This is a genomic window from Acinetobacter sp. 22323, assembly GCF_052044895.1.
Taxonomy (GTDB): domain Bacteria; phylum Pseudomonadota; class Gammaproteobacteria; order Pseudomonadales; family Moraxellaceae; genus Acinetobacter; species Acinetobacter schindleri.
The window spans coordinates 1-57,636 of sequence record NZ_JBQEOL010000020.1 but is presented as its reverse complement, the minus strand read 5'-3'; the positions used below and the strand labels follow the sequence as shown (position 1 = coordinate 57,636).

Below are 57,636 nucleotides of genomic sequence, written 5' to 3'. Positions count from 1 at the left end.
CAATTTCTCAAATAAACTTCGAGTAATTTCTACCATCAATCAATGAAAATAATTTCGATCAATCAACCAGTAAAAATCCACACAAGTTGTTCTTCATAATCTCTTAATGATCTTTCTAACACCTCGTCAGTGCCAGAAGCTGGACTCAAAACACCGGATAACTCAGCGTCTCGCTTCGTTCATCACCGTGTATCTCGTCGGTATGGGTGCATTATAGGGCAATTTCCTACACGTGCAAGTGCTTTTCACTGACACAAATCACGAGTGTACTATTTTTATGCACCAATATGGATCATTTTTATTCTATTATTCACATAACCACATGATTATAAAATAAAAATAACCGTAAAAGATTTCTACATCATTTTTTACTTATTTTTTGCGGGCTTGCTGTTTTAATGCTCACACTATTAATAATAATTGGTTTTAGCGGCACATTTTGATGCATTCCATAGTTGGCAGTTGGAACACCAGCAATTTTATCAATCACATCCATGCCTTTAGTTACTTTACCAAATACTGCATAACCCGCATTCATAGGAGAACGGTTCAAAAAGTTATTATCGACCAGGTTCACAAAGAACTGGGAACGGGCTGAATCTGGCTGGTTCATACGGGCCATGGCTAAAGTGCCACGTGTATTGCTTAAACCATTATAAGATTCATTCTTAATAGTTGACTTATTATTTGGCTTTTCCACCATATTCGCATCAAAGCCGCCCCCCTGTACCATAAAACCTGGAATCACCCGGTGAAAAATGGTGCCTTTATAGAAGTTGTCTTTTATATAGTCTTCAAAGTTTTTGGCAGAGATCGGTGCTTTATCATTATAAAGCTCAATTTCGATATTCCCCATAGAAGTTTTCATTTCAACTATGGAATTGGCCGCCAGTGCTGGTAAAGCTAAAGCTGTTAAAGCTATTGCATATAATGGTTTTTTTAACATTTTTTAACTCATCTACTCAGAAGTAAGGGTTGAGAATCAAGCTATATTAATCTTTGATACCCATTAATGCATTACCCTAACCGACCAATTACAAGAGAATAAGAATGAACGTGCATCGTTTGCAGGAGAAAAATATTCATCAGTTTCCTCCCTGGCATTTACAGGGAGAGGGTTTTATTTTGAATTATTGGATTACACCGCACTTTATCCGTGAATATCGGAATTTTGGAATTGCTCCTTCTCCGCTGGGCCGTGTTGTACAAGTTATGCTGGTACATTATCACCATTCTCCTGTAGGTCCTTATGACGAGCTACTGATTATGGACCATCCTTTAATAAGTCGAAGACGTCTGTCTACTATTCCAAAGATTTATGTTTCTACGCATGAATCTATTGTTCACGGTCAGCACTTATGGGGGATACCGAAGGAATACGCAGAATTTGAATGGCAGGAACAAGGACAGGAAGTCATTTGTCGAATCACTCATCAAGGGCAAAACATGACTGTTCTTCTGAAGAAATCTAAATCATCACGTTCCTTCTATTTAAATAGCTATCATCTTCCAACATCCATGTTAAAGATTCGACAAACTTGGAAATCGTCACATTATCAGTTTAGCCCGCAATTCAGAGGCTATCTATCCAAACTCGCTCAGGTAGAGTGGCAAAATACTCAATCGATTTTCCCGGATTTTTCCCGCGCTAAATATATACAAAGCTTTTATGTACCTAAATTCAATCTGATCTTTCCCGAAGCCAAGGTACATAAAAAGTAAAAACAGGTGTTTCACGTGAAACACCTTAATTGAGATTTGATTTATTACTCTATATAGATAGAGAGCTATTTTTAACTATGCTTATCCCAGAACTTACGGAAGTGTTTACTCATTTCAATTACATTCTTTTTGGCGCGTCTTGAAATACTGGTCAAATTAATAAAACCATGCGTCTGATCGGTATAATCATGATAATGCACTTTCGCTCCATGCTGACGCAACTTATGTGCATAAATAGCCCCTTCATCATGCAACACATCATGACCAGCAGTAATCAGATAAGTCGGCGGTAAATTTTTCAGGTTGCCATAGGTCGGTGAAATGAGTGGATCATCCAATGCAATTTCATGTCGTTCCACATAATGATAAGTCACCAGTTCGATATCACCATCAGTGAGTACCAGACCATCTTTATAAGCAAAATAGGAAGGATGACGGCTTTTAAAGTCCATGGCTGGATAAAGCAGTAACTGGGCCTGAGGTACATAAACCTTGTCTGCACTGCGCTGAGCTACAACTGCTGCTAAATTGCCACCCGCACTGTCTCCTGCGACTGCAATGCGTTTTTTTAGAATTCTGAGCTGCTTGCTGTGTTGATGCGCCCAAGCCAGTGCATCTTCGCAAACTTGAACAATTTGTGAAGGATGATGTTCCGGCGCCAGAGGATAAGCGACACTTAATACTTGGGCATGCGCGTGTTTGGCCAGCAACCGACAATATTCATCATGTGTGTCCAGACTGCCAATCAGGAAGCCTCCTCCATGATAAAATATAATTAAAGGCAACTTTTTAGCTGGAGCCGGGTGATAGTGACGTGCTTGTACGATGCCACTGTGCAAGGATAACCGGATATCTTCAACCTGGCGAATAGCAGTCGGTTTGGATTTTAGCAATTGCATGCTCTGTTCAAAGAAAATACGTGACTGCGCGATATCTTCTCTGACTATTCCAGTTTTGCCCTGTTTTAACTGCACGGCCATCAGACATTTTACAAAGGGATCCAGTTCAGGATAGTGGTAAGGATAATCCAGACTTCTGACTATTCTTTCCTGAGCAATTTTAGGTAATCGGTCCAGCAGACGTGCTGCTACCCCTTGCCCCTTATCCATCATGGCCTGTAATTGCTGACTCGATATCACCATAGCTTCCCATCCTTATTCGCTTAATTCTTCATATTTTCTACATGATCAGGGTGTATTTTGACCATATTCTTATATAAGTGCCTACATCGACATACAAATTTAGGCAGATCAATAAGCTAATCTCATTTTATCCCCCTGTCATTGACAATTTAAGCTGCTGTTTAGGCGCAAATTGTAGGATTGACCTTAACAAGGAGTGCTCACCTATGGCTGGAAAACTGATATTCGTATCAATTGCGACGAGCTTATTGGCTGTAGGTTGTGTCGCATTCCCTGAAGATGACTATTATGACGGACGTTATAATAGAGCTTATGACTATCGCTATGACCGCGATTACCGTTATGACAACCGTTATGATCGGCAGCGTTGGGAATATGAACAGCAACGACGTTTACAGCAGGAACGTCGCCGAACTGAACTGGAACGTCAGCGACTAGAGCAACAGCGACGCCAGTTAAATGATCAACGTAGAAAACAGATTGAGTTGGATCACAGACGTCAGCAGGAACGCCAGCGTATTGAACAGCAACGCAAAAAAATCAGTAGCAGCCAAGCGGCTAGAAACCGAGCCGAGGCAGAGCGTAAAAAGCGTGGACAGCAGGCAGATACACGTCGCCGAGCAGCTGAACAGCAGCAACGACGTAAAGCTGAACAGAACCGTAATGAACGTGTCAAACGCTGGCAGGAATCACGTCGCTAGAATAGTCAGATTAATCTAAAAATTTGAAAGCGACCTAAACGGCCACTGATCCAGATAAGTTTCATCTATAAAAAAACCCGATCTCGGGCTTTTTTTAATGTCTTTATGAACAGAAATAGATGTTAGATAGCTATTATAGAATAAAACCCCTGAAGCGTATTTCTTCAAGGGTTTTATAGGGTTGTGTTTAAACGAACATCCTCTCGTTTATATGCTTCTCAGCAAATTTTTAAGAACTTCCTGTTCTCGATAAATCAATATTAGGCTGATTCGAGCATCTAACAAAGTAGATATTGTCCTGAATCCTTGTAGGCTTTAACTTACAGCTTTTCTATAAGTGATTGATCACTAGAATTTGAGAAGAAAATTAATAAATTTTACGCAAAAAAAAAGCTTATCTAGAGAGGATAAGCTTGAAAAACACATTTCAAAATAAGAAGAAACTACAGCGATAGAATCTGAAACGAATAATACGAAGTTGATCATTTTTTGTGAAATACTTTATTGCTTAGTTATTAATCGCTTTTATGTCTAAAAAACAATCAATATAAACATTCAGGCAAAAAAATAGCTGAGTCTTGGGGTATTCAGCTATAAAAGAGTAAAACGAATCAGGAACAGTAACCTAGTTCGGCTCTCTCCTTCTGAACCAGGTCACTGTTGATAAAGCTATGATGGTGCTTTTGATTTAACTTTTAAAACAGATAAATATTATTATTTATATCTAAAAATACGATTAAAAATTTTTCTGATTAAAAACATTCTTTTAATGAATGATTTATTTTCTAAAAACTAATTTAAGTACTTATACATTCATCTCTCATCTAATTACTAAGATCAAAACTAACTAAAAATTCTGAGGTTTTTATCTTCAAAACAGAGAAATTGTCTGCTTTTTCTCATTTCAATCCAGTTTGGAATAACAGAAACACAGCCTTTTGCAATAAATCTTAAAATTAATCACTCATTTCGCTTGAATTTTGAAGCCCAGCCCCGACTTCTTTATGTAATTAAGAACTTCCCAAATCATGGCAGTTCAGCATTCACGCAGTTAGCACTGATACCGAAGGACTGTACATGTTTAAGAACCCATTTAAACGGAGTAAATCAATGGCGACTGAGCAAAACGATCAAGCTCAAGAACTTGAGCAAGAGCAAACGGAACAACAAACAGCTCAAGCTGAACCTGAACAAGCTGAAGTTACCGTTGAGTCTTTACAGGAACAAATCGCACAGCTTGAAGGCGATTTAAAACTGGAAAAAGCACGTACTGCAAATGCCGTATATGAGGCACAAAAAAGTGTAGAACGCATTCAGCGCGAATCAGAAAAGCATAAAGATACTGTTTTGGAAAAGTTCTCTAAAGAGCTGTTAGAAACTGTAGATAACCTGGAACGTGCAATTCTCGCTGCGGGTGAAGAACAAGGCCCGTTACGGGAAGGCGTAGAACTAACCTTAAAAGGTTTACTGACAACATTAGAAAAATTTGGTGTGGTCGTAGTTGATACCGAGAATGGTTTTAATGCCGAGTTACATCAGGCAGTTGGTATTGCACCAGATACCAAAGCCAATGAGATCGGTACAGTCTTGCAAAAAGGCTATGCCCTGAACGGCCGTTTATTACGTCCTGCCATGGTCATGGTTGGCGCTTAAGCCAAATAAATTCGGGAGTTTGTGAAATTTTTCAAAAAATTTACTTGAAAAAAATCGAACGGCTCTCATATCGGATAACAAGTGTAAATCACAAAAAAATTTTAGAGGAAACATCCAAATGGCTAAAATCATTGGTATTGACTTAGGTACTACAAACTCATGTGTTGCAGTACTTGAAGGCGACAAAGTTAAAGTTATCGAAAACGCTGAAGGCGCACGTACAACTCCATCTATTATTGCGTACAAAGATGGTGAAATTCTGGTTGGTCAATCAGCTAAACGCCAAGCGGTAACGAACCCTAAAAACACATTATTCGCGATTAAACGTCTGATCGGTCGTCGTTATGAAGACCAGGCAGTACAAAAAGATATCGGTCTGGTGCCTTATAAAATCCTGAAAGCTGACAATGGCGATGCTTGGGTTGAAGTAAACGATAAGAAACTTGCACCACAACAGATCTCTGCAGAAGTTCTGAAAAAAATGAAGAAAACTGCAGAAGACTATCTGGGTGAAACAGTGACTGAAGCGGTGATTACTGTTCCTGCTTACTTCAATGATGCGCAACGTCAAGCTACCAAAGATGCAGGCCGAATTGCAGGCTTAGAAGTTAAACGTATCATCAACGAACCAACTGCTGCTGCACTTGCGTTCGGTATGGACAAGAAAGAAGGCGACCGTAAAGTTGCTGTATACGACTTGGGTGGTGGTACTTTCGACGTATCAATCATTGAAATTGCTGACCTTGATGGCGACCAGCAAATTGAAGTGTTATCTACCAACGGTGATACATTCCTGGGTGGTGAAGACTTCGATAACGCATTAATCGACTATCTAGTTGAAGAGTTCAAGAAAGAACAAAACGTGAATCTGAAAAACGATCCACTTGCATTACAACGTCTGAAAGAAGCTGCTGAAAAAGCAAAAATCGAGCTTTCTTCTTCTAACGCAACTGAAATCAACCTTCCATACATCACTGCAGATGCGACTGGTCCTAAACACTTAGTGATCAACGTTACTCGTGCAAAACTTGAAGGTTTGGTTGCTGACCTGGTTGCGCGTACGATTGAGCCTTGCCGTATTGCACTTAAAGACGCTGGTCTTTCGACTTCTGACATCTCTGACGTAATCCTGGTGGGTGGTCAGTCTCGTATGCCAATGGTTCAACAGAAAGTTCAAGAATTCTTTGGTCGTGAGCCACGTAAAGATGTGAACCCTGACGAAGCGGTAGCAATGGGTGCTGCGATTCAAGGTGCGGTATTGTCTGGTGACAAAACTGACGTACTTCTGCTTGATGTAACGCCTTTAACACTTGGTATTGAAACCATGGGCGGTGTATTGACTCCAATCATCGAGAAAAATACCACGATTCCTGCGAAAAAATCGCAAGTGTTCTCAACTGCTGCGGACAACCAGCCTGCTGTAGACATTTCGGTTTACCAAGGTGAACGTAAAATGGCGCAGCAAAACAAATTGTTGGGTAATTTCCAGTTAGGTGACATCCCACCAGCTCCACGTGGTGTGCCACAAATTGAAGTATCGTTCGACATCAACGCCGATGGTATCTTGAAAGTATCTGCGAAAGACAAGAGCACTGGTAAAGAGCAATCTATCCAGATCAAAGCAAACTCAGGTTTGTCTGATGCTGAAATCGAAGCAATGATCAAAGATGCTGAAGCGAATGCTGAAGAAGACCGTAAGTTTGAAGAGCTGGCTAAAGCACGTAACGAAGCGGATGCCTTGGTTTCTTCTGCTCAAAAAGCAGTGAAAGATCTTGGTGAACAAGTGACTGCTGACGAAAAAACTGCAATCGAAACTGCAGTGTCTGAGTTAGAAGCGTCAACTAAAGAAAATGATGTAGAAGCGATCAAAGCGAAAACTGAAGCGCTGCAAAACATCATCATGCCGATTACTCAACGTGCTTATGAAGCAGCTCAAGGCCAAGGCGGTGCGCAAGGTTTTGATCCAAATGCTTTCCAAGGCGGTGAAGGTCAACAACAAAAAGCGGATGATGGCGTTGTAGATGCTGAGTTCACTGAAGTGAAAGATGATAAAAAATAATTTATCAGCTTAAGCTTAAAAAAGACCGCGCGAAAGCGCGGTTTTTTTATGCCTAGACTTGAAAGAATTAATGGAAAATTACCAAAATTGGATCGTATTTTCAGGCAAAGCTGTTTAAGTTAAATCAAATATTAAAATATCCTGAACTTATGAAAATTCTTATTTTGTGGCCTTTACTCAGTTACTTGAGCCTGACAGCCTGTAGCTTCCCTGTTTCAAATTCGCCCTCTCAAATCACTTCAACTCAATCTATTCAAGCTATTGCAAAGTTATTTGATCAGGCACAAAGCTCTGGCGTTTTAGTAATTCAACGGGGTCCACATCTACAGGTCTATGGCAATGATTTGAGTCGTGCACATACCGAATATGTTCCTGCTTCAACCTTTAAAATATTTAATGCTCTGATTGGCCTGCAACATGGTAAAGCCACGACCAATGAAATTTTTAAATGGGATGGCAAGAAGCGCAGTTTTGCAGCCTGGGAAAAAGACATGACTCTCGGCCAAGCCATGCAAGCTTCTGCTGTACCCGTCTATCAGGAACTGGCACGTCGCATTGGTCTGGAACTAATGCAACAGGAAGTACAACGTATTCAATTTGGTAATCAGCAGATTGGTCATCAGGTCGACAACTTCTGGTTAGTCGGACCTTTGAAAGTCACCCCGAAACAAGAAGTCGAATTTGCCTCTGCGCTTGCTCAAGAGCAGCTTGCCTTTGATCCTCGGGTTCAGCAGCAAGTTAAAACCATGTTACTGTTACAGGAGCGACAAGCTTATCGGCTTTATGCTAAATCCGGTTGGGGTATGGATGTGGAGCCGCAAGTCGGCTGGCTCACCGGTTGGATCGAAACACCTCAGGACGAAATCGTGGCATTTTCACTGAATATGCAGATGCAAAGTAATATGGATCCGGCGATCCGTCTTAAAATTTTGCAGCAGGCCTTGGCCGAATTAGGACTTTATCCAAAAGCTGAAGGGTGACATAAATAAGCATGGGAAAAATGCCAAATTTAAGCTATATTTTTAAAAATAAACATTTAAATAAAAAATATGCGTCTTTTGCTCTGTCTAGTCGTAGTGGTATTACTAGTTGCAGGTTTTCTGCATCTACAGACCCAGTCTCATCCGCAGCTAAAATTCAATTCTCTGACTGACCGACTCACCCATCCTTTTGATACGCGCTTACGCTTTAAAGTGGACCAGGTCGATCCGGGCTTTGGACTGACTCGTGAAGAAGTGATTCAACTGGCACAAGAAGCTATTGAGATCTGGCATCGTGGCACTGGCCGTGATGACCTAATGGTCTATGATGAAAATGCACAGCTCAGCATCAAGCTGATTTATGATCACCGCCAGCAGGAATATGATGCACTGAAAAAAACCACACAGAAATTACTTCGCGATGAAGCCCAATATCAACGTCAAGCAGAAAACCTGACCTCCTCTCGAAATCATCTGGATCAGCAACAGCGTCATCTGCTAGCACAGCGCAATCTGCTGCAACTCCAGTTCGAGCAACTCATGCTACGGCGCAATCAGCCAGGACTTTCTGCTCATCAACGTCAGCAGTTGCAACAGGAATTTAACGAGCTTCAATTCAGGTCAGAACGTTTCCAGCGTGAAGCGGAATATCTGCAACAACAGCAATTATCTTTTAATACTCAGGTTGCCGCCTACCAAAGCAGTGTTCAGTCTCACCACAATAATATTAATCAGGCACAGCAGCGCTTTCCACCACGCCAGTTCCATAAAGGAATTTTTAAAGGCGATGAAATCCATATCTATCAGTTTGATGCGCAAGATGACTTGCGTCTAACACTGGCACATGAACTGGGCCATGCCTTGGGTTTATTGCATCATGGTGATCCTGAAGCACTGATGTATCCAGTACTAGGTGAACAAAAGCTGGAAAATTTTGAACTGCGCCCGGCAGACAAGACTTTGCTATATACACGCAAATCCTAAGCGATTTAATTCCTTATAAGTTTTATGTCTTTATTATCTTTTTGAACGACCATAGTTGATGATTTCATGTTATTGTGAGCATCTATCATTCACTAAAGCCCTCTGTGGAGATCGGCATGAGTTATTACCATATCCTGATTGAAGCTAATGATCATATCAGCACAATTGATGAAACTCGTGATATCGAAATCTTTGATATTGTAGAACTTCAGCCTTATTTACATGCGATTTTGCTCCCTTATTTCAATGAGCAGCTGATTGAACTTGAGGATGAAAATATTGCCTATCAAGACATTCTACATTTGCAAGTAAAACAGACTCTATTGCCGATCAATGACCTGATTGAAGAAGAACAAAAGCTGTTACCGAGCGATACCGATATTACTATTAGCGCTTATGAGATTTTTAATAATCGTGAGCTGAGTCAGGATGTGACAACCGTGATCTTCGACTTGCTTGAAGCGGTGAAACTCGAAGCTTAACTATAAAAATAGCGCATAAAAAAAGTCCTCATTTTGAGGACTCTTGATTTCTATGGTCTAAATCTCAAATCATGTTTAGATCGAGAAAGATGAACCACAGCCACATGTAGTCGTAGCATTCGGGTTTTGTACCACAAAGCGTGAACCTTCCAGCCCTTCAATATAGTCAACGACTGAACCTACTAAATACTGGTAGCTAAGTGAGTCGACCAGCATCTTCACATCGCCGTTAATAAATTCTGCATCATCTTCATTCTGGCTTTCAGCAAAGTTGAAGCCATAAGAGAAACCTGAACAGCCGCCACCAGTCACATAGACACGTAGCATAAGATCTTGGTTACCTTCACTGTCACGCAATTGGCGTACTTTATTGGCAGCATTGTCAGTCAGCACAAGTGCTTGAGCATTCATGATGGATTCCTCTGTTCGGTTCGGGCATCTTTAAAAAGAAAAGACCATGTTTCAAGTATAGCATACTCAATATATGGTCAGTCTTTGTAAATTAAAGCTTAATCAGAGTAAATTTATCAGGATTGTTTATAATTTTCATCCTGTAGTGCACACTCAAAGTTTTTCGGGTCCTGCTTACAGCGGAACTGCCATAACAGCTTCATCATACGTTTGTCATAAATACCGCGCTTCGTCAGATCAATCCGCGCTTCACGCATCATTTTCTGATAACCGGGTTTGTCTGCTGCTGGAATATCCATCCAGTATTTAGAGGGAATATCAGCTTTCATTTTACCTAAAATTCCGAAAGCGCGTGGCAACTCCCCTTTCACCCATTCACGTGATTTTTGCCCAAAACCTGCCGGGAATTTATCTGGACGGATGATGATATTGCCTGTCACCTGTAAAATCGGATAATTCACAATCGCACCTTTGCTACCTAGACCTTTATGCAGCTCTAAGGGTTTGAATACGGCAGCAGGTGCGCCAATGATATCAACCTGACCATTGTTAAACTTGGCACCGAAGTTGGTGACATCAGCGCTGACCGCCTGTGCACCTACCTGTTGCACCATGATTTTTTGCGCTTCGTCATAATCCAGTACAGCAATTTTTTTGCCTGCTGCTTTAGCTACGGTATTAATACTGCGGTCATTGACCAGCAGGAAAGCATCACCCACTGGAATGACTCCGGCGACTTCATATTTGCCTTGTAACATATATTTGGCAAAAGTCTTGCTTGCCAGTCCTTGCATCACTTTAACTGCCAGATTCAGATCTGGGATCGCACCAATAGCATCCAGTGAACCGGTAAAATTATTGAACTGGCGTCCGCGCATCCCTGTGACGCTAATACCATCACATTTCCCGGCTTTAAAATCTTCTGCAACCACAGCTTCATTGGTATTTACCCGCAGCTCGATATTTGCACCCCAGTTTTTTGCAGCCAGCTGATAATCTTTCATCACAGCGTACACATCGCCATTCTTACCGACCAGATCAAATACACAGATGATTTGCTTCGCCTGTACTGTACCGGACGCTGCGACCATGCCTGTACCAAGTGCGAACACCTTCAACCAAGTTTTCATATTTTATTCCTTAAAAAATTGTTTTTGTTTTCTCAGGACTGCTGCATATCATTGTTTTTATGAGAAAGATGACAGCATGACTGATATTCATTCTAATCATTTTCAAGTCGCAGGCAATGGCAAAGTTGCCTGCCTTAACATAAAGAAAGCCTGGAATTTTCCAGGCTTTTTTCTTTTTAAAATCAGTTTATTCACCCGGTAGTGAACATTCGAAGTTTGCCTTGTCGAAAGAACAACGAGCACGTTTCAGTACACTCATCATAGAAGCATCATAGATTCCCCGCTTGGTCATATCCATACGACCATCACGAAGCATTTTTTGATATTTGGTCTTGTCTTCTGCACTCAGGTTCATTTTATATTTGGCTGGAATACCGGCTTCTAAACGGTTGATCATCGCCATGCTCTTTGGCAAGTTCTTAACAAACCAATCACGTGATTTCTGTCCAAAACCTGCCGGGAAGCTTTCAGGACGGATCACAAAGTCTGAAGTGACATGCAGCACCGGGAAGTTAAACATCGCGCCACTATTGCCCAAGCCTTTATAGATTTCTAGCGGCTTATAAGCATAAGCAGGTGCACCTACCATATCTACCTGACCATTATTAAACTTGGCCACAAAGTTGGATACATCAGACACGACTGCCTGGGCACCTACACGCTGCACCATGATTTTTTGTGCATCGTCATAGCCCAGTACAGCAAACTTTTTACCGGCGGCTTTTTCAATCGAGTTGATGTTTTTGTCACGCACAAAGATAAAAGCCGAGCCCAGTGGTGCAATACCGGCAATTTCATATTTTTTGCCGCCTAAATTACTGACCATCTTGGCAGCATTACGTTTATCCAAAGCAAAGGTAATGGCACGCTGTGCAATCGCATTGCTTGGCACGCCGCCTAGCGCATCAATAGAGCCAGCAAATTTATTGTATTGACGTGCACGCATCGCCGTCATAAATACGCCGTCACATTTACCCGCTTTAAAGTCATTATCTGCAACTGCTTCATCCTGACGGGCAATCAGATTAATTTCTGCCCCCCATGATTTTGCTGCCAGTGCCCATTCCTGAGCCATCTGAAAAGACTCACCAGATTTGCCCAGTAAGTCGAAAACACAGATATCGACTTTTTTCGCTTGTGCTGTACCTGCGAAACTAACGGCAGAAAACGCCGCCAATGCTAGAAGTGTTTTTTTCATTCTAATAATCCTTGTAAAATCTTGTTCTTCGATGGAGTTTCCATACTTGTGACAAATATTAGCAAGTTTCTTTAAAAAAAATAGAGTATTTACTCCATTATATTTAGGGAGTTTGTCCCCTATTATCAAAATGTGTCCCGTATTCACATTTTAGATATAAAGAAATCCATAGATATCAATTTTTTAGCGACTTATTTAAAATCCTAAAAACTTACATTTTTTTAATTCAATTTACAAACAAATACATTAGATCACTATTCTCCGCCTAATGAGCATTCAAAATTGGTACGTTCTACCGTACAACGCGCACGTTTCAATACCCGCATCATATTCGCGTCATAGATGCCCTGATTAGTCAAATCAATCCGGCCATCTCGGAGAATTTTCTGGTAACTGGTATAGTCCTCACGACTTAAATTTAGCGTATATTTACCTGGAATTTCTGCTTCCATACGTTTAACAGTAGCAATGGTTTTCGGTAACTGTTTGATGAACCAGGCACGTGAGTGTGCTGCAAATTTGTCCGGAAATTTATTTGGCCGAATAATTAAATCTGCCGTCACATTTACTACAGGGAACTTGATCATTGCACCTTTATTCCCCAAGCCCTTAGACAGTTCTAGCGGCTTAAAAGCATAAGCAGGTGCAGCCACAATATCGACTTCGCCCTGATTAAAACGGCGAATAAAATTAGAAATTTCCGACATAACTGGCACAGCTTCAATCCTATTTACCATGACTTTTTGTGCATAGTCATAATGCAAAACTGCAAATTTCTTATCTTTAACCTGTTCAATCTTGTTTATGGCACGATCCCGTACAAAAATATATGCCGTACCAATTTGCACAATTCCGGCAACTTCAAACTTGTCTTTACCAATGGTAGACACCAGACGTTTGGCATTACGCTGATCCAGTACATAGCTAATGGCTTTCATGGCAATATCATTGCTAGGCACACCACCAATAGCATCAATTGAACCGGCAAATTTGTTATAGGCCCGGGCACGCATGGAGGTCATAAACAGTCCATCACATTTGCCTGCTTTAAAGTCCTGATCGACTTTGGCTTCATCCTGATAAGCAAGAAGTTGTACTTCAGTCCCCCATTGCTTGCTCACTAACTGCCATTCTTCTAGTAACTTGTAAGATTCACCAGATTTGCCCAATAAATCAAAGACGCAGATATCTACCTTGGCAAAACTCATATTTGAGGCAAGTACAGTCAAGGCTGCTAAAATCAAAGATCCTTTTTTCATTTTGCTCTACTCTATTTATTCTTGGTTATTTTTTACTGAAATTTATATTTCAATATCATCTTGTTTTGTCATTAAAAACACCTGTTCTATTTAAACATAGATTCAAAAATATGAATCTATGTTATGGATGAAGTGCAGGATCCTGTGAATTCTCCAGCAAGATTTTTTTATTTTGATGGGCTTTCCTTTAGAATAGCGCCATTCTTCTTGTCGAATGTCAGTACAGTTCCATGATTCAGTTAGATCAGTTAACCATACGCCGCGGTGGACGCATCCTTTTCCAGAAAGCCTCCATGCAATTGCATCCTGGATGGAAAATTGGCCTGACCGGTGTCAATGGAGCCGGTAAGTCGACCCTATTTTCAGCACTCTTGGGTGGGATTGAATCTGACAGTGGTTCCCTGACCCGTCCTGCAGTCTGGACTGTGGCGCATATGGCCCAGGAAATCAAAGCCTTGAATATGAAGGCGATTGATTTTGTCCTGTCTGGCGATAAGGAATACTGGGATATCCAACAAAAACTGAATCATCCTGAACAGCTGGATGATGCTGAACTGGCACGCCTATATGGCCGCTTTGACGAAATTTCCGGTTATGTGGCACCCTCTAAGGCTTCACAGCTGATGGCAGGTTTGGGCTTTATGGATTATCAATCCGAGCTGGATGTTGCCAGTTTTTCGGGGGGATGGCGTATGCGTCTCAATCTGGCGCGTACTTTGATGAGCCGTTCTGATCTGTTATTACTGGATGAACCGACCAACCATTTAGATTTAGATGCGATTCTTTGGCTAGAAGATTGGCTCAAATCCTATGAAGGCACCTTGGTGCTGATTTCACATGACCGGGATTTCCTGGATGCCATTACCGATCATATTTTACATATCGAAAATCAGGAACTGATACTTTATACCGGTAATTACTCGACTTTTGAGCGTACCCGTAGCGAACGTCTGGCACAGCAGCAACAAGCCTATGAAAAGCAGCTTGAAGTGCGTGCCCATTTGCAAAAATTTATTGACCGTTTTAAGGCCAAAGCCACCAAGGCAAAACAGGCCCAGAGCCGAATCAAGCAGCTGGAGCGTATGCAGGAACTCTCTGTTGCGCATGTAGATACGCCGTTTACTTTCAGCTTCCGTGAACCAACCAAAATGAGTTCACCATTACTACAACTGGAAAATGCCGATATCGGTTATGGCGACAAGCTGATTGTACGTAATGTCAGCCTGCAAATTACTCCAAATAGCCGTATTGGTCTGCTGGGGATGAATGGTGCTGGTAAATCGACTCTGATTAAATCTCTCGTCGGTGATTTAGCTTTAATTAAAGGTCTTCGTAAAGACTCGGAATTGTTAAATATTGGCTACTTTGCCCAGCACCAGATGGATGCACTGGATGGCAGTGCCAGCCCAATGCTACAGCTGGCACGTATTGCTGATCCTAAAATCAGTGAGGCCAGCTTGCGTTCTTTCCTCGGCAGCTTCGGCTTTAGCGGCGAACGCATGGATACACCAAGTGAAAGTTTCTCGGGTGGTGAACGTGCCCGTTTAGCACTTGCATTAATCGTATGGCAGCGTCCAAACGTGCTGATTCTGGATGAACCAACCAACCATCTGGATCTGGATATGCGTCATGCTTTAACGATGGCACTACAAGATTTCGAGGGTGCTGTCGTGCTGGTTTCGCATGAACGTCAGCTGATCGCCAGTGTCTGTGATGAGCTGCTGTTAGTTCATAACGGCAAATGTACTGAATTTGATGGTGATCTGGTGGCTTATGCCGAGTGGTTACGTCAGGCACGTGCAGAATTATTAAAAAATGCGCCTAAAACTGCTGAAGTGATGAAAACACAGCAAGCTGAAGCGAAACCTGTACCAAGTAAAATGGATAAAGAAGCCCAACGCAAGGAGGCTGCTCGCCAACGTGAGCAGACTCGATCGATTCGCAAAAATATTGAAAAATGTGAAAGCCAGATCGGAAAGTTGCAGCCAAAACTCGCTGCAATTGAAGAAAAGCTGGCAGATACTGGTCTGTATGATGCAGCGCGTAAGGATGAATTGCTTAAGCTCATGAATGAGCAGACTGAACTGAAAGCACAACTGGAAACTGCTGAAGAACAGATGCTGGAACTGATGATGGAATTAGAAGAACTGGAACAGTCTTTCCAGGAAAGTTAATTTTAATATTCATTTAAAGCTTCAAGGATCAGTAACTACAGTTACTGATCCTTTTTTTATGGATTCATATTTTCTTTGCTGTTAATAAATCTTTTCTCTTATCTATTTTCCTACACTTCTCAGCTTGGTTAATCATTTACTCGATTTTTGACATATTTTGTAGTGAATTACGCAAGTACTATATAAGTTTATTTTTTAAACACTCGGCTTCCTTATTTCATACATTAATTTACAGCTCTAGGTCAGGTTATAAGGCTCTAATAAAAAGGCTTTTTAATAATCAGCAGCCTTATTTGAGACTATTTATGTTGAACTAGAGAGGAAATCCGCATGCGTGCTCTTACCTATCATGGTGCTCGGGATGTACGAGTTGAATCTGTTCCAGATCCAGTGATTCAGGAACCAGATGACGTTATTTTAAGGGTGACAGCCACCGCCATCTGTGGCTCAGATCTACATCTATACCGGGGCAAAATCCCGGCCACTGAAGATGGTGATATTTTCGGCCATGAATTTATGGGAGTTGTAGAAGAAGTCGGCCCTGCAGTGACAGAAGTCAAAAAAGGTGACCGGGTGATCATTCCCTTTGTCATTGCATGCGGTCACTGTTTTTTCTGTGAACATGAACTGATGGCTGCCTGTGAAAATACCAATACGGGTCGTGGTGCAATTCTCAATAAAAAACAGATTCCACCAGGAGCAGCCTTGTTTGGCTTTAGCCACCTGTATGGTGGTGTTCCGGGTGGTCAGGCTGAATATGTGCGGATTCCCAAAGGTAATGTCGGACCGTTTAAGGTTCCCGGCTCCTTGCCTGATGAAAAAGTATTATTCCTGACCGATATTCTGCCAACAGCCTGGCAGGCAGTAACCAATGCTCAAGTCACCCGTGGTTCTACAGTGGCAATTTATGGTGCTGGTCCAGTCGGTCTGTTATCTGCAGCTTGCGCACGAATGCTCGGTGCCGAACAGATCTTCATGGTCGACCATCACCCTTATCGCTTGCGATTTGCTCATCAAACCTATGGGGTCATTCCGGTCAACTTTGATGAAGTCGATGCAGCTGAATTTATTATTCAAAATACAGCAGGTTATCGCGGTGTTGATGCAGTTATTGATGCCGTTGGTTTCGAGGCCAAAGGAAGTGTTCTAGAAACCGTAATGACCAACCTGAAATTAGAAGGTTCGAGTGGTTCAGCGCTCAGACAATGTATTGCAGCAGTCCGACGCGGCGGTGTGGTGAGTGTACCGGGGGTTTATGCCGGTCCAATTCATGGCTTCCTGTTTGGTGATGCCTTTGATAAAGGTTTGACTTTTAAAATGGGGCAAACCCATGTGCATAAATACTTGCCGCAGTTGCTCGAACATATTGAAAATGGAGATCTGTCTCCAGATGTGATTATTACCCATCGCATGAAACTGGAAGATGCTGCGGAAGGTTACCGTATTTTTGATAAAAAGGAAGAAGACTGTCGTAAAGTCATTCTAACGCCGTAAATGTACTAAAAAAATAAAAAGCGCCTTCCAGGCGCTTTTTATTTTTTAATCAAGACAGATCAAATCACCTGTTTCTATTTTTCAAGTTTCTTCATCAAAAACTCTGTTTAACAGAAGTTATTTAATTTTTACTCCTCTTTCTAACTTGTAGAAAGTAGTTCAGCAAAGTTCGAATATAAATACTGATCTAGAAAAGCAACCTAAAGAATAAACCAGTAATAACCATATTTAACCCAATGATTTTAAAAATAAAATTAAATTTCACTTGATTATTAAAATAATTATGTAGTTTAACTACACTTAAATTTTCCAAGCAAAAACATGTTCCACGCCCACTATTAAACAAAACTAAATTAACTATATAAGCGGTTATTTTATATAATATTTATTTTAATTTTCCATAAAAAGAGCAAGCAAACTAATCTGTTTTGGACAGTTCTGGCTCAAACGTAGAAATCCCGCATAAGCTGCTCATTTAAATTTAAAACATTATTTTAAATTTAAAAATATTTACCCACAAGTCACCAGAGAATAATTTTGAATTTAAAATAAGAGCTGATTTAAAAGTAAATCTATTGTGGATAAATACTATCTTATTCACATAAATAAATATGGATAACTTTGGAGTTATCCACACTATTGATCAAGCTTTGAACTTATTTAGGAACGGTACTATTCACACATATTTTGATTTATTAATTACTTTATTTTTATAACTTTGTTAAGCAGTTGAAAATCTAGGATTTTAGAAATCGAAGTTCAATAATTTTCCATTCATTTGCATAGCGCCACAATTCCTGAATACGATGTTTATCTTTAGCTAAACCAGTCACCACACAGCATTCCGTCTGATCCGCATTATATTCGTAATCTTCATATTCTACTTCCGGCTTATGCGGCTTCCAGACCCCATTCTTGACCGCATGCGCAATCCTGTCATAACGGACATAACTGGTTTCTACACGGTTTTTCTGCTCAAACACCACCTTAAAGTCTTCATGCTCATACTGACGCAGAACCTCATAATGACCGGTATAGAATGCATTGGCCCAAATTTCACGAACTTCTTCAAGCTGGCTATCCATGGATAAACCTCTTTATTGCTATAGGCTGGCCCAGATCAGACAAATACTGCGAATAAAAAAATCACCAGATAGGGTGCCAGAATCACTGATCAGCTGCTGAATATGCTAACCAGTTAAAATGACATTAGCATAAATTGATCATAAAAAAAGCACCCCGAAAGGTGCTTTTTTAAGTGTATTGTGTATCAGTTATGCATCGATATCTGCGTTCAGAGCATTCTCTTCAATGAAGGCACGGCGTGGTTCTACATCGTCACCCATCAAGCAAGAGAACATACGATCTGCTTCAATCGCATCCTGTACCGTTACCTGTAGCATGTTACGGTTTTCTGGATCCATGGTGGTTTCCCACAGCTGATCCGCATTCATCTCACCCAGACCTTTATAACGCTGGATCATCATGCCGCGACGTGAGTCTTGCAGGATGTGCTGCCATACTTCATGGAAGCTATTCACCAGAATCTTGCGCTCACCTTTTTGCAGGTAAGCACCCTCTTCAAGTAACGTGAACCAGCTCTTCGAGTTCTTCAATAAACGTGCATATTCACTTGAACCCAACAGACCTGAATCCAGCAGATAAACATGTGGCAGGTTATGGATATAAATCGTGATACGTGGCAGATAAGTCACAGACTTGTTGCCTTCTGCATCTTCCTTCTCGAAGGTTTCAATACCCAGCTCAGGACGCAGGCTTGGTTGCTTGTCTTCGATGTGTTGACGCAACTGCATTGCCCAGTTTTCCACATAATCCAGATCAGTTGCCTGATCCAGTTTAAATGCTTCAAGTGCCAATAAACCATCCAGCAATGTTGCAGGATAACGTAGCGTCAAACGATTCAAGCTTTTTTGCGAGGTCTGGTAATCCGCAATCACATTTGCCAGTGCATCACCACGAATAGCAGGTGCATCCGCACTGATATGCAGTTCAAGTTCATCAATCGCATTCGAAATCAGGTAAGTTTCCAGTGCATCATTATCCTTGATGTACTGTTCCTGCTTGCCTTTTTTCAGCTTGTATAGCGGTGGCTGTGCAATATAAATATGACCACGTTCTACCAGTTCCGGCATTTGACGGAAGAAGAAGGTCAACAGCAAGGTACGGATGTGCGAACCATCTACGTCAGCATCGGTCATGATAATGATTTTGTGATAACGCAACTTGTCCGGGTTGTATTCTTCACGGCCAATACCACAGCCCAGTGCAGTAATCAGCGTCCCCACTTCAGCCGATGAAATCATACGGTCGAAACGCGCACGTTCTACATTCAGGATTTTACCTTTCAGTGGCAAGATTGCCTGCATCTTACGGTTACGACCCTGTTTCGCAGAACCACCCGCCGAGTCACCCTCGACCAGGTACAGCTCAGACAATGCTGGATCTTTTTCCTGACAGTCTGCCAGTTTGCCTGGAAGACCGGCAATGTCTAAAGCACTCTTACGACGCGTCATTTCACGTGCTTTACGCGCTGCATCACGGGCACGTGCGGCATCTATGATTTTACCCGCGATTGATTTCGCTGCTTGCGGATTCTCTAACAAGTACTCTGAGAATGACTTATTCATGGCCTGTTCGACCGCAGTTTTTACTTCGCTCGACACCAGCTTTTCTTTGGTCTGTGATGAGAATTTCGGATCCGGTACTTTCACCGATACAATCGCAGTCAAGCCTTCACGTGCATCATCACCAGATACTGCAACTTTTTCTTTTTTCAGAATATTTTCACTGTCCATATAGTTATTTAAACCACGGGTCAGTGCAGCACGGAAACCGGCTAAATGCGTACCACCATCCTTTTGCGGGATGTTGTTGGTAAAGCAGCGTACATTTTCCTGATAAGAATCATTCCATTGCAATGCCACTTCTACCCCGATCCCGTTCTCCGCCATCGTAGTAAAATGGAAGATATCATTCAGGTGAGTTTTGCCCTCATTGATATATTTCACAAATTCAGACAGACCACCTTCATAATCAAATACATATTCCGCATTAATGCGTTCATCACGCAGTACGATACGCACACCGGCATTCAGGAACGACAGTTCACGTAAACGGCGCGCCAGAATATCGACATTGAAAATGGTTTGGCTGAAGGTTTCAGCACTTGGCCAGAAACGTACACGGGTACCGGTTCGGTCTGTATCACCGATGACTTTTAACGGGTACTGTGAATCGCCATGACGGTATTCCTGTTGGTGAATATGACCAGCACGATGAATGGTCAGTTCCAGTTTTTCTGACAGGGCATTTACAACCGAAACACCTACCCCGTGCAGACCACCAGAGACCTTATAGCTGTTATCATCAAACTTACCGCCGGCATGTAGAATAGTCAGAATTACTTCTGCTGCAGACACACCTTCTTCAGGGTGAATATCAGTTGGAATACCACGGCCGTTATCTGAGACTGACACCGATTCATCTTCATGAATAGTCACTAAAATTTCATCACAGTGACCTGCCAGCGCCTCGTCAATCGAGTTGTCAACCACCTCGAAAACCATGTGGTGTAAGCCTGTACCGTCGTCTGTATCACCAATGTACATACCCGGACGCTTACGCACAGCGTCTAAACCACGTAATACCTTGATGCTAGAGGAATCATAAGCCTTTTCAATGGTTTGTTCTGGTTGAGAAGCAGCTTGATCTTCTGAACTCATGGTTTCTCCCTAGTGAAAAATAGGTCTATCCAAAGATGGGTAAAACTTTAAAATACTATTGCACAACAACCTGAACGATACCGTTTTCAACATTGAATAACTGATATGAGATAGACAAATCATGTAAATGCTTTTGTACTGATTCGCGGTCTAAAGTGGTAATAAAAACTTGACTACCAAGTTGGCTCAATCGCTCAATTAAACGTTGTTGTGCGGTTAAATCTAATTCTGCTGTCAGATCATCTAATAATACCACAGTTTCCTTATTACAAGAATGTAGCATTGCAATTTGAGACAGTTTTAACGCCATCAGCAGCAGCTTTTTCTGTCCACGAGACAGGATCACATCTGCATCTCCCAGAGGGGTCTTCAGACGCAAATCTGCGCGATGTGGGCCGTATTCTGTATAGCGTCTTTCAATGTCCCGCTCATGATGATTGGTCAGGTCATTGAGCAGGCCAGTTTCAGTATGAAAACCGGGACTATAATCCAGGCTAATCGTAAGATCTGGCAGCAAATGTTTCAGGTCTTCTTCAAAGAAAACTTTCCATTGCTCGACAATACCGACCCGTTGTGAATGCAGAATCTCACCATATTGACTGAGCATCTGGTTCCACGGTTCCAGCTCTGACAGACTGAGGTAGCGCCTAGACTTTAGCAAGCTGTTGCGCTGCTTCAAGGCACGCGAATAATATTGCCAGGCATGATAGAACTCTGGTTCCACGTGGAACATTAACCAGTCCAATAACTGTCGGCGTGGCTTGGCACCATGATCGATAATATCGGTGCTTTGTGGATCAATCAGCTGCAAAGGTAGCAGCTTGGCCAGCTGCCCCTGGGTCGCCACTAGATCACCATTTACCTTGATCAACTGCTCACCACTGGCCATTTTCTGCATACCGACTTTTTCGGTATCAGACTGGGCAAACACGATCGCATCCGAAGCGCTGTGTTGAATGTAATTTTTAGGAATATGGGTACGAAAAGAACGCCCTGTGGCCAGCAGGTGAATGGCTTCCAGAACAGAGGTCTTGCCTGAACCATTCTGGCCATAAAAAACGTTAAACGGCTGCAATCCCTGGAGAGCAACCGTTTTTAAATTTCGTACACGCTCTATATGCAGACGCGTAATATGCATGATTAGCTTGTGCCTGGATGCTGCCGCTTAAACGCGCATCGGCATGACCACATAAGTTTGATCAGTATGTGCAGGATCCTGAACCAACACGGACTGGTTTGCTTCGGTCATGCTCATGGAGACATCATCACCGTCCAGCACACCCAAGACTTCTAGCAAATATTGCGCATTGAAAGACATTTCCATGGGTGCATCCGCATACTGAATGGCCAGATCTTCAATCGCTTCATCCTGCTCCGGGTTATTGGCACGCAGTTGCAGTGAATCCGCATTAAAGTTCAGGAATACACCACGAAGTTTTTCATTACTCAAAATCGCAACACGTTGCAGAGATTGCTTGAATACGTCATGTGCGATGATCACGTGCTTGTCACCACCACGTGGAATCACACGGCGATAGTCAGGGAATTTACCATCAATCAATTTGGTGGTGAAACGTACTGTAGTATCCCCCTGCTCCTTATCACGGTTTGCAACAGTGATAGTTACATTTAGCAATTCACGACCAATCAGCAATGATAACTGATCATCTTCAACACTAAGTAAACGCTGTAATTCACCTACTGCCTTACGTGGCACAATCGCCTGGATTGGCTGAGCTGCAGTCGATTGCGCAGCTGTTTCACACAGCGCCAGACGGTGACCATCCGTAGTCACTGCACGCAATTGGTTAGCATCAATTTCCAGTAATGTACCGGTCAGGTAGAAACGGACATCCTGTACCGCCATCGCAAAAGCAGTTTTTTCAAACAGGCGTTTTAGTTCACGCTGGGTCACAGTTACCTGTGTGCCCTGACTGTTTTCAGTCGACAGCAATGGATAGTCTTCAGCAGGCAAGGTACCGAGCACAAAACGGCTGTTTCCAGACTTCAAAATACAGCGCTGATCTTCAGTAATTTGCAGATCTACCAACGCAGCTGATGGCAAAGATTTACAGATATCAATCAGCTTACGTGCAGGAACCGTGGTTTCACCGGCTTGCAAACATGCACCTTCATTCAGAGGCATACTTGCTACCAGTTCTACCTCAAGATCTGAACCAGTCACCGTTAATGCTTGAGCTGTCACTTGAATTTTCAGGTTAGACAGAATGTTTAAGGTATGGCGACGTTCAACCGCTCCTACGACATGTGATAGAACATTCAGTAAGCTCTCTTTCGCGATTTTTAAACGCACGGTACATTCCTCTGAAAACTGAAGATTAATATGGAAAAGTTAATTATTTAGCACTGTACTATGCGGCAAAAAAAGCCGCATAGCAAGCGCAGAATTTGAGCGTTTTGGCTTAGCTTTGCAGCAGGCGCTGCAGGTTTTTATAGTCCTCGTTGAAGATCGGATCTTCCTCACGCAGACTCAATACTTTTTCACAGGCGTGCATCACGGTACTGTGGTCACGACCACCAAATGCCATGCCAATTTCCGGGAAACTGTCTCCGGTCAATTCACGTGCCAGACCCATTGCAAGCTGACGCGGACGTGCATAAATACGGGTACGTTTCGGACCGACCAGTTCCTTCAGTGGAATACGGAAATATTCACTGACCACACGCTGAATATTTTCAGTACTGATGGTGCGGGCGCGAATCGCCAAAACATCTTTTAAGGATTCACGCACTACATCCAGATCAATCGGTGTGCCTTTAAAGCGGGAAATCGCCACCACTTTATTTAATGCACCTTCAAGCTCACGCACATTGGCGACCACTTGTTGTGCAATAAACAGTGCGCAGTTACGTGGCAGATCCACTTCATTGCTTTCAGCTTTTTTAAGTAAAATTTCAATACGGGTTTCAATATCGGGCGGTTCAACCCCTACCGACAAACCCCATGAGAAACGTGAAACCAGACGTGGATCCAGCTCCGTCAATTCTTTCGGATAACGATCCGAGGTCAAGATGATCTGTTTCGATTCATCCAACAGTGCGTTAAAAGTATAGAAAAACTCAACCAGACTGGCCTCTTTACCCGCCAATAAATGAATATCATCGACTAGTAATAAATCCAGAGAACGACAGTTTTTCTTGAATTCTTCAACCTTGCCCTGCTGCAGCGAGCTGACAAAGTCCTGCACAAAGCTTTCTGCGGTCATATACATCACGCGGGCATTCGGTTTGGCTTGCAATAATGCATTCCCTACTGCCTGCATCAAGTGGGTTTTACCCAGACCGGTCGGGCCATACAAAAATAATGGGTTATGTTGAGATGCACCGAGCTGGGTCAAAACCTTACGGCAGGTTTCTGCGGCCATCTGATTCGAGCGGCCTTCCACAAATAGAGAAAAAGTGAATAAGGGATTTAGCTGACGCTTGCGGCTATTTTTAACCGATTCTTCTTTTTCTTTACGTAGGCGAGGCGCAGGCGTACTCATTGGCTGTGTTTCTAAAGCAGCCGTGGTGGTCGCTGGCTGTTCACTGGCAGATAAAATCGCACCAGGTCGGGAATCCACCAGAATTTCAACTTTACGGATCCGGCCTTCAGATAACTGTTCTGCCAGAATCGAGATCAGCTCCAGATGATGTTCTTGAATGTAACGCGTCCAGTAAGGGTTCGGTGCATAAAGACGAAGGGTATCGTCCAGTTCCTCTGCAACCAGTGGGCGTATCCACATTGTAAAGACATTTCCAGAGAGCTCTTGTCGCAAGCGATTTAAGCAGTCTGTCCAAAGCATGTGAATCCCCTATTCATTCCATTGTTTATTCAAAAGCCATTGCCGCACCTGAAAGCGGGTCGCCATTCTAACCAAGTTATCCACATCTGTCATGAAATATTCAGCATAAATCGTTCAAAAAAGCGCTTTTCATGCATAAATTTAAATTTAAAACCTAGTGTGGATAAGTTTATCCGCAAGCTGTGGATAAAATATAGCATAAAGTTATCCACAAAGTATAAAAATTATAGAAACAGTTTTATCCACAATATAAGATTATGTTTATTAAAATTAAAAATGCATTTTCCACAGAAAAACAGCTTCCTAATAGTAATAAATTTAAATTTATAAATTTGAATTTATTTATAAGATCCAGACTTTCTGTGGATAACCGACACATGGTTTAAATTTAAATTCAAAACGAGAATCTAAATTTGAATTGTGTATAGTATTGTGGATAAATCTGTTGATATAGATGTTAATAACTAAAATATAACATTAAAACAATTATTTATATTGTGGTTAACTATTTTATTCACTCTTTGACTACACAATTTGAAAAGTATCAGGCAAGCCAATCCCTAGACTAATTTGAAAAGAAATATGCTTTTGCATTGACAGCTCAAGCAATGAGCACTAAAATCGCGGACCTTCATAGAAAGATCATTTTTGGAGTTTCGACATGAAACGTACATTCCAACCATCTGAATTAAAGCGTAAACGCGTTCATGGTTTCCGTGCTCGTATGGCTACTAAAGCTGGTCGTCAAGTTCTAGCTCGCCGTCGTGCAAAAGGTCGTCACAGCTTAACTGTTTAATCAGTTAGGCTTCGCCGACTTTGGGTGATATGACAACACTTTATGGTTTTGGCACAGAGTTACGATTACGCTGTGCTGCCGATTATAAAGGTGTCTTTGATGGTGCGCTTTTAAAAGTGCATCAACCCCATTTCTTATTTCTTGCAAAACCGTCCGAACTGCCAAATAGCCGTTTGGGTTTAGTTGTTGCCAAGAAAAAAGTGCGCCGTGCGCATGAACGAAATCGAGTAAAACGTCTTGCTCGCGAAAGTTTTCGCCTGCATCAACAGCAGCTCAGCGATCTGGATATTGTGGTGATGCCAAAAGCTGGTATTGATACAGTCCCGAATGCAGAATTGCACCAGCAACTACAATTTGCTTGGCAGAAACTCAACCGTCTTGCCAAAAAGCATACAAAAATAGCTCCCTCCCCACAAAAGTAGAGATGGCCAATGGTACGTTTACTGCATTGGTTAATACGTTTCTATCAGATTGCGATTAGTCCTTTATTGGGACCACGCTGTCGTTATCTTCCAACATGTTCTCAATATTCCTTGGAAGCAGTCCATACACATGGAGCTGTGCGTGGTGTGTGGCTGGCTACTAAACGTATTTGCCGTTGTCATCCGTGGGGTGGCTCAGGATACGATCCTGTTCCTCCGAAAGCGATTCGTTTTATTTCATTTCAGCAAATAGATTCTCAAACGCTTCACGTTGCTGTACCCTTTCGTGATCGTTTATTGAACCAAAATCACTCTCACCACTTGGGGTAATACATATGCAACAATGGGCCAGGATTGCAATTCTCGGGGCTATGTTTGTTGTCGCATATTTGCTCATTTTGGCGTGGCAAAAAGATTATGGAAATGCGGAAACTCAACCTCAGCAGGAAACTGCAGTTGTGTCGCAAGAAGTGTCAGCAGATTTGCCAAATGCTCAGACGGCTACCGCCGCTTCTGATGTGCCACAAGCAAATGTTCCAGCGCAGCAAGCCACGGATGCTACAGCACCTGTAAGTCAGCAGCTTATTTCAGTACAAACTGACCTTTATCATCTTTGGATTAATCCTAAAGGTGGTGATATTGTTCGTGTTGAATTACTCAATCATGACAAAAACAAAGACAGCGATGAACCTTTCGTCATGCTGGAAAGCGATGCGAAACGTACTTATGTCGCGCAGTCAGGTTTAATTGGTCTAAATGGACCGGACAGCAGCCGTAATGGCCGTCCAAGCTATGAGCTGGAAAAAACTGCTTATACCCTGGCAGATGCGAAGGCAGTCAAAAATAAAGATGGCGAGAATGTAAAAGTTCTGTCTGTGCCAATGGTATTCAAGACGGCAGATGGTGTAGAAATCATCAAGACCTTCAATTTTACTGAAGGTGAATATCCAGTTGTCGTGAACCACAAGGTTATCAACCGCAGTGGACAGGCTTGGCAAGGTCAAATGTTTGGCCAGATCAAGCGTGACAATTCTGAGGATCCAGGCAAATCTGATCAAGGTATCTTTACTCTAGGTACTTTCTTAGGTGGCGCTTGGGGTACCCCGGATGAGCATTACAATAAGTTGAAATTTGACAACTTTGTTGAAGAAAAACTCAGCACTGAAGCTAAAGGCGGCTGGGTTGCGATGGTGCAGCACTACTTTGTCAGTGCATGGGTACCAGGTAACCTGAAGCTGACGCAGGGCAATGGCGAGGCCTATACGGCGAAGCTGGAATCGCGTAAGTCAACTGATAACATGAATATCATTGGCTTTACCTCTCCGACCTTCAATGTACCTGCCGGTACTGTGGCTGAAATTGATGCGACCTTCTATTCTGGTCCAAAAATCCAGTCAGAGCTCAAAGATCTGGCAACAGGTCTGAACCAGACTGTAGATTATGGCTGGTTATGGCCGATTGCCAAACTACTATTTGTTGGTCTGGAATTTTTCCATGGCCTGGTAGGTAACTGGGGCTGGGCGATCATTCTGTTGACTATTCTGGTAAAACTGATCCTGTGGCCATTGTCGTCGAAGAGTTACCGCTCTATGGCGAAAATGCGTGTGATTGCGCCAGAAATGCAGCGTATGAAAGAAGAGTTCGGTGAAGACCGTATGCGCTTCTCTCAAGAGATGATGGCACTGTACAAACGCGAGCAGGTAAATCCACTTGCCGGCTGTTTACCGCTCTTGCTGCAAATGCCAATCTTCCTGGCATTGTACTGGGTACTGATGGAATCTGTGGAACTGCGTCATGCACCATGGATGCTGTGGATTCAGGATTTATCTTCAATGGATCCTTGGTTCATCCTGCCATTGCTGATGGGTGCAACAATGTATATCCAGCAGTCGTTGAACCCACAACCGACTGATCCAATGCAGGCGAAAGTGTTCAAGATCATGCCAGTGATCTTTACAGTATTTTTACTGTTCTTCCCGGCTGGTCTGGTGCTGTACTGGATTGTCAACAACCTGATTACCATCCTGCAGCAAAGCTTGATCAACAAGTCTGTTGCCAAAGATCGTGCACAACGTGATGAGGCAAAGCCAGTCAACTAAGTTGAACTGACGGGCTGAATAAATCCGCTTAAGATGGTAATCTTAGGCGGATTTTTTTTGGCTGTACTTTTTGTTCTTCTGCAGGTGAATTTTATGCTCAACCCAACCACTACGATTGCTGCGATTGCGACACCACCGGGACGTGGCGGCGTTGGGGTGATTCGTCTGTCTGGTCCAAAATCTTATGCAATTGCGCAGGCGCTAACTCGAAAAGAATTGCCAAAAGCCCGATTTGCCGGTTTTCGCCAGTTTTATGATGCGGCAGGTGAAGTCATGGATGAAGGTTTAGCGATCTGCTTCCCGAATCCAAATTCTTTCACGGGCGAAGATGTGGTGGAACTGCAAGGCCATGGCGGTCCGGTCATCCAGAATGCCCTGCTGGCACGTTTGCTGGAACTTGGGGCAACAGCAGCCAAAGCGGGTGAATTCTCCATGCGTGCCTTTGAAAATGGTAAGCTTGATCTGGTACAGGCCGAAGCGATTGCCGACCTGATTGACGCGACCTCGCAGGCTGCAGCACGTTCTGCGGTACGTTCTTTACAAGGTGCATTTTCAACCAAGGTCAATACGGTTTTAGAAAAACTGATTCATCTGCGTTTGCATGTGGAAGCAGCGATTGATTTTCCGGAAGAAGAAATTGATTTTCTGGCCGATGGTAAAATTCTGGCCCTGCTGGATGATGTTGCCAGCTCAGTCACCGCGGTACAGCAATCGGCACGTCAGGGACAATTATTACGTGAAGGCTTGCAGGTGGTCATTGCCGGTAAACCTAATGCCGGTAAATCGTCCTTGCTGAATGCTTTGGCCGGGATTGAACGCGCCATTGTGACCGATATTGCGGGTACGACACGTGACGTTTTGCATGAGAAAATTACCTTAAATGGTTTGCCAATTACCCTGACGGATACTGCCGGTCTGCGTGAAACGGGTGATATCGTGGAAAAAGAAGGGATTCGTCGTGCAATCAAGGAAATTGAGCAGGCGGATCTGCTGTTATTGGTCTATGACCTGAGTCAGGGTGATAATCCATTACAACTGGCACAGGAATATTTTGCTGAACATATTGAACCGAAACGCCTGATGCTGATTGGTAATAAAGCAGATTTGACCGGTGCCGAAGCTATCATTGGCGATTTTCAGGGTTTCCGTCATATCACTGTCTCAGCCAAGCAGGAAACCGGTGTGCAAGGGCTCATAGAGGCGATTACAGCGCATGCAGGCTTCCAGCCTGAAGAAGACACCTTTATTGCCCGTACTCGTCATTTAGACGCAATGAAGCGTACCCAGGTGTATCTGGCTGAAGCCCGTGAACAACTGGTGGTATATAACGCAGGTGAGTTAGTGGCAGAATCCTTGCGTCTGGCACAGAATGCTTTAGGTGAGATCACCGGTGACTTTAGTGCGGATGACCTGCTGGGCAAGATCTTTGGATCGTTCTGTATTGGAAAGTAATTTCAAATCCATCTGTTATTCTAATAAATTCTAATAGATTCTTTTTTTAATTAAATAGCATTAAGTTTTAGTAACTTAGTGCTTTTTTATCGCGTTTTTATTGTTCCAATATGTTCTATATATTCAACTGATGCTATGATTTTTTTAGTCACTATTAAGTCACAAGGCTGGATAGTGTTTAATATTTATCTATGGTGACTAAGATATGGCACAGGGTAGTAAGATTTTATTTTCTACTGATCGAGAGATTAAGAATTTAAAAGCTAGTGAAAAAAGATATACGGCGAAAGATGCTGTAGCGAATGGCTTGTTCCTAGATATTACGACCACAGGTGTTAAATCTTGGTGGTATCGTTATTCATTGAATGGAAAGCAAGAAAGATTGGTTTTAGGTCGCTATCCTGATTTATCTCTAAAGGATGCTAGACAGATCAGAGATGAATCCGCTTCATTAGTGGCTAGAGGTATTTCACCAAAGCAAGATAAGATTAAACCTAAAAGTATTTTGTTTAAGGACTACGGCGAACGCTACTTAAAAGAAGTTATCCAAAAAGACCGTAAAAACCCTTACAACATGCTTTTGTGCCTGAGTAATGATATTTATCCAATAATGGGAAACATTCCATTAGATCAAGTCAGCATTGAGGATATACGCCGTACTATATGGCGCAAAAAAGAACAGGGATATGATGCAGCTGCTAATCAGGTCAGGGGCTTGTTGAAGCGTATGTTTGATTACGCAATGACTTTAGGTTTTGTACCTTATAACCCAGTTTTAGCTATTCCATCTCGACACGTACACAAGGCAAAGCCTAGAGATAGGTATTTAAGTACAAATGAAATCCGTACTTATTACACTACCCTACTAAACTCAAGAATATACAGACCTAGAAAACTAGGGCTTTTGCTTTCATTGCTTACATTGGTGCGAAAATCAGAGCTATTAAAAGCCAAGTGGGAGCATATCGACTTTGATAGCCGTATATGGCTAATTCCTGAAACAAAAGCAGATAGTGCGACAGGTCATAGCCGTGAAATGATTGTCTTTATGTCAGATCAAGTGATAGAGATATTTAAGGAATTAAAAGCCATTGCAGGCAATGAGCCTTTTGTTTTTGTCGGTCGAAAATCAGGTACTCATATCAGCCATAACGCTTTTAACACGGCGCAAAAATCAGCATTAGCATTGACAGACTTGCCACCCTTTACAGTCCATGACTTGAGAAGAACAGCTAGCACTCATTTAAATGAGCAAGGTTTTAATAGTGATGCAATCGAAGCTTGTTTAAACCATGCAACCAAAGGTGTGCGAGGTGTGTATAACAAAGCTAAGTACGAAAAAGAACGTAAAGTGATGATGCAAAAATGGAGTGATTTTGTATTTAGTTTGATTTACGAGCCGAACTTAATTTTCTTTAATACTGAGGCTAAGAAGAACGCTTAAAAATATGTGCATATCATATTGTGCTCATATATTCAATGCTTTTATTGACTGATTGGTTAAAAAATAAACAAAAAGTGGGTTTTATGAGTTGCAGAAAATGATTTTTCTTTATAGTCTGAATTTGTAGTAATTCTTTGGATTACTTAATTGGAATGGGGGGTAGGTCGAAGTACCCCCCAAATGGCAAAAGCAATTAATAGTTGCTTTAGAGCCGAATTTTAAACCGCCGTCACAAGCACACATTAGGAATCTAATATGTAAAACGATTTAAATGCACATTACATAATCCCCTTACTATTTGTCAAATATTGACTGTAAATATTCATATATTACGGTTTTGGATTAGTGCATCTCATTGTTTATAAAATATTAATTTCTAGTGTGGCATGGCGATCCGAAAAAGGTATGTCTTATGACCACATTTAATAATCACAAAGCAGAAAGCACACGTTTAATTCGCCGTAAAGAGGTACAAGCTAAAACAGGGCTTGGTGCATCTTCCATCTATGCCCTGATGAGCGAGGGCAAATTTCCTAAACCTATAACGCTATCAATTCGCCGTGTAGCGTGGATTGAATCTGATATTGATCTATGGATAGCGGAGCGCATTGCAAGCCATAAAACAGAAATGGAGGCTTGAAAAATGAAAGACTATATTTTAATCAGAAGCGGTCAAGCCATTACAACCGATCTACTAATAGCCAAAGCTTTTGGGAAGCGTGCAAGTGACTTGAAAAGACTAATCAGAAGCTTACCTTGTCCTGATGATTTTAGAGAGCGCAATTTTACACAGACCACTTATGTTGATCAGCAGGGGAAAAAACAACCTATGTATGAGATCACAAAGGATGGCTTTGTTCTTTTAGTTATGGGCTTTACTGGGAAAAAAGCCATTGATTTTAAGATCCAATATATTGAGGCATTCAATAGCATGGAAAATTACTTAAATATACGCTTTGATCAGTTTAATGAGATTTGTCAGCGATACGAAACAAGTAAAGATTCAGTAAGCCATTCTGCTAGATGCATGGCATTTTGGAAAAATGATAAACCAATTCTTTTAAGTAAGATCAACCACTTAAAAAGGGTTTTGCAACTAGACTTATTTAATAAAAATAATGGGGATGACTAAGTGAATAGCATAGCTAAATTATTGACTCCCGACTTGGTAGCGGCTCAAAAGATGCTTGAGATGCTGGATTGTAAGAATGAACAATTTACCTTTCAAACTTTCGCTGACCATAAGGATGGTGCGCAAAACCTAGTTCGTACAATTAGTGGTGCGTTGGACGATCATAAAAATGCTTTAGAGCATTTAAATAGACTAGGTGCAGGGATATTTGTCACTATCAATGAAACAGACCTTCAAGGGCGAAAAGCTAACAATATAAAGCGCATTCGTGCCTTATGGGTAGACTTTGACACAGTTGATAATAGCAGGGTTAAGCGTTTAAAAGATTTAAGCCCAGCACCTAATCTAATTATAGAAACGTCACAGGGTAAACACCATGCCTATTGGATTGTTAATGAGGGGGAAATTCCTTTAAATCAATTCACAGCGCTACAAAAACGGTTGATTCATTATTTTGCTTATGATGGAGCAGATAAAGCGATTCATGACGTGTCTAGAGTTATGCGTTTAGCCGGGTTTATTCACCAAAAGGGAACGCCTTTTATATCTCAAATTGTTCATAGTGATACTTGGCATAATGCTGATGAATTAATTAGATGGGTTGAATCATTACCAATAGCGGAAAAAGAAATAAAAAAACCGCTTTCGACTATAAATAAGACCAAAGCGGTTGAATGTACAAGTTTAACTATATCATTGCCTTATGAACAATCAAAGTTATTGGCCAGGAATCGATGGCCCGAGATCATTGCAAAACTCGGTTATCAGTTACCAGCCAATAATACAGATCATAGCTCGTGCCCGATTTGTGGCGGTGATGATCGGTTTAGATTCGATAATCAAAACGGTGATGGCTCATTTATATGCTCACAGGGTACAGGTGAAACAATCGCAGGAGATGGCTATAAATTACTTGAACACGCTGGCATGTCTTCAAGTGAGGCTTTAAGCACGGTCAATCATATTTTGAATAACATGGGCTTAATATCTGAGTTTGATTCCAAACCACAGAAAAAAACTGAATGGCAGCAACCTATGCCATTAAGCCAAGTAAATAATGCAAAGCCTACGCCATTTCCTATTGGTTCATTGCCACTATTAGCTAGACAAGCAAGTGAAGCTATTGCAGAGCGTGTGCAAGCTCCTATTGCGATGGCTGCGATGTGTGTACTCGGAACAATGTCACATATTGCTCAAGCTCAAGTTAATGCACCTAAAGTGAATGATATTTATGGCAACGGTGAACCATGTAGTTTATTTCTGATTACTGAGGGAGGTAGCGGTAGTCGTAAAAGCTCATGTAAGGAAATATCAGACAAGGCTATCCATGAGTATGAGAAACAACAATATGAGGTATTTAAATTAACTCACGAGCAATGGAAAGCGAGATTGCTAGAGATACCCAAAAAAGACAGGGATGCTTTTATGGCTGAGAATCCCGAACCGCAAAACCCAAAGACTTTGTTTAATGACATTACTTTTGAATCATTAGCAGGTTTATACATTGATGGCACTGTTTTAAACGTATCTATTAATACTGATGAAGCTGCTCAATTCTTTGGTGGTCATAGTATGAAAAGTGAAACTGCGAATAATGTATTGGGAGGCTTTACCAAATTATTTGATGATGGTTTTGTTCAAAGACAGAGAGCCAAGTCAAATGAGAATGGTAGTGGTCAAGCTTATGATGTGCGATTAACTTTTAATTTACAGGGGCAACATGAAATTTTATCGAAGGAATTAAAAGACCCGATCAAACGAGAGCAAGGTTTTTTACCACGTTTCTTATTTGCTGCACCTGAGAGCCTAGCAGGTCGTAGAATGCAAGATGAAGCTTTCAGGCTACATTCCAAAGGATTAATGGATGATGTGCGTCTAACAGCTTATTGGGGGCGTTGTGCCGAATTAATAGCAAAGGCTGATATACCAAAGGTCATACAGGATGGAGAAAAATCAGCACCTAGTCGAAACCTATTAAAATTGAGTAGAGAAGCAGATCAATATGATCTTGTATTTTATAACGAGTGTGAACAGCTACAGCTTGACGGAAAGGAATATGAAACCATCAAGCCATTTGCTAGTCGTGCTGCTCAATTGGCAAGACGTATTGCTACGGTATTAGCTTTTTTTGAACAACGACATGAAGTATCAAAAGAGATCATGAGTGCTGCATGTGACATTGTTCGTTATTCACTTAAAGAATGGCTACGGTATGCGGATATAGAGCCAAAGAAGGAAAGTCATGCAGAGAAGCTTTTGAAGTGGTTGGTAAAGCAAAAGGATAAAAGTATTCTTTATTCAAAAGCTCAAGGGTATGCTCCTAATCCTATACGCAATAATAAGCAGTTATTGGATCAGGTTTTACAGGAACTAGAGGATTTTAACTATATACGGATGACTGAGTTAGGTAGAAGAAAATATATAGAAATGAATCCAAATCTCTAAGAATACTGCTAAGTTGCTAAATAATTGCTTAAAGCCTTAAAACATGGGGCTTTGAGTTTAGCAAGCAAGGTTTTTAGCAGTTGCTAAGTTGCTAAATGAAATGGTTATTTAGCAACTTAATTAGCAGTTTAGCAAAACAGAAAAATGCTTAATGCTAAGTGTAAGCCCTTACAGCATAAGACTTTCACCTTAAGCTTAGCAATTTAGCAAATAAAATAGGATTATGATTATTTTTTTAATGAGATATGAGGGTTGATTGATTATTGAACGATAACTGAATAATATTCATATATTAATAAAAAATTAAAAGTTGAAGTTTTATGGCTATTATTTATTGCAACAAATGCAAACAATGTGGTGAATCCAAATTAAAAGGTAGTGGTTGGATTACGCTTATTTTAATTCTTTTTTACATCATTCCTGGTTTGATATACATGGTTTGGCGTAGGTCAGGTTTAGGTGAGTGTAAGTTTTGTGGAAGCTCCGATGTCATACCTGCGAGCCAAAAACCAATAAACCAAATTCAAACACCAAATATAAGCCAACCTTTATTTGAAAATGTTCCCCACAAAAATTGTCCTGATTGTAGAGAACTTATTAGATTTGATGCACGTAAATGTAAACATTGTGGATCTTATATAACTGATGCTCAATAATAGAATTTTGAGTTACCGTAAAGTTACCGCATAGATTCCAATAAAACCATTAAGTGATGTCAGAAAAACCATAACATTTCCCTAACTATGCAAAAAAATTGCCGTAATACTGCCGTTTAACGTGTCCGAAAATATACACCCTAGAGATAGCCGAATACTCATTAATCACTAACGTGTGTATAAATTCCATCCCCTTATAGCAGGAGTGGAAGTGTGTACATATAATGGATTAACTATTCAAATACTGCACTTGGATCATCTATCAATTGGATCGTAAAAAATCAGATTGAGTATTTAATAACAATGACTTAGTGATGATATAAAAAGTCACTGATTAGTCACTGTATTCTATTTTAATTATTAAGTATTTGATTTTATTTATTTTAATTTATTAAATTATCTTCTGTATTGGAAAATAATCTTCAAGATATATAAAAAGCCCTCAATTGAGGGCTTTTTAACAGGCTTTTACATGCAGTTTCTGATGTGATACCCAGAGAACTACACATAAAATACTAATCACCGCACAGAAGCTGATAACAGCCAAACCCAAACCAAAATGATCGGCCAGATAACCCACTGCAATAATCGGCACAATCGTGCCTAAATAACCCATAAACAGATAGGTCGACATGACTGCGGCCCGATTCTGTAAGGTCGTGATTGCAGGAATCACGCCAAATGCGCCCATCAGGGCAAAGCCATGCCCAATTCCAAACAGAATATCACTGACAAAAAATAAGATACTCGTTTTGAAGAGCATACACAGTGCAAGACTTATCAGACTCGCAAACATAATGATCAAGCCAATATTCAGACATTTCTTTGCAGCAACCGCTTTAGCAAAGAACTGCACCATGGCAGAAATCAGCAAAATGCAGGTGATGGCGGTACCACTGACTAGAGGCCCATGCCAAGGCAGAATATCCTGCACAAAAGAGGGTGACAGTGAGGCAAATAAACTAAAGGCAGCAAAGGCACAAAATGCGGTCAAACCCACGATCATAAACAAAGCATGATATTGAGGCTCAGGACGCAGTAATTTCGGTGCAATACTAAAGGGCTGACGTTCAAATGCTGGCACTTTTAACCAGAACAAGCCAATAAAACACAGTACTGCTCCCCAAATAATAGGTAGATATGGAGTGATCAGTGGCGTCTGAGAAAACTGCGCAATGATTCCGCCGACCAAAGGACCCAGACCAAAGCCAATTGCAGTCAGAATCGATACCAGTTGCGGTGCAAACTGCTTATGACTCTCTGGAATGGTTTGCATCATGCCAATCATGGCAGAAGTGGTCATGAGACCTGAGGCAATGCCGATAATGAAACGCCCCACTGATAAAATCAGTGCATTGTCTGCAAAGACGGAAATGATTAAGCCTAGACTGATAAATACCAAGCCGATTTGTAAGGTTCTTAAAAAACCAATACTGTTACTGGTTCGTCCCAGAAACAACAGAGTGCCTAGACAGCCAAACATATAGGCGACAAAAATATAAGTAATCTGGCTTGGAGATAGATCCCAAACCTGTTGATAAATAGGGTAAAGCGGACTGGCTAGTGCCGTGCCGATAGTCCCCATAATCAATGTAAGGCTGACCATGGCGAATGGTCGCCATGTGGTATTTATTGTCATGCTGCTGCCATAGAAGTTCAACATCACGCTTCCAGAAAAATGATGTTGAATAAAAATTTGAATGGAAAGCAGTGTATCGGTTAGATGAAAAAGCGGTCAATTATCTTGCTGTAAACAAAACGAAAATATTCAGCAGAAAAAATCAGCCATAACGCTTGAGCAATTTTAAAAATTCCTGAAGATCCTGTTCATTGACAGCTTCTGGATCTTTGATTACATGCTCTCTAAGGTGCTCCTCAATCAGTTCATTCATCAGACCATTCACCGCCCCCTTAATGGCAGCGACCTGTTGTAGCACATCAATACAGCTGGGTTCTTGTTGTGTCAGTGAGGCTTCTACCGCATGAATCTGACCTTTTAAACGCCGTACACGATTTAATATTTTTTTATCTTCATGTACATGACTCACCACAAGTCTCCAAAAATAAATATACTAAGGGGGAGTATATAAATAAGACCACTCAAATGCAAAACAATACCGCTCCACAGCACAACCATCAGTTTGATCAAGGCAATCCACTGGCACAGAAGAAGATACTGCTCGCCACAATCCTGACTGCCGTGATGATGGTATTTGAGATTATGGGTGGCTGGGTCTTTCAATCCATGGCCTTGCTGGCAGATGGCTGGCATATGAGTTCCCATGTCCTGGCCTTGGGACTTGCCTTTGCCGCCTACAAAGCAGCACGTCATTATGCCGATGATCCTCGCTTTAATATGGGGACTTGGCGTATTGAAATTCTGGCAGGTTATAGTAGTGCCATCATGCTATTGGTGATTGCGGGCTTTATGGCTTTCCATTCGATTGAACGCCTGTTTGCTCCGGTAGAGATTCACTATAATGAAGCCATTCCTATTGCGATTTTAGGTTTATTTATTAATCTGGTCTGTGCCTGGTTGCTGCATGATGGTGGACATGAACATGCTCATGGGCATCACCACGATCATGAGTATCATACTAGCCATTCTGACCATCAGCATGACCTGAATCATCAGGCAGCATTTATGCATGTAGTAGCAGATGCCCTGACTTCAGTCTTTGCCATCATAGCCCTGCTTGCCGGTAAGTATTTTGGCTGGGATATTCTGGATGCTGTGCTCGGAATTGTTGGCTCAGTTCTGGTCGCACGCTGGTCTATTGGTTTATTGAAACAGACTGCCAAAACCCTGCTAGATGCCGATATGGATGCACCGGTGGTAGATGAAATCCGGGAAGTTGTCGCGGAATTTGGTCCTTTAGTAAAACTGTCTGACCTGCATGTTTCCCGCGTTGGGAAAGGCAAGTTTGCCTGTTTTGTGGCGCTGGAGACTGCGCTAGATTTAAGTCCTGATCAGGTCCGTGAAGCGATTTCTATTCATGAAGAAATCGTGCATATTTCTGTAGAGATTAATCCGGTTACTTCTATTTCATAAGTAGTTTATGTTCCACGTGAAACATTAAGAATAGTGAAACATGACAGTACATAAATCATCTGATTTTTCTGCATGAAACGCATAGAATTAGCACTACTTTACTCTGACATGAGCAGGAGATTCATGCTGAAACCTATCCTACTGCTGGCCATGACGGTATTGGCTACGAGCCTTAGCTTTGCCGATATTAATACAGTCAAAGCTAACCTGGCCAAACATAGCCCAGACCTGAAGATTGAAAATCTTCAGACTACGGAAATGAAAGGGATCTATAGTGGTTCTATGGATGGACAAGTGATTTACCTGAACGAGGATGCCAAGCATCTCATCGGTGGGTCTATGATTCGCCTTGCCGATAAGCAAAATCTTACCCGGGATCTGGTGCTGAAACAGAACAGTATCGACTGGAAAAAGCTGCCTTTACAGGATGCATTGAAAACAGTACGAGGCACTGGCAAGCGTCAGCTGGCGATTTTTTCTGACCCCAATTGCCCCTATTGCAAACAGCTTGAACTAGAACTTAAAAAGCTCAATGACGTAACCATTTACACTTTTGTTCTGCCACTGAAAGCGCAATCTATAGCCCCTTCACGACAGATTTATTGTGAAAAAAATCCGGCTCAAGCCTGGGATGATCTGATTACTAAGGGTATTCAGTCTAAATCTGGCAAAGGCTGCGCTAATCCGGTAGAACGCAACTTGGCCTTGGCTAAATCCCTAAATATTCAAGGTACCCCAGCAATTATTTTCTCGAATGGTTTTAAAGTCATGGGTGCCTATCCGGCTGAACAGATTGAAAAGATTCTGACAGAACTCGGTCTTTAATCTTAACTTTTGCTTGGTCATCTGAAGTATATCGACAGCAGAAGCTTTGAATTGAATCTTGAAAAACCCAGCAATAAAAAAGCACCCGACAGGGTGCTTTTTTATTGCAAAACAGAAATTATTCAATTAAATATTTAGACAGTTCTGCGTTTGGTGACCATGTTGTAGATAAACAGAATAATAATGGCACCAATCACCGAAGCAATAAAGCCTGCTGCTGAACCTTCCTCATAAAGACCTAGCATACGACCGCCATAGGTCGCAAGTAATGAACCGGCAATCCCCAGTAGGGTTGTCATAATAAAGCCTGCCTTGTCATCTCCAGGATGGATTGCACGCGCAATTAAACCTGCGATAAAACCAATAACAATTGCAACTATAAGTGACCACATATGTATGCTCCTTTCTTATCATGTCTTTGTTTTTAAGTCATGTTCAGAAATCATCATCGGATAAGTCAAGTCTTCAATCCAGCGAAGTCCTGAAACGGAATGTTAGCTTTTTGTTCATGTGAAGCAGACATAAAAAAAGTGACTGTCGCCACTTTTTAAAGTTGGATCTCTTAAAGACCAATTTCACCAATAAAAGGCAAATGGCGGTACTTCTGGTCATAATCGAGGCCGTAACCGACAATAAACTTGTCTTCGACTTCAAAGCCAAGGAACTGCACATCCAGATTAATTTCACGGCGTGAAGGTTTGCTGACCAAGGTACAGAGCTGAATCGAGTTTGGGGTACGGGTTTGCAGAATTTCCAGAACTTTGCTCAGGGTGTTGCCGGAATCGATAATGTCTTCTACCACCAGTACATCTTTACCACGGATTTCGCCATCTAGATCTTTCAGGATTTTTACATCACGCGAAGATACGGTGCCACCGCCATAACTGGATACCGTCATGAAATCCAGTTCATGTGGTTTTGAAATCACACGACACAAATCGGCCATAAAAATCACTGAACCACGTAACAAACCGATGAGCACAAGTTCTTTGTCACTATGGGCATAGTGTGCATCGATTTGAGCACCAAGCTCTTTGACTTTAGCTTGAATTTCTTCAGCGGAAATCATTACGCTCATTTGAACGGTCATGGGTAGATACCTAAAAAGTAAAAATAGCAAAATAAAAAAGGTGTTGACCTGCAACACCTGATATATCAGTAATTTTAATACATCCAGCAAGCAGATGCACCTGTTTTGCCCTGTGTTAATGTAATCATTTTTTCGGCAATTGTGAATCGCGCTTGAGTAAAAAAGCGCAGCCAATGGCTATTGCTGATAGCATGAACCATGTGCGACGGCGCGATTTTTCAGGCTTTTTGCTGAGCTGTTGTTTTAGCATAAACCGCTTCTCCAGAAACATAAGTCACTGCAATATTACGGTCATCACCCAGCATGATCAGTGCAAAAAATGCATCTTCAATATTTTTGGCTTTGCTTTGACGCAGCTGTTGTAACGCCGTCGCATTCAGATCTAATACAACAAAGTCGGCTTCTTTACCGATATTAAAGTTACCGAGTTGATCCTCCAGACTCAAGGCTTTGGCTCCACCCAGTGTCGCATGATATAGCGATTCAAAGGCAGACAGTTTATCGCCTTGCAATTGCTGCACCTTATAGGCTTCATTCAGGGTTTGCAGCTGATTAAATGAGGTCCCTGCCCCGATATCGGTGCCCAGTCCCACTTTAACACCTTTGTCCCAAGCCTTTTTCAAAGGGAATAAGCCACTGCCCAGGAACAGATTTGAGGTCGGACAGAAGGCAATAGCCGAGTCGGTCTGATGCATGCAATCCCACTCCCCTTCTTCCAGATGCACACAATGAGCAAATACCGATTTAGAACCGGTCAGACCATAGTGATGGTAAACATCTAAATAACTTTGACGTTCCGGGAACAGTTCCTTAACCCAGGCAATCTCATTCTTGTTTTCACTTAAATGGGTATGCACATACACATCTGGATATTCTGCTTTAAGTTGTCCTGCTTTTTCCAGCTGTTCAGCTGTCGAAGTTGGAGCAAAGCGTGGCGTGATCGCATACAGGTTACGGCCCTTGCCATGCCACTTTTCAATCAACTTTTTAGAATCGGTATACGCTGTTTCTGCGGTGTCCGTCAGTGCTTCCGGTGCATGACGGTCCATTAGCACTTTACCCGCAATCAGACGCATATTACGCGTCGTCGCTGCATTAAATAAAGCATTGACTGATTCAGGATGGACGGTACAAAAGACCAATGCGGTCGTGGTGCCGTTTTTAAGTAATTCTTCTACAAAAAATTCGGCAATTTTTTCTGAATAAGCTGGATCCTGGAACTGGATCTCAGTCGGAAAAGTATAGGTATTTAACCATTCTAGAAGTTGTTCACCATAAGCACCGACCATTTCGGTTTGCGGAAAATGGATATGGGTATCAATAAAACCTGGTACGATCAGCTGCTCAGGATAATGAGCCACCTGCACTCCTTCAGGCAGATGCTGCTGCCCCTCTTCCCAGCTGCCAAACCATTGAATCTCACCATTCTGGCTGATGAGCAAGCCATCTTCTACATATCGCACTTGGTCGTGAATTTCACGCGCTTGGGCAACCGTATTCTTGATATCCAGGAAGCGACCGCGTACTGCCGTCGTTGCAATGATAGAAGACATTTAAAACCTGCGCTTTTTGATTTTTTCGATTGATTGTAGCTGAAAAAATTAGCATGTTTATATGAACATTCATATTTAACCATGCGTATTTTTTATGAGATCAAATAATCACGCGTAATTTCAACAGAGCATGTGTGTGCAGCCAAACTTGTAGACAAATAAAAAAGCCTGCTGATGCAGGCTTTTTTGATGCTTAATCTTACAGCGTAGTTTCGTTATGTTTCTTGCTATGACGAATCGACAAGATCGCGGTCACAGTCAAGACAATCACAATAAAGCTCAGTGAAATCCAGATCGGCATATGGAATACATCCAGCATCAGCATCTTAAAGCCGATAAAGACCAGAATCAAACCTAGGCCATAAGGCAGATAATGCATTTTTGAGGCTGCACCCGAGAGCAGGAAGAACATTGCACGCAGGCCTAAAATTGCCATCAGGTTCGCAGTAAGCACAATGAAGGGGTCGGTGGTGACAGCAAAAATAGCAGGAATAGAATCGACTGCAAAGATCACATCAGAGGCTTCGACCAGAATCAGAACCAAGAATAACGGCGTTGCCCAAAGCAAACCATTTTGACGGACAAAGAATTTATCGCCCTGAAGTTGCGGGGTGATACGCATATGTTTACGTAGCCATTTCAGAATGGCCATATCTTCAATATTGCTGTCTTCTTCATGCTGACCACGCAGGAATTTGAAGCCGGTATACACCAGGAACGCACCGAAAAGATACAGAATCCAGGAGAATTCCTGTACAAACCAGGCACCAATAAAAATAAAGATTGTTCTGAGCACAATCGCACCCAGTACACCATATAACAGCAATTTACGTTGTAGCGCTGGTGGAATGGCAAAGGCGGCAAAGATCATCAGCCAGACAAAGACATTATCAATTGCCAGGGATTTTTCCAGCAGATAACCGGCAAAATATTCCATGACCTTGGTATTGGCAATTGCCGCACCTGCAGTCTGCTCCAGATACAGCCATAATCCACCACCAAATAAAGTCGCGACACTGACCCAGGCAATACTCCAGTAGGCAGCGGTACGGACTTTGACTTCCTGACCATGCTGATGTTTAAAGCCAACAAAATCGATCACCAGCATGACTGCGACAATCGCGAAAAAGATAAGATACAGCCAGAGCGTACCAATGGTTTCCATGTGAATTCTCCACATCGGACGACTGGCCATAAAAAAACCTTGACCAGCTGCCAGATGAAAAACATCTATAACAACATGATCAAGGTCTTGCCTACATCTTAGTGTTTCACTTTTTTATATCAAGTGTGACCTAAAGATGCTCAGATACCGACTTTTTGCAAAGTGTAATGACGATATTCTGACACGTTCAAAAACTGAAATTTCATTCTTAAACGTTTGGAGGAGGCTACTCCCCTTGTTCAAACTAAATTTTGTTTGAGCGATAGCTCAATGTAAATTAAGCATGACAGATCTGACTGGAAATCACAATTTATTTTACAAAAAAGCAGCGTTTAATCAGCAGCTTTGGACAGAAAATCTGGACGTTTGACCAGATAGATACTGAGTATAAATCCAAGCATTGCCAGCCCTGCCCCTACCCAGCCTATGCTGTCTAAACCGATCTGTGTCGTAATGATACCGCCAAGTAAGGCACCCCCACCAATCCCGACATTGTATAAACCTGAAAAAATCGCCATGGCGACATCGGTGGCATCTGAGGCGAGGTTTAAAGTCTTTGCCTGTAAAGCCAGACTAAAACCAATAATACTGACTCCCCACATAAGACTCAGGCTATTTAAGCTAAAAAGGCTCACTGACATTGGCAATAGCAAGAGCATCGATATACCCAGCCCTAAAGTGAAAAATGGAATCGTCAGTCGTGGAAACTGTGGTGCAAATTTACCAAACAAGTAGGAACCTAGGAAGCCTGCTCCGCCGTAGATCAGCAGCAATGTTGTGGTCTGGGCAGAACTGAAATGTGCCACATTCAATGCAAAAGGTTCGATATAACTATAGGCTGTGAACTGGGCGCTGATCACCAATACAGTCAGTGCAAAAAGTAGTATCAGGCTGGGCCGTCTGATCAGGCCTTTTAAACTGCTAAAGGAGCCTGAATTAATACTCGGTAAATGTGGCAAAGTTTTAACCAGAATAAAGCAGACTAATGTGGCAATCACCGCAATTAATCCAAAACTGTTACGCCAGCCATACGCTTCGCCAATCATCCGGCCAAAAGGAATTCCGAGTACCATTGCCATCGCAGTACCGGTAGATAGTAGGCCTAAGGCCTGAAATTCTTTTCCTTTCGGTGCTACACGCACTGCCAGTGATGCCGTGATTGACCAGAACAGTGCATGAGCAACTGCAATTCCGATCCGACTGATAACCAGGACGATGAAACTCCAGGCAAAATAAGACAGCACATGACTGGCAATAAAGACTATAAACAGTAGTGTAAGCAGGAAACGGCGTTCAATATTTCTAGTGAGCAGCATGATTGGTAAAGACAGTAATGCGACTACCCAGGCATAAATGGTCAGCATCAGCCCGACTTCTCTTGGAGCCATGGCAAAGCTCTTTCCTATATCGCTCAGTAGTGCTACTGGAATAAACTCGGTCGTATTAAAAATAAAAGCGGCACAGGCCAAGGCAATCACACAGATCCATTGGCGTGTAACAGAAAGAGGTTGAGCAGAAGCAGACATGAGGGAGGATCAATACAGGATCGGCACATTCTATGCTTTTGCCAGAAAATTTCACATGAGGCAGGCTGTAATTTTACTCAGCGGAATTAAAAAAATTGCAACATTGTAAAGCTGAGGACTATGGCAGTCTGAGATAAAATCTTGAGGTAAACCTATGCAGATTGAACACCAGGAACAAGGAACTAAAGGTGAATGGTATGTGGCGCAGAAAGACCAGCGCCTGGCAGAGATGACATATTCCCGGGCAGGTGATGATAAGTTCATTATTGATCATACCTGGGTGGATGATAGCCTACGCGGACAACGTGTTGGACAGCAGCTGGTTGAAGCTGCGGTTGGTTTTGCTAGAACGCATGCTCTGAAAATTATTCCACTCTGCCCTTTTGCCAAGTCGGTGTTTGACAAAAATGAAAGCATACGGGATGTACTTCAGTAGGACTTCATCTAACTCAAAGATGGGACTAAACATCTATAAGATGTTTAATGGATGAGGATATGACGATATAACAGGTTGATCCTGGATTAGTACAACAGGTAAGAAAATGAGCAACATCAAACATCAGGACTCAAAGCGCGGCGGTGTGTTTTACATGGAAGACAATGGTCAGCGCGTAGCAGAAATTACTTATCAATGGCGTGAACCGGACACCATTGTTGCTGACCATACCTGGGTCTCACATGCACTGCGTGGTAAAGGCGTGGCCCGTAAAATGCTGGATATTCTGGTCGAATTTGCACGTCAGAAACAGCTGAAAATTATTCCACAATGCTCTTATGTGCATGTCATGTTTAAGCGTGATCGGAATTTACATGACGTAGCGACTTTAGCCTTTTAAACCATCCCGTTGGAATAAACAGATTCAAATGGATAAGAGACGATAAGCCCTGTTTATGGGCTTGTGGCAGTCTATAAAGCAGAGTGCCGCTGAAGAGTCCTAATCCCATCCAGACAATCTGTTCATACTGTTGCAGCATGATCAAAATAACGATGATCAGGGAGATGCTGGTCTGAAAAAAGGCGCGATGATCCACACAAATCAATAGTGCCCAAGTTAATAGCATGCTGCTGATCAGCATGTTAATCTCACGTTGCAAGCCCCAGCTATGCAACACGATGACTAGCGCGAAACACAGACATAACAAGCTTAACGTGATGAAAAGATCTTTTAGCATGTTTCACCCTCATTAAAAGCATTATCATTCGAGTAATTATTTTTCAATGATGTCTCTTTAATTTTTAATAATTTAGCTACAAAATGCAAACTGAAAACAGTGTAAGAAATAGCTGATATTTGATTAAAAAATAACCTAAACCCAATATATTGACTATAAAATCAATACTTGAAATTTAAAGGAATCATTCATGCTACAACTCTGTTATGCCAGTACGCGCATCGAAACAGAACAAGATCTATTACAAGACCTGAGTGATATTTTAGCAATTGCACGAAAGTTCAATTATGAGCATCAGATCTATGGAGCACTGTATTATGCACATGGAAAGTTTTTCCAGTGTTTGCAGGGTGAACCTGAGATTGTAGAGCAGCTTTTTCAAAGTATTTCGAAAGACCGTCGGCATCAGCAGGTGTATCGTTTCGCTGATACAACTGTGGAAGCGCCAAGCTTTGCTGAGTGGTCGATGAAATATGTACATAAGCATAGCGAGATTGCTTCGTTCTTTTCCAAGCTGGGTCATAGCACTTTTCAGCCGCATTATCTGAACCAGCAAGATCTGGATGGCTTGCTCGAGATCCTGTATCGGGTTGACGAAAATCATCAACAGCTGGTTTCACCTCAAGGTTATAAACAACGTGGTTATGTCCCCTATTTCTGATCTGGTGAATCCAGACTAAAAATAAAAAAAGTCCGCATGGCGGACTTTTTTTGTCTGATTTGCATTAGTTCATGTCAATCATCACTTTTAGGGCTTTTTCATCAGCCGCGTGTTTAAACACATCATAGGCCTTTTCAAACTCGTTAAATTTAAAGTGATGCGTGGCCAGTTTTTCTAGTGGTATTTTGCCGGAACAGCAGGTCTTGAGCAGCATGCCAGTGGTATTGGCATTGACTAGACCGGTAGTAATGGTCAGGTTCTTAATCCACAGTTTGTTCAGTTCAAAATTCACTGCTTTACCATGTACGCCGACGTTGGCGATATGTCCACCCTCTTTCACGACATGCTGGCAAATATTCCAGGTAGGCTCCACCCCCACTGCTTCAATGGCACAGTCGACCCCGCGTCCATCGGTAATCTCTAAAATCTTTTGAATGGCATCTTCTTTACCAGAGTTAACGGTATAAGTTGCGCCTACCGTTTTGGCAAATTCCAGCCGGTTATCATCCATATCCACCATAATAATATTGGCTGGAGAATAAAATTGAGCAGTGAGCAAGGCACTCATCCCGATTGGTCCTGCACCTACGATCGCGACATTGTCACCCGGTTTGACATCACCATATTGCACACCAATTTCATGTGAGGTTGGCAGGATATCGGACAGGAAGACGGCGACGTCTTCATTTAAGCCTTCAGGTAAATGGTAAAGAGAGGTGTCAGCAAAAGGTGTACGGACATATTCGGCATGGGTACCATCAATCATATAACCCATAATCCAGCCACCCTCATTACGACAGTGTGCATACAGCTGTTTCTGGCAATTTTCACAGGTACCGCAGCGGCTGACACAGGAAATAATGACCCGATCACCCTTTTTAAAGTTTTTGACTGCTGAACCGACTTCTTCAATGATGCCAATGCCTTCATGACCAAGAATCCGGCCATTAAAGTTGCCGGTTTTTTCTTTTGCCACCTGTTCAATTTCCGGGTTTTTACCTTTCCAGATGCCGAGATCGGTCCCGCAGATCGTGACCTTAGTCAGTTTGATAACGGCATCATCGGGCTGCAAGATTTTCGGGATGGGACGTTCTTCAAAGCGGATGTCATTGGCGCCATAGTAAACCATTGCTTTCATTGTATTTGACATGGCAACTATCCTTTTTAGTGATTATTGTGGAGGATTGGCAGTCGTATTTAGCTATGACGACTGTCAGCTGAGAAACACGTAATGACTTTAAGCTAGCAGGACTTTAGGATTAGATCATTGGTAAAATAGTTAATTCCTTAAAAAAATTAAGTATTTTTTTATATTAAAAAAGGACCATAGATATGTATCTACGATCCTTGAGAAATCTTATGGAATAAAGGCTACAAGTATTGATTTAGATAATTTACTGTAAGGCGCTAATCAGTTTCCGATGCAAGCCACCAAAACCGCCATTGGACATGATCACCACAGCATCGCCTTCCCCTGCTTCAGTAACAACAGTTTGAATGATCTCATCCAAAGTACGTGCTACCACAGCTTTATTTGGTGCAGCCTCAATCACAGGTTGCAGATCCCAATCCAGACCTTCAGGCTGATACCAGATCACTTCATCCGCCAGACGTGCTGAATAAGCCAAACCCTCTTTGTGACTGCCCATACGCATGGTATTCGAACGCGGTTCAATAATCGCCCAAAGCTTACGTTCACCCAGACGCTTGCGTGCGCCGTCGAGGGTAGTATCAATTGCAGTCGGATGATGGGCGAAGTCATCATAAACTTCGATACCACGGACTGTGCCTAATAGTTCCATACGGCGTTTCACACCACCAAAATTGGACAGCGCTTCACAGGCGGTTTCAATCGATACGCCGACATGTTCAGCAGCGGCAATGGTGGCCAAGGCATTCGCCACCGAATGCTGCCCGGTCATATTCCACTGTACTTCGCCTTTGACTACGCCCTGTTGCAGGACTTTGAAATGTGAACCATCTGCTGACAATTGTTCTGCATAAAGTTCAGATTTTTCGTTGGCATCTAGACTGGTGCGCACTACAGGCGTCCAGCAGCCCTGCTCCAGCACTTCATCAATATTGCTTTCCGTAATCGGCGCGATAATCCGGCCTTCACTTGGAATAGTACGAACTAAATGATGAAACTGTTTTTGAATTGCGGCCAGATCATCAAAGATATCGGCATGGTCAAATTCCAGGTTATTTAAAATTGCGGTTTTTGGATGGTAATGCACGAACTTGGAACGCTTGTCGAAGAAAGCAGAATCGTATTCATCGGCTTCGACACAGAAATATTTCCCACCACCGAGACGCGCACTTTCCGAAAAGCCCAATGGCACACCGCCAATCAGAAAACCTGGCTCCAGACCGGCTTGATCCAGTACCCAAGCCAGCATCGTGGTGGTCGTGGTTTTACCATGTGTTCCGGCGACACCCAGCACGTGTTTACCTTGCAGAACATGATCAGCCAGGAACTGCGGACCTGAAATATAAGACAGGCCTTCATTCAGCATGTATTCCACAGCATCAATACCACGCTTCATGGCATTGCCAACAATGACCAGATCAGGATGTGGTTGTAGGTGGCTAGGGTCATAGCCCTGCATTAAAGTAATGCCTGCATTTTCCAGTTGGGTCGACATCGGTGGATACACGTTCTGGTCTGAACCTGTTACCTTATGTCCGAGGTCTCGCGCGAGTAAGGCCAGCGAGCCCATAAAGGTGCCACAAATGCCCAAGATATGCAGATGCATCTACTTCACTCCATTTTGTACTGACACATCACTTTGTTTTCTGTGCTGTTGTCATGATTTATTCGATTTACCGGCAACGATAGCAAGGCTTTGCGGGAAAAGATAGGCATTCTGGCGTGATTTTTTATGTGAAGAAACGATGCTAGATGTGATAAAAAACCAAGCTTCACGATTATCTTTTGCTGCAATAATCCGTAAAATATCCTGTAAATTTTCTACCGGCATCCGCTATGTTCTGGCCCCTGCTCCTGCTTATTTGTGCAAACTGCTTTATGACATTGGCCTGGTATGGTCATCTGAAATTTTTGCCGCATGATGCCCCAATGTGGAAGATCATTTTATTTAGCTGGGTCATTGCTTTATTTGAATATAGCCTGATGATTCCTGCAACACGGCTGATGGCGCAACACGGACTCGCAGTCGGTCAGATGAAGATCACCCAGGAAATGGTGACGCTACTGGTCTTTGTGCCCTTTATGCTATTTATGTTTAAACAGCCATTTAAACTGGATTATCTCTGGGCAGGATTATGCCTGTGTGGCTGTGTCTATTTCGTGTTCCGTAGCCCCTAATATCATTCAAGTGGTGTACTTCCCTATTTTTATTACAGATTTTGAGATTTCATTAAAAAATAAGAAAAATCGGGCCTTGCTTTGACCGTTAAATTTTATGAAGCTGAATTTTCAGTCTATAATACGCACTCCCATTAAAGCTTGGCTCTCTCGTCGAGATTTATCTTCTCTTACTTTAATCTCTGGAAACATTGCAATGAATGCGGCTGCTGCACAAGATGCTCCTCTAGTAGGTATTATCATGGGTTCTCAATCAGACTGGGCAACTCTCGAACACACTGCCAATATGCTTAAGCAGCTTGGTGTCCCATTTGAAGCCGAAGTCGTTTCTGCACACCGTACCCCTGACCGTCTGTTTGAATATGCAGAACAAGCACGTGATCGTGGTATCCAGGTGATTATTGCCGGTGCTGGTGGTGCAGCGCATTTACCCGGTATGTGTGCCGCAAAAACCGATCTGCCGGTATTGGGTGTGCCGGTAAAATCTTCGATTTTAAATGGTGTCGATTCATTGCTTTCAATTGTACAAATGCCAGCAGGTATTGCCGTGGGTACCTTGGCGATTGGGCCAGCAGGTGCGACCAATGCAGCCATTATGGCAGCGCAAATTTTAGGTCTGACCCGTCCAGACATCGCGAAAAATGTTGCAGATTTCCGTGCTGCACAAACGGATAAAGTCGCTAGCAACAATATTCCAGGCCAAGCTTAATACGGGATAAAACACAATGGATAAAACCATCGGTATTTTTGGTGGCGGTCAGCTCGGTCGAATGATGGCACAAGCGGCATTGCCTTTAAACATTCAATGTACTTTCTTTGAAGCCACTACAGATTGCCCTTCGGCTGCATTAGGTCCGGTATTTTCCAGCAAAGCTGAAAATGGTCTGCAAGACTTTATCAACAGTGCAGATGTGTTCAGCCTTGAATTTGAAAATACACCACTGGCTGATGTAGATGTTTTAACGAAAAACAAAGACCTGCATCCGCCACGTCAGGCTCTGGCAATTGCACAGCATCGTCTGTCTGAAAAAGCCCTGTTTGATGAACTTGAGATTCCGGTTGCGCCGTATAAAGCAGTCACTTCAGTAGAGAGCTTAAAAGCTGCTGTTGCAGAACTCGGTCTGCCGATTGTACTTAAAACTTCTCGTGGTGGTTACGATGGTAAAGGTCAATTCGTTCTACGTTCAGCAGATCAAACTGATCAGGCTTGGGCAGAACTAGGTCCTGCCGGTGAACTGATTGCAGAAAGTTTTGTCACTTTCTCACGTGAAGTCTCAATTATTGCGGTACGTGGTGAAGATGGTGATGTGAAGACCTGGCCATTGGCTGAAAATCATCATCATAATGGCATTCTGTCTCATTCGATTGTACCTGCACCCAACAGTGCGGACTTGCAGCCAGTCGCGCAAGATTACATCACTCGCCTGCTGAATCATCTGAACTATGTGGGTGTATTAACTCTTGAGCTGTTTGTAACAGACAAAGGCCTGTATGCCAATGAAATGGCACCCCGTGTGCATAACTCAGGTCACTGGTCGATTGAAGGTGCAGTGTGTTCGCAGTTTGAAAACCATGTGCGTGCGGTGGCTGGATTGCCTTTAGGTTCAACTGAGGTGATCCGTCCAACCGTGCTGGTGAATATCATCGGTCAACATCCAAAATCTGAAGATGTTCTAGCCTTGGAAGGCGCGCATTTGCACTTATATAATAAGTCAGAACGTGAAGGCCGTAAGATTGGTCACATCACCCTAATGCCAACCGACAGTGCACAATTGACTACGCTATGTCGTCAATTGGCGAAGATTTTACCGAATCCATTGGCATTGAGCGAAGATATGAGCATCTAAGCTTTAACTTGCTGATAAAAAAAGCGATCACACCTGTGGTCGCTTTTTTATTTGTCGGCTTTCAGGCATGATTGCGCCTCTTTGAAAATACCCTACCATTTATCGGATTATTTTCAAAATCAATTGCTTATAAAACAAACAATAATTTATAAATAATTGATGAAAATTTAACCTGTTGCTGCATCAGTTCGGTCATGCAGATTTAAATTTAAAATGAATTTAAAACTTGCAGAGTGTACTTTGAATTTAAATTCATAAATTTAAATTTAAAAGAGGTCATTTGAATTTAGATTTTCTATTTTGAATTTAAATTCAAAACAATAAATTTAAAAGCCAGGGAATGAATTCAAAGTTTTGAATTTAAAAATCCTTCTTGTATTTTATAAATGAATTTAAATCCTAAGTGTCTGCAATTACTTGTTATTAAGCTTATGTGATGTTGGTTATCCACACAGTCAATTTTGAATTTAAAAGGCTGATAACATGGCTTTGAATTTAAATTTAAAAATTAGTTCAAATTTGAATTTAAAGCATCTTGTGGATAAGTTTTTAAATTCAAAACTTACAAATAAATTTAAAAGTGAAGAAAATATGAATTTAAATTTTACGTATTTGCGCTTTAATTTTATCCACAAGCTGATAAGGTGAATAGGAACATAATTCGAAATATAAGTATTCAAGGGTACTATGCAACGGCTTGCACTTTTTCTTGGCTCAATCGTTCTGGCTGCCTCTCAGGCACAGGCTGAACTGATCATTAATGGACAGCGTGTAAGTACATCAGAGCTGTCCTCGAGTCCTGGCATCTATACGCCAAGTTCCAGTTCATTTCAAAGCTGTCTGGCTGGATTAAAACCCCAGGCACTCGCTAAAGGTGTCCATGCAGCGACCTATGACCGATATACCCAAAATTTAACCCCTGATTATTCTGTAATTGAAAGACTCAACTATCAGCCAGAATTTTCAACGCCAATTTGGGACTATCTGTCTGGTCTGGTCGATGAAGAGCGCGTACAGCAAGGCCGTCAGAAATTACAGCAGCATCGCGACGTATTAAATCGAGTCAGTGCTGCTTATGGCATTCCGGCTGAAACTGTGGTGGCAGTCTGGGGTGTGGAAAGTAATTATGGTGATATTTCTGGTAAATATCCTTTATTACAGGCGCTCGGTACTTTGAGTTGTGAAGGTCGTCGTCAAAGCTATTTCCGTGGTGAGTTCTTTACTACCATGAAGCTGTTGCAACGTGGTGATGTCTATGAAAACCAGCTTAAAGGTTCATGGGCAGGAGCTTTTGGTCACACCCAGTTTATGCCATCCACTTATGATGAACTGGCGGTCGATTTTGATGGTGATGGGCGTCGTGATCTCGTCAGCAGCATCCCGGATGCCTTGGCTTCAACAGCCAACTTCTTGAAAAAACGCGGCTGGCAAACCGGGCAGTCATGGGGTTTTGAAGTCAAAATTCCTCAAGGTATGTCAGTTTCGGGTGAAGGGCGTCGCAATAAAAAATCCTTGAGTAGCTGGATCAATCAAGGGGTGGTTCGTGCCGATGGTTCGGCATTAGTTCAAGGGGATTTATCGGAATCTTCTCAGGCTGGTTTATTGGCACCTGCCGGTGCCAATGGCCCGGTGTTCCTGGTCTTTAAAAACTTTGATGCCATTTATAGTTATAATGCAGCCGAAAGCTATGCTTTAGCTATTGCACATCTGTCAGATCGTTTGCAAGGTAAAGGTGGCTTGGTGCAAGCATGGCCAACCGATGATGCTGGCACATCACGTGCAGAACGTCGAGAGATTCAGCAATTCTTGCTCAATAAAGGTTATGACATTGGTGCAGTGGATGGTTTGATTGGGGATAAAACCCGTCAGGCGATCCGCCAAGAGCAGATCCGTTTAGGCTTAACTCCAACCGGACGGGCAGGTCAGCAGATTTTACGTGCGTTTCGGAATGAAAATGCCAAACTGATGATGCAATAATGCAGACCTTTTTTATACCTATATATAGTTATAAGAATTCAGGAGATTAAACTGCTGTAATCGTCCCGAGCACACGATAGCCTGAAGCCCCGGTCACAGCTGGCAGATTGCCACTCAGCTGATTCATAAAGCGCATCGCCAGCCAGGCAAAGGCAGTGCCTTCGACCCATGTTGGATTTAAGCCTAAATCAGCTGTGGTTTGCACACTCCAGTGATGTTTACGCAAACGCCAGCGCAGCTGTTCCAGTAGATGTGAATTATAAGCACCACCTCCACAAACATAGACTTCACCCGTATCCAGACCAGAGCGATAAATCGCTTTTTTAATGGCACGTGTGGTGAGCTTCATGAGCGTCGCCTGAACATTTTCTGGAGTATCTTCCAGCTCATCATATTCTAGACTGCTGCGCCAGTCGGCAATCTGTTCATCCAGCCATTCCAGATTAAAGTCTTCACGGCCAGTACTTTTAGGGGGTTCTTTGGAGAAAAATGCATGTTCCTGCAAACGATCTAACAGGCTACGGATGGGTGTACCATAGGCTGCCCAGTTGCCATTTTCATCAAAAGGCTGGCCAGTATAACGCTCACACCAGGCATCCATCAGAATATTGGCTGGACCGGTATCAAAGCCGTAGACTTGATTTGGCTGACCGGCAGGCAGAATACTAACATTGGCAATACCGCCCAGGTTTAGAATCACCCGGTGAATGCTGTCATGCTGAAAAATATCCTGATGAAAAGCCGGCACTAGCGGTGCACCCTGGCCACCAGCCGCCAGGTCACGGCGACGGAAATCGGAAATCACCGGAATCTGGGTAATTTCAGTAATAATGTTTGGATCACCGATCTGCAAAGTAAAGCCATGTTCAGGACGGTGGCGAATAGTTTGTCCATGCGAGCCAATAGCTTTGATTTGTGTGCGATCCAGCTTATTTTTTTCAATCAGTGCATTAATACCATGACCAATCATCTGTGCCAACGCAACATCTGCTTTACCCATGCGGTCAATTTCATTATCGCCTGGCAGTGTAAGCGCCATCAATTCATCACGAAGATCATGATCAAAAGGTAGGGTGAGGGTGGCATGAAGCTGGAGTGGATCAAAAGAAGCAGCAACAATATCGACACCATCCATGCTTGTGCCGGTCATTACCCCAATATAGATCGCTGTCATGGTTATTCTTAAGCCTGCAATATGCTGAAAAAGTGTTAGTATATCGCACAAATTGAATAACTGATGTATTTGGGTTTTGTGATGTCAAATTTCCTGCCGGCTGAAGAACAACTTGCCCTCATCCAACGAGGCACACACGAAATTATTTCTGAAGAAGATCTTCTAAAGAAATTAAAGCAGAATCGTCCACTAAAAATTAAAGCGGGTTTTGACCCCACTGCACCTGACTTGCACTTAGGTCATACTGTACTGATCAATAAGCTAAAAGTGTTCCAAGACCTGGGCCACGAAGTTTTCTTCCTGATTGGTGACTATACTGCGATGATCGGTGATCCAACCGGCAAAAGTGCAACACGTCCACCATTATCGCGAGAGCAAGTTTTAGAAAACGCTAAAACTTATCAAGAACAAGTATTTAAAATTCTTGATCCAAACAAAACCAAAGTGGTGTTTAACTCGGAATGGTTTGCACAAAAAACTGCTGCTGATCTGATTCAACTGGCATCACAGCAAACTGTTGCCCGTATGCTTGAGCGTGATGACTTCACAAAACGTTATAACAATCAGCAACCGATTGCGATTCATGAATTCCTGTATCCATTGGTACAAGGTTATGATTCAGTAGCACTAGAAGCGGACGTAGAGCTGGGTGGCACAGACCAGACCTTTAACCTGTTAATGGGTCGTACCCTTCAAGGTCGTTATGACCAGGAAGCACAAGTCTGTATTACAGTACCAATTCTTGAAGGTTTAGATGGCGTTAATAAAATGTCTAAATCTTTAGGTAACTATATTGGCGTATTTGATGCGCCAGGTGCGATGTACCAGAAAGTACTGTCAATGCCGGATTCACTGATCGAACGTTATTTCGATCTGCTTAGCTTCAAATCTGTAGAGGAAATTCAGGTATTGCTGAAAGAGATTGAAGAAGGTCGTAATCCACAGGAAGTGAAACGCATTCTTGCACTGGAACTGGTTGAGCGTTTCCATGGAAGCGAGGCTGCTGAGCATGCACATAAAGGCGCGGGTAATATCATTACTGAGGGTGAGCTTCCTGAAGGCACACCGGAAGTAACCATTTCATTAAGCGAGTTCGGTGGTGAAATCTTTATTACTTCAATCCTGCGTGAAGCGGGTCTGACTAAAAACTCGGCACAAGCCAAAGATGCGCTGGGTCGTGGTGCAGTAAAAGTAGACTGGCAACCAGTTGATACGTCTTTTTCTGTGAAAGAAAACGTGACTTTGATTGTTCAGGCGAGCAAAAAAGCGATTGCAAAAGTGACTTTTGTTGATTAAGACACTTTCTAAGTTATTGAATTAAAAGCAGGCTTCGGCCTGCTTTTTTTTATATGACTCTATATTCAAAAATCAAATAAGCAAATTCAAAAAAAACCTTATAAAAACAAGAGTTAAATTTTGCCGAATCCCTTGCGTTTCCCTATTATTATGTATAAGATTTATTCATCTAGAGAATTCGCTTTAAGCACATCTAGAGGGTAGTGGTAATAATAAATAACTCCACAACTTATAGTCTCTTCCCCAAGAGACTTTTTTTAAGATACTGAAGCAAATAACTATAATAATGACATACTGGATCGGGTAAAGATTCAATTGCGAGGGAGAGATTTTGGGAGAGATCTCTTCCTTTTTTATTTGAAAAACTCCACTTTTCCTTTTTATATTGTCTTTTAAAAATCAATTTTTTTATTTGCTTTAAATCCACTACAGATCGCCGGATAGATACTGACATCCAGAAAGTTATCAGTATGCTGATCACATCAGGTCTCAAAGAAGATCTAGAAATTTAAAATAAGAGGGTAAGCAGTGTTTATGTATCACTATCGGACTCAGGATATTTTTGATCAGGAAATTGATTTTATTTTACGTTTTCTATTTGAATACGATACGCCTGAGCAGAAACAGAAATCTTTTAAACAGGCATATACTTTATTACAGCAACTCGATCTCGCATCACACTATCTTCTCTTTTCCTTAGTCAAAGAGCGGTTACCTCGTCGGGCTAAATTGTTATTTGCTGCTGAGGACTATAAAGGTAAGAAAGAAGTGATTGAAGAAGTCATGCATCACTGGGTGGGACATAAGTATCGCCAATACGTAGCTTAGCTATCTTAATATTCTCTTTGGCTTTATATAGATATTAAAAAGTCAGGTTTCGTAATTTATATAAAGCTGAATACGGCTGATTCGACTATTTTTACTTTTTAAAACCTGTGATTAGAAAAAGAAGTCGCTATGAAAGCAGCAAACTGACTTTCCTGATAGGACCTATATCTATTAGTCGGATAGAAAATAGCAAAATATGTAAGCTGATATAAGCAAGTTTTGAAAAATTCTGAATACAGAGCTGAAATTTCACAGTCTTATTAAGATTTAGTACTTTTTTGAGAGCTATTAGGTCTTAATAAAAATAGCTGTTTTAAAATGGATTGCCCTGAATACAGGTTTTATTTCAAAGAAACGGTTAAATTTTAGATAAAAAAGCGATTTTTTAGTGATTTTCGTAGAAAAAAGATACATACGTGAAAAATATAGTGAATTGGGGGTTGCAATGATTCTGAAATCCTCTAGAATGCACCCATACCGACGAGATACACGGTGATGAACGAAGCGAGATGCTGAGTTATCCGGTGTTTTGAGTCCAGCTTCTGGCACTGACGAGGTGTTAGAAAGATCATTAAAAGATTATGAAGAACAACTTGTGTGGATTTTTACTGGTTGATTGATCGAAATTATTTTCATTGATTGAATGGTAGAAATTACTCGAAGTTTATTTGAGAAATTGATGTCAGAAAATTGATGAGCCAGATTTGGTGTTTTGAATAAAGCACTATTGATTTTAAACTGAAGAGTTTGATCATGG

The 57,636-nt window shown here is 42.0% G+C and carries 52 protein-coding genes; 30 read left to right on the top strand and 22 right to left on the bottom strand.

The window, feature by feature from the left end; translation table 11 throughout:
- Nucleotides 1–361: 361 nt before the first annotated feature.
- Nucleotides 362–946 carry a peptidylprolyl isomerase gene (locus tag ACTJIX_RS12715; protein WP_004814048.1) on the bottom strand — a complete coding sequence of 195 codons (585 nt, stop codon included), beginning with the start codon at nucleotides 944–946 and terminating at the stop codon, nucleotides 362–364.
- Nucleotides 947–1,050: 104 nt separating this feature from the next.
- On the opposite strand from ACTJIX_RS12715, the gene ACTJIX_RS12710 reads away from it, so the two are divergent.
- Nucleotides 1,051–1,722, top strand: a complete 672-nt coding sequence (locus ACTJIX_RS12710; protein ID WP_314296197.1) for an acetoacetate decarboxylase family protein — start codon at nucleotides 1,051–1,053, stop codon at nucleotides 1,720–1,722.
- A 71-nt stretch (nucleotides 1,723–1,793) separates the two neighbouring features.
- Here the strand turns inward: ACTJIX_RS12710 and ACTJIX_RS12705 are convergent, their stop codons facing one another.
- Nucleotides 1,794–2,864, bottom strand: a complete 1,071-nt coding sequence (locus ACTJIX_RS12705) for an alpha/beta hydrolase (RefSeq protein WP_004814044.1) — start codon at nucleotides 2,862–2,864, stop codon at nucleotides 1,794–1,796.
- 206 nt (nucleotides 2,865–3,070) lie between these two features.
- Here ACTJIX_RS12705 and ACTJIX_RS12700 point away from each other — a divergent pair, with 206 nt between their 5' ends.
- From ACTJIX_RS12700 to ACTJIX_RS12675, 6 genes are all read left to right on the top strand, one after another.
- Nucleotides 3,071–3,565 (top strand): hypothetical protein, encoded by a 495-nt coding sequence (locus ACTJIX_RS12700; protein ID WP_004814042.1) that lies wholly within the window; start codon nucleotides 3,071–3,073, stop codon nucleotides 3,563–3,565.
- Between the two features lie 1,110 nt (nucleotides 3,566–4,675).
- A complete protein-coding gene (grpE, locus tag ACTJIX_RS12695; RefSeq protein ID WP_004814040.1) occupies nucleotides 4,676–5,218 on the top strand; it encodes a nucleotide exchange factor GrpE in 543 nt (180 codons plus the stop codon).
- Nucleotides 5,219–5,336: 118 nt separating this feature from the next.
- Entirely contained in the window at nucleotides 5,337–7,277 is a 1,941-nt protein-coding gene (dnaK, locus tag ACTJIX_RS12690; RefSeq protein WP_004814038.1) for a molecular chaperone DnaK, read from the top strand.
- Nucleotides 7,278–7,426: 149 nt separating this feature from the next.
- Nucleotides 7,427–8,257, top strand: a complete 831-nt coding sequence (locus ACTJIX_RS12685) for an OXA-134 family carbapenem-hydrolyzing class D beta-lactamase OXA-276 (RefSeq protein WP_004814035.1) — start codon at nucleotides 7,427–7,429, stop codon at nucleotides 8,255–8,257.
- 69 nt (nucleotides 8,258–8,326) lie between these two features.
- The gene (locus ACTJIX_RS12680; RefSeq protein WP_004814034.1) at nucleotides 8,327–9,241 is read left to right on the top strand and encodes a matrixin family metalloprotease; all 915 of its coding nucleotides are present in this window, start codon (nucleotides 8,327–8,329) and stop codon (nucleotides 9,239–9,241) included.
- 104 nt (nucleotides 9,242–9,345) lie between these two features.
- Nucleotides 9,346–9,723, top strand: a complete 378-nt coding sequence (locus ACTJIX_RS12675; protein ID WP_171063227.1) for a hypothetical protein — start codon at nucleotides 9,346–9,348, stop codon at nucleotides 9,721–9,723.
- 75 nt (nucleotides 9,724–9,798) lie between these two features.
- Here ACTJIX_RS12675 and erpA read toward each other — a convergent pair whose 3' ends face one another.
- From erpA to ACTJIX_RS12655, 4 genes are all read right to left on the bottom strand, one after another.
- Nucleotides 9,799–10,134, bottom strand: a complete 336-nt coding sequence (gene erpA / locus ACTJIX_RS12670) for an iron-sulfur cluster insertion protein ErpA (protein WP_004814030.1) — start codon at nucleotides 10,132–10,134, stop codon at nucleotides 9,799–9,801.
- Nucleotides 10,135–10,250: 116 nt separating this feature from the next.
- Nucleotides 10,251–11,225, bottom strand: coding sequence for a putative solute-binding protein (locus ACTJIX_RS12665; protein ID WP_167456613.1), 975 nt, complete (start codon nucleotides 11,223–11,225; stop codon nucleotides 10,251–10,253).
- Between the two features lie 226 nt (nucleotides 11,226–11,451).
- Nucleotides 11,452–12,462 carry a putative solute-binding protein gene (locus ACTJIX_RS12660; protein WP_440611504.1) on the bottom strand — a complete coding sequence of 337 codons (1,011 nt, stop codon included), beginning with the start codon at nucleotides 12,460–12,462 and terminating at the stop codon, nucleotides 11,452–11,454.
- A gap of 254 nt (nucleotides 12,463–12,716) precedes the next feature.
- Nucleotides 12,717–13,721, bottom strand: coding sequence for a putative solute-binding protein (locus ACTJIX_RS12655; RefSeq protein ID WP_440611503.1), 1,005 nt, complete (start codon nucleotides 13,719–13,721; stop codon nucleotides 12,717–12,719).
- 230 nt (nucleotides 13,722–13,951) lie between these two features.
- Here ACTJIX_RS12655 and ACTJIX_RS12650 point away from each other — a divergent pair, with 230 nt between their 5' ends.
- Nucleotides 13,952–15,895 (top strand): ATP-binding cassette domain-containing protein, encoded by a 1,944-nt coding sequence (locus ACTJIX_RS12650; protein WP_440611502.1) that lies wholly within the window; start codon nucleotides 13,952–13,954, stop codon nucleotides 15,893–15,895.
- A gap of 330 nt (nucleotides 15,896–16,225) precedes the next feature.
- Nucleotides 16,226–17,389 carry a zinc-dependent alcohol dehydrogenase gene (locus tag ACTJIX_RS12645; protein ID WP_002045824.1) on the top strand — a complete coding sequence of 388 codons (1,164 nt, stop codon included), beginning with the start codon at nucleotides 16,226–16,228 and terminating at the stop codon, nucleotides 17,387–17,389.
- A 737-nt stretch (nucleotides 17,390–18,126) separates the two neighbouring features.
- Here the strand turns inward: ACTJIX_RS12645 and ACTJIX_RS12640 are convergent.
- From ACTJIX_RS12640 to dnaA, 5 genes are all read right to left on the bottom strand, one after another.
- On the bottom strand, nucleotides 18,127–18,474 hold the full coding sequence (locus ACTJIX_RS12640; RefSeq protein WP_005220462.1) for a hypothetical protein: 348 nt from the start codon (nucleotides 18,472–18,474) through the stop codon (nucleotides 18,127–18,129).
- A gap of 189 nt (nucleotides 18,475–18,663) precedes the next feature.
- Complete coding sequence (gyrB, locus tag ACTJIX_RS12635; RefSeq protein WP_004814017.1) at nucleotides 18,664–21,132, bottom strand: DNA topoisomerase (ATP-hydrolyzing) subunit B; 2,469 nt, start codon at nucleotides 21,130–21,132, stop codon at nucleotides 18,664–18,666.
- 55 nt (nucleotides 21,133–21,187) lie between these two features.
- On the bottom strand, nucleotides 21,188–22,270 hold the full coding sequence (gene recF / locus ACTJIX_RS12630; RefSeq protein WP_440611501.1) for a DNA replication/repair protein RecF: 1,083 nt from the start codon (nucleotides 22,268–22,270) through the stop codon (nucleotides 21,188–21,190).
- Nucleotides 22,271–22,297: 27 nt separating this feature from the next.
- Complete coding sequence (gene dnaN, locus ACTJIX_RS12625; protein ID WP_004814015.1) at nucleotides 22,298–23,446, bottom strand: DNA polymerase III subunit beta; 1,149 nt, start codon at nucleotides 23,444–23,446, stop codon at nucleotides 22,298–22,300.
- Nucleotides 23,447–23,555: 109 nt separating this feature from the next.
- Nucleotides 23,556–24,938 carry a chromosomal replication initiator protein DnaA gene (dnaA, locus tag ACTJIX_RS12620; protein ID WP_004814014.1) on the bottom strand — a complete coding sequence of 461 codons (1,383 nt, stop codon included), beginning with the start codon at nucleotides 24,936–24,938 and terminating at the stop codon, nucleotides 23,556–23,558.
- 661 nt (nucleotides 24,939–25,599) lie between these two features.
- On the opposite strand from dnaA, the gene rpmH reads away from it, so the two are divergent.
- The 10 genes from rpmH (at nucleotide 25,600) to ACTJIX_RS12570 (ending at nucleotide 35,384) form a co-directional block, all read left to right on the top strand.
- On the top strand, nucleotides 25,600–25,734 hold the full coding sequence (rpmH, locus tag ACTJIX_RS12615; RefSeq protein ID WP_000831329.1) for a 50S ribosomal protein L34: 135 nt from the start codon (nucleotides 25,600–25,602) through the stop codon (nucleotides 25,732–25,734).
- A gap of 29 nt (nucleotides 25,735–25,763) precedes the next feature.
- Nucleotides 25,764–26,156, top strand: a complete 393-nt coding sequence (gene rnpA, locus ACTJIX_RS12610; protein WP_004897461.1) for a ribonuclease P protein component — start codon at nucleotides 25,764–25,766, stop codon at nucleotides 26,154–26,156.
- Between the two features lie 9 nt (nucleotides 26,157–26,165).
- Nucleotides 26,166–26,486 (top strand): membrane protein insertion efficiency factor YidD, encoded by a 321-nt coding sequence (gene yidD, locus ACTJIX_RS12605; protein WP_004814012.1) that lies wholly within the window; start codon nucleotides 26,166–26,168, stop codon nucleotides 26,484–26,486.
- Between the two features lie 5 nt (nucleotides 26,487–26,491).
- Nucleotides 26,492–28,255 carry a membrane protein insertase YidC gene (yidC, locus tag ACTJIX_RS12600; RefSeq protein WP_163167689.1) on the top strand — a complete coding sequence of 588 codons (1,764 nt, stop codon included), beginning with the start codon at nucleotides 26,492–26,494 and terminating at the stop codon, nucleotides 28,253–28,255.
- Between the two features lie 93 nt (nucleotides 28,256–28,348).
- Complete coding sequence (gene mnmE, locus ACTJIX_RS12595; protein ID WP_440611500.1) at nucleotides 28,349–29,707, top strand: tRNA uridine-5-carboxymethylaminomethyl(34) synthesis GTPase MnmE; 1,359 nt, start codon at nucleotides 28,349–28,351, stop codon at nucleotides 29,705–29,707.
- A 205-nt stretch (nucleotides 29,708–29,912) separates the two neighbouring features.
- Entirely contained in the window at nucleotides 29,913–31,151 is a 1,239-nt protein-coding gene (locus tag ACTJIX_RS12590; protein WP_440611499.1) for a tyrosine-type recombinase/integrase, read from the top strand.
- A gap of 412 nt (nucleotides 31,152–31,563) precedes the next feature.
- A complete protein-coding gene (locus ACTJIX_RS12585) occupies nucleotides 31,564–31,791 on the top strand; it encodes a helix-turn-helix transcriptional regulator (RefSeq protein ID WP_440611498.1) in 228 nt (75 codons plus the stop codon).
- 3 nt (nucleotides 31,792–31,794) lie between these two features.
- A complete protein-coding gene (locus ACTJIX_RS12580; protein ID WP_440611497.1) occupies nucleotides 31,795–32,283 on the top strand; it encodes a Rha family transcriptional regulator in 489 nt (162 codons plus the stop codon).
- Between the two features lie 51 nt (nucleotides 32,284–32,334).
- Nucleotides 32,335–34,728 carry a DUF3987 domain-containing protein gene (locus tag ACTJIX_RS12575; protein ID WP_440611496.1) on the top strand — a complete coding sequence of 798 codons (2,394 nt, stop codon included), beginning with the start codon at nucleotides 32,335–32,337 and terminating at the stop codon, nucleotides 34,726–34,728.
- Between the two features lie 320 nt (nucleotides 34,729–35,048).
- Nucleotides 35,049–35,384, top strand: coding sequence for a Pmp3 family protein (locus ACTJIX_RS12570; RefSeq protein ID WP_440611495.1), 336 nt, complete (start codon nucleotides 35,049–35,051; stop codon nucleotides 35,382–35,384).
- A 457-nt stretch (nucleotides 35,385–35,841) separates the two neighbouring features.
- On the opposite strand, the gene ACTJIX_RS12565 is transcribed toward ACTJIX_RS12570, so the two are convergent.
- Together ACTJIX_RS12565 and ACTJIX_RS12560 are read right to left on the bottom strand one after the other, a co-directional pair.
- On the bottom strand, nucleotides 35,842–37,047 hold the full coding sequence (locus tag ACTJIX_RS12565; RefSeq protein WP_440611494.1) for an MFS transporter: 1,206 nt from the start codon (nucleotides 37,045–37,047) through the stop codon (nucleotides 35,842–35,844).
- Nucleotides 37,048–37,165: 118 nt separating this feature from the next.
- Nucleotides 37,166–37,432: a metal/formaldehyde-sensitive transcriptional repressor gene (locus tag ACTJIX_RS12560; RefSeq protein ID WP_286860109.1), complete on the bottom strand. Its 267-nt coding sequence runs from the start codon at nucleotides 37,430–37,432 to the stop codon at nucleotides 37,166–37,168.
- 56 nt (nucleotides 37,433–37,488) lie between these two features.
- On the opposite strand from ACTJIX_RS12560, the gene dmeF reads away from it, so the two are divergent.
- Both dmeF and ACTJIX_RS12550 read left to right on the top strand, forming a co-directional pair.
- Nucleotides 37,489–38,436, top strand: a complete 948-nt coding sequence (gene dmeF / locus ACTJIX_RS12555) for a CDF family Co(II)/Ni(II) efflux transporter DmeF (RefSeq protein ID WP_440611493.1) — start codon at nucleotides 37,489–37,491, stop codon at nucleotides 38,434–38,436.
- Between the two features lie 123 nt (nucleotides 38,437–38,559).
- Entirely contained in the window at nucleotides 38,560–39,261 is a 702-nt protein-coding gene (locus ACTJIX_RS12550) for a DsbC family protein (RefSeq protein WP_440611492.1), read from the top strand.
- Nucleotides 39,262–39,395: 134 nt separating this feature from the next.
- Here ACTJIX_RS12550 and ACTJIX_RS12545 read toward each other — a convergent pair whose 3' ends face one another.
- From ACTJIX_RS12545 to ACTJIX_RS12525, 5 genes are all read right to left on the bottom strand, one after another.
- The gene (locus tag ACTJIX_RS12545; RefSeq protein ID WP_004813984.1) at nucleotides 39,396–39,653 is read right to left on the bottom strand and encodes a GlsB/YeaQ/YmgE family stress response membrane protein; all 258 of its coding nucleotides are present in this window, start codon (nucleotides 39,651–39,653) and stop codon (nucleotides 39,396–39,398) included.
- A gap of 170 nt (nucleotides 39,654–39,823) precedes the next feature.
- Entirely contained in the window at nucleotides 39,824–40,351 is a 528-nt protein-coding gene (hpt, locus tag ACTJIX_RS12540) for a hypoxanthine phosphoribosyltransferase (protein ID WP_440611491.1), read from the bottom strand.
- 218 nt (nucleotides 40,352–40,569) lie between these two features.
- Nucleotides 40,570–41,904 (bottom strand): guanine deaminase, encoded by a 1,335-nt coding sequence (guaD, locus tag ACTJIX_RS12535; protein WP_440611490.1) that lies wholly within the window; start codon nucleotides 41,902–41,904, stop codon nucleotides 40,570–40,572.
- A gap of 199 nt (nucleotides 41,905–42,103) precedes the next feature.
- Nucleotides 42,104–43,069, bottom strand: coding sequence for a TerC family protein (locus tag ACTJIX_RS12530; protein WP_248604028.1), 966 nt, complete (start codon nucleotides 43,067–43,069; stop codon nucleotides 42,104–42,106).
- 332 nt (nucleotides 43,070–43,401) lie between these two features.
- A complete protein-coding gene (locus ACTJIX_RS12525; protein ID WP_440611489.1) occupies nucleotides 43,402–44,595 on the bottom strand; it encodes a sugar transporter in 1,194 nt (397 codons plus the stop codon).
- Nucleotides 44,596–44,749: 154 nt separating this feature from the next.
- On the opposite strand from ACTJIX_RS12525, the gene ACTJIX_RS12520 reads away from it, so the two are divergent.
- From ACTJIX_RS12520 to ACTJIX_RS12510, 3 genes are all read left to right on the top strand, one after another.
- On the top strand, nucleotides 44,750–45,031 hold the full coding sequence (locus tag ACTJIX_RS12520; protein ID WP_163167675.1) for a GNAT family N-acetyltransferase: 282 nt from the start codon (nucleotides 44,750–44,752) through the stop codon (nucleotides 45,029–45,031).
- Nucleotides 45,032–45,137: 106 nt separating this feature from the next.
- On the top strand, nucleotides 45,138–45,431 hold the full coding sequence (locus ACTJIX_RS12515) for a GNAT family N-acetyltransferase (RefSeq protein WP_004813972.1): 294 nt from the start codon (nucleotides 45,138–45,140) through the stop codon (nucleotides 45,429–45,431).
- Between the two features lie 527 nt (nucleotides 45,432–45,958).
- Nucleotides 45,959–46,429, top strand: coding sequence for a BLUF domain-containing protein (locus ACTJIX_RS12510; RefSeq protein WP_004897488.1), 471 nt, complete (start codon nucleotides 45,959–45,961; stop codon nucleotides 46,427–46,429).
- Between the two features lie 64 nt (nucleotides 46,430–46,493).
- Here the strand turns inward: ACTJIX_RS12510 and ACTJIX_RS12505 are convergent, their stop codons facing one another.
- The 3 genes from ACTJIX_RS12505 to ACTJIX_RS12495 all read right to left on the bottom strand — a co-directional run bounded on the left by ACTJIX_RS12505 (nucleotide 46,494) and on the right by ACTJIX_RS12495 (nucleotide 49,410).
- Nucleotides 46,494–47,579 carry a zinc-dependent alcohol dehydrogenase family protein gene (locus ACTJIX_RS12505; protein WP_440611488.1) on the bottom strand — a complete coding sequence of 362 codons (1,086 nt, stop codon included), beginning with the start codon at nucleotides 47,577–47,579 and terminating at the stop codon, nucleotides 46,494–46,496.
- 244 nt (nucleotides 47,580–47,823) lie between these two features.
- Entirely contained in the window at nucleotides 47,824–49,185 is a 1,362-nt protein-coding gene (gene mpl / locus ACTJIX_RS12500; RefSeq protein ID WP_440611487.1) for a UDP-N-acetylmuramate:L-alanyl-gamma-D-glutamyl-meso-diaminopimelate ligase, read from the bottom strand.
- A gap of 51 nt (nucleotides 49,186–49,236) precedes the next feature.
- Nucleotides 49,237–49,410 (bottom strand): hypothetical protein, encoded by a 174-nt coding sequence (locus tag ACTJIX_RS12495; protein WP_017401641.1) that lies wholly within the window; start codon nucleotides 49,408–49,410, stop codon nucleotides 49,237–49,239.
- Between the two features lie 5 nt (nucleotides 49,411–49,415).
- On the opposite strand from ACTJIX_RS12495, the gene ACTJIX_RS12490 reads away from it, so the two are divergent.
- The 4 genes from ACTJIX_RS12490 (at nucleotide 49,416) to ACTJIX_RS12475 (ending at nucleotide 53,581) form a co-directional block, all read left to right on the top strand.
- Nucleotides 49,416–49,757: a DMT family protein gene (locus ACTJIX_RS12490; RefSeq protein WP_440611486.1), complete on the top strand. Its 342-nt coding sequence runs from the start codon at nucleotides 49,416–49,418 to the stop codon at nucleotides 49,755–49,757.
- 196 nt (nucleotides 49,758–49,953) lie between these two features.
- Nucleotides 49,954–50,466: a 5-(carboxyamino)imidazole ribonucleotide mutase gene (gene purE, locus ACTJIX_RS12485; protein ID WP_004813961.1), complete on the top strand. Its 513-nt coding sequence runs from the start codon at nucleotides 49,954–49,956 to the stop codon at nucleotides 50,464–50,466.
- A 16-nt stretch (nucleotides 50,467–50,482) separates the two neighbouring features.
- Nucleotides 50,483–51,604: a 5-(carboxyamino)imidazole ribonucleotide synthase gene (locus ACTJIX_RS12480; RefSeq protein WP_440611485.1), complete on the top strand. Its 1,122-nt coding sequence runs from the start codon at nucleotides 50,483–50,485 to the stop codon at nucleotides 51,602–51,604.
- A 687-nt stretch (nucleotides 51,605–52,291) separates the two neighbouring features.
- Nucleotides 52,292–53,581, top strand: a complete 1,290-nt coding sequence (locus ACTJIX_RS12475; protein WP_440611484.1) for a lytic murein transglycosylase — start codon at nucleotides 52,292–52,294, stop codon at nucleotides 53,579–53,581.
- Nucleotides 53,582–53,627: 46 nt separating this feature from the next.
- Here ACTJIX_RS12475 and ACTJIX_RS12470 read toward each other — a convergent pair whose 3' ends face one another.
- Nucleotides 53,628–54,755 carry an anhydro-N-acetylmuramic acid kinase gene (locus ACTJIX_RS12470; RefSeq protein ID WP_440611483.1) on the bottom strand — a complete coding sequence of 376 codons (1,128 nt, stop codon included), beginning with the start codon at nucleotides 54,753–54,755 and terminating at the stop codon, nucleotides 53,628–53,630.
- Between the two features lie 63 nt (nucleotides 54,756–54,818).
- Here ACTJIX_RS12470 and tyrS point away from each other — a divergent pair, with 63 nt between their 5' ends.
- Together tyrS and ACTJIX_RS12460 are read left to right on the top strand one after the other, a co-directional pair.
- A complete protein-coding gene (gene tyrS / locus ACTJIX_RS12465; RefSeq protein WP_163172613.1) occupies nucleotides 54,819–56,051 on the top strand; it encodes a tyrosine--tRNA ligase in 1,233 nt (410 codons plus the stop codon).
- Nucleotides 56,052–56,585: 534 nt separating this feature from the next.
- Nucleotides 56,586–56,879 carry a hypothetical protein gene (locus ACTJIX_RS12460; protein ID WP_008306955.1) on the top strand — a complete coding sequence of 98 codons (294 nt, stop codon included), beginning with the start codon at nucleotides 56,586–56,588 and terminating at the stop codon, nucleotides 56,877–56,879.
- The last annotated feature ends 757 nt before the right edge of the window (nucleotides 56,880–57,636 follow it).

Bases quoted from the DNA above. Each gene is read 5' to 3' on its own strand.
- ACTJIX_RS12715 (WP_004814048.1), bottom strand. From the start codon at position 946: ATGTTAAAAAAACCATTATATGCAATAGCTTTAACAGCTTTAGCTTTA.
- ACTJIX_RS12710 (WP_314296197.1), top strand. From the start codon at position 1,051: ATGAACGTGCATCGTTTGCAGGAGAAAAATATTCATCAGTTTCCTCCC.
- ACTJIX_RS12705 (WP_004814044.1), bottom strand. From the start codon at position 2,864: ATGGTGATATCGAGTCAGCAATTACAGGCCATGATGGATAAGGGGCAA.
- ACTJIX_RS12700 (WP_004814042.1), top strand. From the start codon at position 3,071: ATGGCTGGAAAACTGATATTCGTATCAATTGCGACGAGCTTATTGGCT.
- grpE (WP_004814040.1), top strand. From the start codon at position 4,676: ATGGCGACTGAGCAAAACGATCAAGCTCAAGAACTTGAGCAAGAGCAA.
- dnaK (WP_004814038.1), top strand. From the start codon at position 5,337: ATGGCTAAAATCATTGGTATTGACTTAGGTACTACAAACTCATGTGTT.
- ACTJIX_RS12685 (WP_004814035.1), top strand. From the start codon at position 7,427: ATGAAAATTCTTATTTTGTGGCCTTTACTCAGTTACTTGAGCCTGACA.
- ACTJIX_RS12680 (WP_004814034.1), top strand. From the start codon at position 8,327: ATGCGTCTTTTGCTCTGTCTAGTCGTAGTGGTATTACTAGTTGCAGGT.
- erpA (WP_004814030.1), bottom strand. From the start codon at position 10,134: ATGAATGCTCAAGCACTTGTGCTGACTGACAATGCTGCCAATAAAGTA.
- ACTJIX_RS12665 (WP_167456613.1), bottom strand. From the start codon at position 11,225: ATGGTCGCAGCGTCCGGTACAGTACAGGCGAAGCAAATCATCTGTGTA.
- ACTJIX_RS12660 (WP_440611504.1), bottom strand. From the start codon at position 12,462: ATGAAAAAAACACTTCTAGCATTGGCGGCGTTTTCTGCCGTTAGTTTC.
- ACTJIX_RS12655 (WP_440611503.1), bottom strand. From the start codon at position 13,721: ATGAAAAAAGGATCTTTGATTTTAGCAGCCTTGACTGTACTTGCCTCA.
- ACTJIX_RS12650 (WP_440611502.1), top strand. From the start codon at position 13,952: ATGATTCAGTTAGATCAGTTAACCATACGCCGCGGTGGACGCATCCTT.
- ACTJIX_RS12645 (WP_002045824.1), top strand. From the start codon at position 16,226: ATGCGTGCTCTTACCTATCATGGTGCTCGGGATGTACGAGTTGAATCT.
- ACTJIX_RS12640 (WP_005220462.1), bottom strand. From the start codon at position 18,474: ATGGATAGCCAGCTTGAAGAAGTTCGTGAAATTTGGGCCAATGCATTC.
- gyrB (WP_004814017.1), bottom strand. From the start codon at position 21,132: ATGAGTTCAGAAGATCAAGCTGCTTCTCAACCAGAACAAACCATTGAA.
- recF (WP_440611501.1), bottom strand. From the start codon at position 22,270: ATGCATATTACGCGTCTGCATATAGAGCGTGTACGAAATTTAAAAACG.
- dnaA (WP_004814014.1), bottom strand. From the start codon at position 24,938: ATGCTTTGGACAGACTGCTTAAATCGCTTGCGACAAGAGCTCTCTGGA.
- rpmH (WP_000831329.1), top strand. From the start codon at position 25,600: ATGAAACGTACATTCCAACCATCTGAATTAAAGCGTAAACGCGTTCAT.
- rnpA (WP_004897461.1), top strand. From the start codon at position 25,764: ATGACAACACTTTATGGTTTTGGCACAGAGTTACGATTACGCTGTGCT.
- yidD (WP_004814012.1), top strand. From the start codon at position 26,166: ATGGTACGTTTACTGCATTGGTTAATACGTTTCTATCAGATTGCGATT.
- yidC (WP_163167689.1), top strand. From the start codon at position 26,492: ATGCAACAATGGGCCAGGATTGCAATTCTCGGGGCTATGTTTGTTGTC.
- mnmE (WP_440611500.1), top strand. From the start codon at position 28,349: ATGCTCAACCCAACCACTACGATTGCTGCGATTGCGACACCACCGGGA.
- ACTJIX_RS12590 (WP_440611499.1), top strand. From the start codon at position 29,913: ATGGCACAGGGTAGTAAGATTTTATTTTCTACTGATCGAGAGATTAAG.
- ACTJIX_RS12585 (WP_440611498.1), top strand. From the start codon at position 31,564: ATGACCACATTTAATAATCACAAAGCAGAAAGCACACGTTTAATTCGC.
- ACTJIX_RS12580 (WP_440611497.1), top strand. From the start codon at position 31,795: ATGAAAGACTATATTTTAATCAGAAGCGGTCAAGCCATTACAACCGAT.
- ACTJIX_RS12575 (WP_440611496.1), top strand. From the start codon at position 32,335: ATGCTTGAGATGCTGGATTGTAAGAATGAACAATTTACCTTTCAAACT.
- ACTJIX_RS12570 (WP_440611495.1), top strand. From the start codon at position 35,049: ATGGCTATTATTTATTGCAACAAATGCAAACAATGTGGTGAATCCAAA.
- ACTJIX_RS12565 (WP_440611494.1), bottom strand. From the start codon at position 37,047: ATGTTGAACTTCTATGGCAGCAGCATGACAATAAATACCACATGGCGA.
- dmeF (WP_440611493.1), top strand. From the start codon at position 37,489: ATGCAAAACAATACCGCTCCACAGCACAACCATCAGTTTGATCAAGGC.
- ACTJIX_RS12550 (WP_440611492.1), top strand. From the start codon at position 38,560: ATGCTGAAACCTATCCTACTGCTGGCCATGACGGTATTGGCTACGAGC.
- ACTJIX_RS12545 (WP_004813984.1), bottom strand. From the start codon at position 39,653: ATGTGGTCACTTATAGTTGCAATTGTTATTGGTTTTATCGCAGGTTTA.
- hpt (WP_440611491.1), bottom strand. From the start codon at position 40,351: ATGACCGTTCAAATGAGCGTAATGATTTCCGCTGAAGAAATTCAAGCT.
- guaD (WP_440611490.1), bottom strand. From the start codon at position 41,904: ATGTCTTCTATCATTGCAACGACGGCAGTACGCGGTCGCTTCCTGGAT.
- ACTJIX_RS12530 (WP_248604028.1), bottom strand. From the start codon at position 43,069: ATGGAAACCATTGGTACGCTCTGGCTGTATCTTATCTTTTTCGCGATT.
- ACTJIX_RS12525 (WP_440611489.1), bottom strand. From the start codon at position 44,595: ATGTCTGCTTCTGCTCAACCTCTTTCTGTTACACGCCAATGGATCTGT.
- ACTJIX_RS12520 (WP_163167675.1), top strand. From the start codon at position 44,750: ATGCAGATTGAACACCAGGAACAAGGAACTAAAGGTGAATGGTATGTG.
- ACTJIX_RS12515 (WP_004813972.1), top strand. From the start codon at position 45,138: ATGAGCAACATCAAACATCAGGACTCAAAGCGCGGCGGTGTGTTTTAC.
- ACTJIX_RS12510 (WP_004897488.1), top strand. From the start codon at position 45,959: ATGCTACAACTCTGTTATGCCAGTACGCGCATCGAAACAGAACAAGAT.
- ACTJIX_RS12505 (WP_440611488.1), bottom strand. From the start codon at position 47,579: ATGTCAAATACAATGAAAGCAATGGTTTACTATGGCGCCAATGACATC.
- mpl (WP_440611487.1), bottom strand. From the start codon at position 49,185: ATGCATCTGCATATCTTGGGCATTTGTGGCACCTTTATGGGCTCGCTG.
- ACTJIX_RS12495 (WP_017401641.1), bottom strand. From the start codon at position 49,410: ATGCCGGTAGAAAATTTACAGGATATTTTACGGATTATTGCAGCAAAA.
- ACTJIX_RS12490 (WP_440611486.1), top strand. From the start codon at position 49,416: ATGTTCTGGCCCCTGCTCCTGCTTATTTGTGCAAACTGCTTTATGACA.
- purE (WP_004813961.1), top strand. From the start codon at position 49,954: ATGAATGCGGCTGCTGCACAAGATGCTCCTCTAGTAGGTATTATCATG.
- ACTJIX_RS12480 (WP_440611485.1), top strand. From the start codon at position 50,483: ATGGATAAAACCATCGGTATTTTTGGTGGCGGTCAGCTCGGTCGAATG.
- ACTJIX_RS12475 (WP_440611484.1), top strand. From the start codon at position 52,292: ATGCAACGGCTTGCACTTTTTCTTGGCTCAATCGTTCTGGCTGCCTCT.
- ACTJIX_RS12470 (WP_440611483.1), bottom strand. From the start codon at position 54,755: ATGACAGCGATCTATATTGGGGTAATGACCGGCACAAGCATGGATGGT.
- tyrS (WP_163172613.1), top strand. From the start codon at position 54,819: ATGTATTTGGGTTTTGTGATGTCAAATTTCCTGCCGGCTGAAGAACAA.
- ACTJIX_RS12460 (WP_008306955.1), top strand. From the start codon at position 56,586: ATGTATCACTATCGGACTCAGGATATTTTTGATCAGGAAATTGATTTT.